The organism is Enterovibrio norvegicus FF-33, from assembly GCF_000286835.2.
Lineage (GTDB): Bacteria > Pseudomonadota > Gammaproteobacteria > Enterobacterales > Vibrionaceae > Enterovibrio > Enterovibrio norvegicus_A.
Map to the genome: position 1 here is coordinate 2,108,546 of NZ_AJYD02000038.1, position 57,671 is coordinate 2,166,216.

General features: G+C 46.5%; 42 protein-coding genes (1 of these 42 cut by a window edge). 28 read left to right on the plus strand and 14 right to left on the minus strand.

The features are described from left to right. The 3 genes from A1OO_RS17540 to A1OO_RS17550 form a co-directional block, all read left to right on the plus strand. Window positions 1–4,060: VCBS domain-containing protein (locus A1OO_RS17540; RefSeq protein ID WP_017003863.1), on the plus strand; the 4,060-nt coding region annotated here is incomplete at its 5' end. Between the two features lie 173 nt (window positions 4,061–4,233). Beyond that, the gene (locus A1OO_RS17545) at window positions 4,234–4,863 is read left to right on the plus strand and encodes a thiol:disulfide interchange protein DsbA/DsbL (protein ID WP_017003864.1); all 630 of its coding nucleotides are present in this window, start codon (window positions 4,234–4,236) and stop codon (window positions 4,861–4,863) included. 69 nt (window positions 4,864–4,932) lie between these two features. After that, window positions 4,933–5,241: an antibiotic biosynthesis monooxygenase family protein gene (locus A1OO_RS17550; RefSeq protein ID WP_017003865.1), complete on the plus strand. Its 309-nt coding sequence runs from the start codon at window positions 4,933–4,935 to the stop codon at window positions 5,239–5,241. Window positions 5,242–5,315: 74 nt separating this feature from the next. On the opposite strand, the gene metC is transcribed toward A1OO_RS17550, so the two are convergent. Next, window positions 5,316–6,503, minus strand: coding sequence for a cystathionine beta-lyase (gene metC / locus A1OO_RS17555; RefSeq protein ID WP_016959786.1), 1,188 nt, complete (start codon window positions 6,501–6,503; stop codon window positions 5,316–5,318). Between the two features lie 280 nt (window positions 6,504–6,783). Between metC and A1OO_RS17560 the strand changes: the two genes are divergently transcribed. Next, entirely contained in the window at window positions 6,784–7,659 is an 876-nt protein-coding gene (locus A1OO_RS17560) for a phosphate/phosphite/phosphonate ABC transporter substrate-binding protein (RefSeq protein WP_017003866.1), read from the plus strand. Window positions 7,660–7,680: 21 nt separating this feature from the next. Next, entirely contained in the window at window positions 7,681–10,317 is a 2,637-nt protein-coding gene (locus A1OO_RS17565) for a hybrid sensor histidine kinase/response regulator (RefSeq protein ID WP_016959788.1), read from the plus strand. A gap of 122 nt (window positions 10,318–10,439) precedes the next feature. Here A1OO_RS17565 and A1OO_RS17570 read toward each other — a convergent pair whose 3' ends face one another. From A1OO_RS17570 to A1OO_RS17580, 3 genes are all read right to left on the minus strand, one after another. Then, window positions 10,440–11,381, minus strand: coding sequence for an aminoimidazole riboside kinase (locus A1OO_RS17570; RefSeq protein ID WP_016959789.1), 942 nt, complete (start codon window positions 11,379–11,381; stop codon window positions 10,440–10,442). A 134-nt stretch (window positions 11,382–11,515) separates the two neighbouring features. Continuing rightward, complete coding sequence (locus tag A1OO_RS17575) at window positions 11,516–12,904, minus strand: PTS transporter subunit EIIC (RefSeq protein ID WP_016959790.1); 1,389 nt, start codon at window positions 12,902–12,904, stop codon at window positions 11,516–11,518. A gap of 8 nt (window positions 12,905–12,912) precedes the next feature. Next, the gene (locus A1OO_RS17580) at window positions 12,913–14,490 is read right to left on the minus strand and encodes a glycoside hydrolase family 32 protein (RefSeq protein ID WP_016959791.1); all 1,578 of its coding nucleotides are present in this window, start codon (window positions 14,488–14,490) and stop codon (window positions 12,913–12,915) included. Window positions 14,491–14,716: 226 nt separating this feature from the next. On the opposite strand from A1OO_RS17580, the gene A1OO_RS17585 reads away from it, so the two are divergent. Next, the gene (locus tag A1OO_RS17585; RefSeq protein WP_241819164.1) at window positions 14,717–15,664 is read left to right on the plus strand and encodes a LacI family DNA-binding transcriptional regulator; all 948 of its coding nucleotides are present in this window, start codon (window positions 14,717–14,719) and stop codon (window positions 15,662–15,664) included. A gap of 31 nt (window positions 15,665–15,695) precedes the next feature. Here the strand turns inward: A1OO_RS17585 and A1OO_RS17590 are convergent, their stop codons facing one another. The 3 genes from A1OO_RS17590 to mak all read right to left on the minus strand — a co-directional run bounded on the left by A1OO_RS17590 (window position 15,696) and on the right by mak (window position 18,263). Then, window positions 15,696–16,190: an NfeD family protein gene (locus A1OO_RS17590; protein WP_016959793.1), complete on the minus strand. Its 495-nt coding sequence runs from the start codon at window positions 16,188–16,190 to the stop codon at window positions 15,696–15,698. Next, complete coding sequence (locus tag A1OO_RS17595; protein WP_016959794.1) at window positions 16,190–17,137, minus strand: SPFH domain-containing protein; 948 nt, start codon at window positions 17,135–17,137, stop codon at window positions 16,190–16,192. The genes A1OO_RS17590 and A1OO_RS17595 overlap by 1 nt, the downstream gene beginning before the upstream one ends. Window positions 17,138–17,363: 226 nt before the next feature. Beyond that, window positions 17,364–18,263, minus strand: a complete 900-nt coding sequence (mak, locus tag A1OO_RS17600) for a fructokinase (protein ID WP_016959795.1) — start codon at window positions 18,261–18,263, stop codon at window positions 17,364–17,366. A 581-nt stretch (window positions 18,264–18,844) separates the two neighbouring features. Here mak and cspE point away from each other — a divergent pair. From cspE to A1OO_RS17645, 9 genes are all read left to right on the plus strand, one after another. Then, a complete protein-coding gene (cspE, locus tag A1OO_RS17605; protein ID WP_016959796.1) occupies window positions 18,845–19,051 on the plus strand; it encodes a transcription antiterminator/RNA stability regulator CspE in 207 nt (68 codons plus the stop codon). Window positions 19,052–19,199: 148 nt separating this feature from the next. After that, the gene (locus tag A1OO_RS17610) at window positions 19,200–20,060 is read left to right on the plus strand and encodes an AraC family transcriptional regulator (protein WP_017003867.1); all 861 of its coding nucleotides are present in this window, start codon (window positions 19,200–19,202) and stop codon (window positions 20,058–20,060) included. 14 nt (window positions 20,061–20,074) lie between these two features. Continuing rightward, window positions 20,075–20,809, plus strand: a complete 735-nt coding sequence (locus tag A1OO_RS17615) for an AzlC family ABC transporter permease (RefSeq protein WP_050979876.1) — start codon at window positions 20,075–20,077, stop codon at window positions 20,807–20,809. After that, window positions 20,809–21,114: an AzlD domain-containing protein gene (locus tag A1OO_RS17620; RefSeq protein ID WP_016959799.1), complete on the plus strand. Its 306-nt coding sequence runs from the start codon at window positions 20,809–20,811 to the stop codon at window positions 21,112–21,114. The genes A1OO_RS17615 and A1OO_RS17620 overlap by 1 nt, the downstream gene beginning before the upstream one ends. Window positions 21,115–21,241: 127 nt before the next feature. Next, a complete protein-coding gene (locus A1OO_RS17625; RefSeq protein ID WP_017003868.1) occupies window positions 21,242–22,240 on the plus strand; it encodes a response regulator in 999 nt (332 codons plus the stop codon). A 13-nt stretch (window positions 22,241–22,253) separates the two neighbouring features. Then, entirely contained in the window at window positions 22,254–26,216 is a 3,963-nt protein-coding gene (locus A1OO_RS17630) for a hybrid sensor histidine kinase/response regulator (RefSeq protein ID WP_017003869.1), read from the plus strand. A 180-nt stretch (window positions 26,217–26,396) separates the two neighbouring features. Further along, window positions 26,397–26,735 (plus strand): hypothetical protein, encoded by a 339-nt coding sequence (locus tag A1OO_RS17635; RefSeq protein ID WP_016959802.1) that lies wholly within the window; start codon window positions 26,397–26,399, stop codon window positions 26,733–26,735. 386 nt (window positions 26,736–27,121) lie between these two features. Beyond that, window positions 27,122–28,708, plus strand: a complete 1,587-nt coding sequence (locus A1OO_RS17640) for an HlyD family efflux transporter periplasmic adaptor subunit (protein ID WP_017003870.1) — start codon at window positions 27,122–27,124, stop codon at window positions 28,706–28,708. After that, window positions 28,705–30,213, plus strand: a complete 1,509-nt coding sequence (locus A1OO_RS17645; RefSeq protein ID WP_017003871.1) for a glycosyltransferase — start codon at window positions 28,705–28,707, stop codon at window positions 30,211–30,213. The genes A1OO_RS17640 and A1OO_RS17645 overlap by 4 nt, the downstream gene beginning before the upstream one ends. Here A1OO_RS17645 and A1OO_RS17650 read toward each other — a convergent pair. Then, a complete protein-coding gene (locus A1OO_RS17650) occupies window positions 30,204–30,527 on the minus strand; it encodes a DUF4156 domain-containing protein (protein ID WP_017003872.1) in 324 nt (107 codons plus the stop codon). The genes A1OO_RS17645 and A1OO_RS17650 overlap by 10 nt on opposite strands. A 182-nt stretch (window positions 30,528–30,709) precedes the next feature. Here A1OO_RS17650 and imuA point away from each other — a divergent pair, with 182 nt between their 5' ends. Genes imuA through A1OO_RS17665 form a run of 3 tightly spaced genes read left to right on the plus strand, consistent with a single transcriptional unit; the run spans window position 30,710 to window position 35,912 of the window. Then, window positions 30,710–31,390, plus strand: a complete 681-nt coding sequence (imuA, locus tag A1OO_RS17655) for a translesion DNA synthesis-associated protein ImuA (RefSeq protein WP_017003873.1) — start codon at window positions 30,710–30,712, stop codon at window positions 31,388–31,390. Then, window positions 31,390–32,796 carry a Y-family DNA polymerase gene (locus A1OO_RS17660; RefSeq protein ID WP_017003874.1) on the plus strand — a complete coding sequence of 469 codons (1,407 nt, stop codon included), beginning with the start codon at window positions 31,390–31,392 and terminating at the stop codon, window positions 32,794–32,796. The genes imuA and A1OO_RS17660 overlap by 1 nt, the downstream gene beginning before the upstream one ends. 11 nt (window positions 32,797–32,807) lie before the next feature. Further along, window positions 32,808–35,912: an error-prone DNA polymerase gene (locus A1OO_RS17665; RefSeq protein WP_017003875.1), complete on the plus strand. Its 3,105-nt coding sequence runs from the start codon at window positions 32,808–32,810 to the stop codon at window positions 35,910–35,912. A 24-nt stretch (window positions 35,913–35,936) separates the two neighbouring features. Here A1OO_RS17665 and A1OO_RS17670 read toward each other — a convergent pair whose 3' ends face one another. Next, window positions 35,937–37,295: a hypothetical protein gene (locus A1OO_RS17670; RefSeq protein ID WP_017003876.1), complete on the minus strand. Its 1,359-nt coding sequence runs from the start codon at window positions 37,293–37,295 to the stop codon at window positions 35,937–35,939. A gap of 391 nt (window positions 37,296–37,686) precedes the next feature. After that, window positions 37,687–38,631 (minus strand): chemotaxis protein CheV, encoded by a 945-nt coding sequence (locus A1OO_RS17675; protein WP_016959810.1) that lies wholly within the window; start codon window positions 38,629–38,631, stop codon window positions 37,687–37,689. Between the two features lie 334 nt (window positions 38,632–38,965). On the opposite strand from A1OO_RS17675, the gene A1OO_RS17680 reads away from it, so the two are divergent. The 3 genes from A1OO_RS17680 to A1OO_RS17690 all read left to right on the plus strand — a co-directional run bounded on the left by A1OO_RS17680 (window position 38,966) and on the right by A1OO_RS17690 (window position 42,938). After that, entirely contained in the window at window positions 38,966–39,889 is a 924-nt protein-coding gene (locus A1OO_RS17680) for a chemotaxis protein (RefSeq protein WP_017003877.1), read from the plus strand. Between the two features lie 204 nt (window positions 39,890–40,093). After that, window positions 40,094–40,402, plus strand: coding sequence for a DUF496 family protein (locus A1OO_RS17685; protein WP_016959812.1), 309 nt, complete (start codon window positions 40,094–40,096; stop codon window positions 40,400–40,402). 475 nt (window positions 40,403–40,877) lie between these two features. Next, window positions 40,878–42,938, plus strand: coding sequence for a hybrid sensor histidine kinase/response regulator (locus A1OO_RS17690; protein WP_017003878.1), 2,061 nt, complete (start codon window positions 40,878–40,880; stop codon window positions 42,936–42,938). Between the two features lie 54 nt (window positions 42,939–42,992). Here A1OO_RS17690 and cqsA read toward each other — a convergent pair whose 3' ends face one another. The 3 genes from cqsA to A1OO_RS17705 form a co-directional block, all read right to left on the minus strand. Then, window positions 42,993–44,159 carry an alpha-hydroxyketone-type quorum-sensing autoinducer synthase gene (gene cqsA / locus A1OO_RS17695; RefSeq protein WP_016959814.1) on the minus strand — a complete coding sequence of 389 codons (1,167 nt, stop codon included), beginning with the start codon at window positions 44,157–44,159 and terminating at the stop codon, window positions 42,993–42,995. 580 nt (window positions 44,160–44,739) lie between these two features. Beyond that, window positions 44,740–45,813: a porin gene (locus tag A1OO_RS17700; protein WP_017003879.1), complete on the minus strand. Its 1,074-nt coding sequence runs from the start codon at window positions 45,811–45,813 to the stop codon at window positions 44,740–44,742. 448 nt (window positions 45,814–46,261) lie between these two features. Beyond that, window positions 46,262–48,151, minus strand: coding sequence for a sigma-54-dependent Fis family transcriptional regulator (locus A1OO_RS17705; RefSeq protein ID WP_017003880.1), 1,890 nt, complete (start codon window positions 48,149–48,151; stop codon window positions 46,262–46,264). Between the two features lie 267 nt (window positions 48,152–48,418). Here A1OO_RS17705 and A1OO_RS17710 point away from each other — a divergent pair, with 267 nt between their 5' ends. The 6 genes from A1OO_RS17710 to A1OO_RS17735 are packed head-to-tail and all read left to right on the plus strand — an operon-like array spanning window position 48,419 to window position 54,376. Beyond that, window positions 48,419–49,498 carry an ABC transporter ATP-binding protein gene (locus A1OO_RS17710; RefSeq protein WP_017003881.1) on the plus strand — a complete coding sequence of 360 codons (1,080 nt, stop codon included), beginning with the start codon at window positions 48,419–48,421 and terminating at the stop codon, window positions 49,496–49,498. A gap of 10 nt (window positions 49,499–49,508) precedes the next feature. After that, a complete protein-coding gene (locus tag A1OO_RS17715) occupies window positions 49,509–50,645 on the plus strand; it encodes an ABC transporter ATP-binding protein (protein WP_017003883.1) in 1,137 nt (378 codons plus the stop codon). Continuing rightward, window positions 50,635–51,504 (plus strand): carbohydrate ABC transporter permease, encoded by an 870-nt coding sequence (locus A1OO_RS17720; RefSeq protein ID WP_016959820.1) that lies wholly within the window; start codon window positions 50,635–50,637, stop codon window positions 51,502–51,504. Before A1OO_RS17715 ends, A1OO_RS17720 begins: the two co-directional genes overlap by 11 nt. A gap of 3 nt (window positions 51,505–51,507) precedes the next feature. Next, a complete protein-coding gene (locus A1OO_RS17725) occupies window positions 51,508–52,305 on the plus strand; it encodes a carbohydrate ABC transporter permease (RefSeq protein WP_016959821.1) in 798 nt (265 codons plus the stop codon). A 39-nt stretch (window positions 52,306–52,344) separates the two neighbouring features. Continuing rightward, window positions 52,345–52,617: a DUF2160 domain-containing protein gene (locus A1OO_RS17730; protein ID WP_016959823.1), complete on the plus strand. Its 273-nt coding sequence runs from the start codon at window positions 52,345–52,347 to the stop codon at window positions 52,615–52,617. Window positions 52,618–52,642: 25 nt separating this feature from the next. After that, entirely contained in the window at window positions 52,643–54,376 is a 1,734-nt protein-coding gene (locus A1OO_RS17735; protein WP_016959824.1) for an ABC transporter substrate-binding protein, read from the plus strand. A 168-nt stretch (window positions 54,377–54,544) separates the two neighbouring features. Here A1OO_RS17735 and A1OO_RS17740 read toward each other — a convergent pair whose 3' ends face one another. After that, window positions 54,545–56,866, minus strand: a complete 2,322-nt coding sequence (locus A1OO_RS17740; RefSeq protein WP_016959825.1) for a response regulator — start codon at window positions 56,864–56,866, stop codon at window positions 54,545–54,547. Window positions 56,867–56,948: 82 nt separating this feature from the next. Here A1OO_RS17740 and A1OO_RS17745 point away from each other — a divergent pair, with 82 nt between their 5' ends. Continuing rightward, on the plus strand, window positions 56,949–57,671 hold the 5' portion of the coding sequence (locus tag A1OO_RS17745) for a hypothetical protein (RefSeq protein WP_016959826.1). Its footprint extends 60 nt past the window's final position; the window shows 723 of its 783 coding nt (coding positions 1–723); its start codon is at window positions 56,949–56,951; the stop codon falls past the right edge of the window.

Here is a 57,671-nt window from a genome sequence, read left to right on the forward strand (position 1 = left end):
CTACACCATCGATCCAGCTAAAGCCAACGCACTTAACGATAACCAAACCGAGCAAGAAGTGTTCACCCTGACCGCCTCGGACGGCACGGTGCAGCAAATTACCGTCGATGTGACTGGCGCAGATGACGCGGCGGTTATCACCGGTGATAGCACCGCAAGCATCACCGAAGATGTCGGGGCACAAACCGCGTCAGGTACCATCACGATCACCGATGCTGATACGGGTGACACCCCAACCATTCCAAATGGCACGTTGGCGGGTGAATATGGCTCGCTCACCTTAGTCGATGGCGCATGGACTTACACCGTTGATACTGATGCGGTGCAATCCCTCGGAGACGGTGATTCAGCCACTGACACCATCACGGTAACCGCCAGCGATGGCTCAACACAAGACATTGTAATTTCATTAACAGGAACTGATGATGCGGCAGAAATATCTGGCACTGTAGTGGGCACGATTGACGCAGAGTCATTGACCAACACCCGAGAAGTGGGAGAAAACCTGCTAGTAAACGGCAACTTTGAAAGTTTCGGCAATAACGAATCTGTAGAATGGACAACCCTGACATCTGAACAAATCCCTGGCTGGTATACGCCAGATGGCGCCGTCATAGAAGTGCAGCAGGGAACGATGGATGGCGCACCGACTAACGCGAATAATAACTCCGTGATGGAGTTAGATGCCTATCACAACACCACAGTGCAACAAGACGTGAATGTCTCGGCACTGGCTCAAAATGGCGACTCGACACTGTCTCTTAGTTTTGACTATGCCAGTCGCCTTTCTAACACCAGTCAGTTTGAAGTGACGGTGTTCGATCAAGATGGCAAGGTGCTGTTTACTCAGTTCTTTGACAATCAACAGGCCAATGATCATTACGAGAATGTCCAGGCGGATTTCTCACTGCCCAGTGGCACAGATTCGGTCACGCTCAGCATTTCAGGCCAAGGTGAATCGGACAGTATTGGCGCCCTCATTGACAACGTGTCACTAAATCCAGTGACCTTTGACAACGCCTTGCTGACAACATCCGGCAGCATCACTATCTCTGACGTTGATGAGGGTGACTCGCCAGAATTTGAAAACACATCCATCACAGGCACCTATGGCACATTGGTCTTGGTGGACGGACAGTGGACCTACACACTCGATCCTCAAAAATCTGCTGAACTTTCCGAAGGAGAAACCGCGCAAGACGTTATCACACTCACGGCCAGTGATGGCACAACTCAAGACATCATCATTACCGTTTTAGGCGATAACGATGTATCGAGCATCATAGGCAATACGACTGGAGAAGTCATCGAAGGTAATGTCGGTGATGTTATTACTACCTCCGGCACGTTGACAGTGTCTGACATTGATAACGACGCTGCCACTATTCCAGACGGCACACAAACTGGACAGTTTGGCACGCTGTCAATAGTGAATGGCGAATGGACATACACACTCAATAATGAAAAGGCAGACACGCTTAACGAAGACCAGAGCGCCAATGACACCTTCACCGTCACCACGTCTGACGGTACCACACAAGACATTAACATCAATATCACTGGGTCTAACGATGCTGCAGTGCTTTCCGGTACATCAACAGCCTCCATCACCGATACGAGCGCTTCTTCTCAGAACGTCACGGTTGGTCGAGGAAGTGACGGTACGTGGGATGCCAGTAATGGCGATAACTTATACCTCAATTTAAATAATGTGAATTCCGACGCTGCTTATAGCAACAGTGTGGGTTACTACGTGCTGGATGCAGGCGGTAATGTCGTTCGCGCAGCCATCATCTTTGATAATGCGCATTCCACCAACGGCACCAGCGTCAACATCAACACGTCTGGCGGCGAGAAAGTCGGGCTGTTTATGATCCCAGATGGCGACAGCAAAGGCTTCAATGTCGGCAGCGTCAGCCTTAGTTTTGGTGGTAGCAGTGTAACGGCCTATCAAGGCGGCGCATCAAGTACCACTTTTGTCTCTGACTCCTCGAAAAATAGCGGTTACGACAACGAATACAATTCAGGCACTTATTCAGCGTGGGAAGACATTGCTGGGGGTGGGGACAGAGATCATAACGATGTCACCTTTTATGTCTCCGCTACACAGCAGCAAGAAAGTCCTATCACCGCCAGTGGTTCAGTGTCTGTCTCGGACGTGGATTCCGGCGACACGCCAACGTTGCCAAACACCACCGTTCAAGGCGAGTTTGGTTCGTTAACCATGACCAATGGCAACTGGACGTATACCTTTGACCCAGACAAAGCGTCAGCGATAGACGAAGAAACATTGGAAACCATCGTCATCACAGATTCCGAAGGTGGCAAACATGAAATCGTGATTGCTATTCAAGGTACTGACGATGCGCCGATTGTGACCGGCGTATTCTCAGGCGCCGTGACCGAAGGCGATGCCGATGATGTGATTACGGTTAGTGGGACAATTTCAATTTCTGACGCTGATGCGGACGACTCACCAGACTTTGAGAACACGACGATTGACGGTCAATACGGTTCGTTAACGCTGGCAGATGGCGAATGGACTTACACGCTGGATCCAGTCAAATCTCAAGTACTGTCTGAAACCGACTTTGTACAGGACACGATTACCCTTACCGCGACCGATGGCACAACGCAAAATGTGGTTATTTCGGTGACAGGCACTGATGATGCGCCGTTTGTGGTGGGAACAAATTCCGCCACCATTATCGCACCTGACTCAGCAACGCAGGATTACATAGACATCAACAATGGCTTTGTGCTCGGCGATGGCTATTCGTTCTCCGGTGGCGACATGCAGTACTACGGCAATGAACCGACACTAACGTTTAATGACTCAGGCTCGACCATCCGAATTTATGATACCGACAGCCGAATGGATGGTGATGCCTATTCAAACGAGTACGTTCAAGACTCATCACAAAAAGTGGAAATCAACGGCGTGCTATACACCGCCACCTATGATTATCAGCTTGATTACCAAGACAGCAGCGGCAACATTTATTCTTTCGCCGTTCTCGATGTGGACTTAGATCGGGACGGCGGCTACGAATACGATGCCAACGAACAAGGAAAAGTGATTATCCAGATTGATGGTCCCACTATCACACCGGGTATTTCAATGGAGTACATTCGTGATACACCCAACCAACCAAGCTCAATGTCATATTCCGACTTTGTCGATGGTGACGTTGCTTCGCTAGAGGCCCATGGCACATTATCAGTGCTAGATGTCGACGCCAATGATAGCCAAGCTGTATTTGCCGATACGACCGTCACTGGACAATACGGCTCACTGGAATTGGTTGATGGAAATTGGACCTACACTCTCGACCCACGCTCAACACCGGCATTGGGCGACAACGATGCTATCACCGAAGTCATTACACTTACTGCAACCAACGGAGCACAAACAGAAGTCAATGTGACGATTGGAGGTTCAGAGAACGCGATTGCTAACGCCTCCCTGAGTGGGCTTAGCCAATCGCTGTCGGATGTCATTTCACTCGATGATGTCACCTTCTCGGGCAGTGACAGCAATGACCGCATCGCAGGAAGCGACAGTGCTGATGTTCTGCTCGGTAATGCTGGGCACGATGTTATTTTAGGCGGCAGCGGCAATGACTTCATTGATGGAGGATTAGGCGATGATCTCATTCTTGGCGGGCAAGGCAATGATTTGATGGCGGGTGGCGCAGGGTCTGATACGTTTGCATTTCTCAATGGTGACCAAAGCACATCCAGCACCCCAACTGTCGATCATATTGCTGACTTCGACACCTCACAAGATGCCATTAACCTGTCTGACTTAATGCAAACTGAACCATCTGATACCCTCGAAAGCTTTTTGTCATTAATTGATGATGGCGAGGGTAACGCAATGTTGAACATCGCTAGCCAAGGAGACGGCAACGTCGACCAACAAGTTGTATTCGATAACATGAGTGTGGAAGACATGGCATCCGCCTATAGCGTCGACATATCCGGCATGACATCAGAGCAAGTCAGCACCTCGGTCATTGATGCGATGATCATGCAAAGCAAGATGATCATTGATTAGCCTAAAATAACAATAAGCCCAAGAGTCTTGCGCTAAGCCTTTGCCAGTCAGTTCGCTGACTGGCATTTTTTATTACATTATCCTAACCTACCGCTCGCAAAAATTGCGCTATAATCTCACTCCTTAATTTTCCAGCTGAGCCGAAGCTCGCTGACAAAAAGTGATGAACAAACATGAAACTAACACGATTTCTTTTGCCTCTTTTTGCCGCTATTGCCTTGACTGCTTGCAGCGATGACTCGCCGTCTACTTCTGAAAAATACTCCACGTTAGATGTGCCTGTTCAAGTGGCAAACTTACCGGTTGTGACTGAAGTATTTAGCCTCTCATGCGGTCATTGCCGCTCTATGGAAAGTGCTATCCCCGCCATTGAAGCGGCTGCCGATGTGAATATTGGTAAAGCGCATGTTACCTTCAATGAAAGTGCCACTTTCTCGGCTCTTATCTATTACGCCGCCGTCACTCAAACGGAAGGCAAACCATCTGAAGAGCTGGTTGAAGCATTGTTTAAGTATGTCCAAGAAGGGCAAACAGATGACGCTGAAGAAAACAAAGCGCAGTTGGGCAAGGTGTTTAAAGAGTTTGGTCTGACTAGCCCATATGATCTGAATGAAACACAACAAGCCGAGCTTTTTAGCGCGCTAGAACGTGCTGATGAAATCACAACAGAAGCTGGCATTGTGTCAGTACCCACTTTCCTTGTTAACGGCAAATACATCGTCAATACCAGTGCTCATGATAGCGCTGAGGATTTGGCTGCAACATTGAAAATGCTAATGAAAAAAGATAACCAAACGAATTGAACCAGCGAGCCTAGCCTCTGACGATCAGAGGCTAGGTTATGCAAAGTAGATAATTTTCAAGGAGAGAAGATGATTCTAGAAGTCGCCATACTCAATGTCATACCCGGACAAGAAGCCGACTTTGAAGCAGCTTTTGCCAAGGCACAAGCCATTATCGCGTCACAACGCGGTTATATCAGCCATGATGTACGACGCTGTATGGAACAGATGAATCGCTATGTGCTGTTGGTGAATTGGGAAACACTGGAAGACCATACTGAGGGCTTTAGGCAATCAGAAGGCTATTTGGAATGGAAAGCCTTGCTTCATCATTTCTATGACCCGTTTCCGACGGTCGAACACTACGAATCAGTAAAAACCCTACAACCTATCCCATAAAAAAACGGCGCATTGCGCCGTTTTTGTGTTTTCTCGGAATGCGTTACGCTTCGTTCGTTTACCGCATGCCTCAATCAGGCAATGCGTTCAAAACCTGCTTGCAGATCGGCAATCAAATCGTCAATGTCTTCCAGACCAATATGCACGCGTACTAACGTACCTTCAAAATCAACAGGCCCAGCTGGGCGAATGGCATTGAGCTCTTCGGGTTGGTTTGCCAGAATCAAAGACTCATACCCGCCCCATGAATACGCCATGCTGAAATGCGTGAAGTTATCCAAATACTCAGCGATTTGTTCATCAGTCAGCTTCTTGTTCAACACGAACGAGAACAAACCACAGCTTCCAGAAAAATCGCGCAGATAGTTTTCATGCCCGATTGCTTCAGGCAATGCAGGATGATTGACTCGCGCCACTTCAGGGCGTTCACTCAACCACGCTGCAACGGCTGTGCTGCTTTCGTGATGTTGTTTAAGACGAATACCTAAGGTGCGAAGGCCACGAGATGCCATGTAAGCTGTATCGGCATCAACCATTTGTCCCATCAAGTAGGAACGTTCACGAAGACGCTCCCAACAACGTGAATTGGCCACCGCGGTTCCAATCATGGCATCAGAATGACCGACGATATATTTGGTGCCCGCTTGAATCGAAATATCAATGTCATGCTCAAACGCATTGAACAACACACCAGCAGCCCAGGTGTTATCAATCATGATCACAACGTCTGCGTTAACCGCCCGAACAGCATTGACGATCGCAGGGATATTTGGCACTTCCATGGTAATGGAATTCGGCACTTCTAAAAACACCACCGAGGTGTTTGGCGTCATCAGCGTTGCCACATCCGCGCCACGCATTGGATCATAATAAGTGGTCGATATACCCATGTCGGCTAGTATCGTGTTGCAAAAACCCTGAGTTGGCTCATAAGCGCCACCTGTCATCAATACGTGATCGCCAGATTTCACAAACGACAGCATGCTGTTAGCAATGGCCGCGGCACCACAAGGGTACAATACACAGCCCGCACCGCCTTCTAGCTCTGTCATAGCATCTTGGAAGGCAAAGTGAGTCAGCGTGCCGCGACGACCATAAAATAACCCTCGTTCACCCCGTTGCTTAGTCGCCAATTTCTTCTGCTCGACGGAATCAAAAACAATTGACGATGCGCGTTGAATCACGCTGTTAACGCTGCCATGGCAATATTCTTTTTTTCGACCTGCCGACACTAACTTTGTGTTCAGTTTTTCTGATGACATGAAATTTCCTTTTTCAACCAAGCCTACCTTCGTTTAGCAAGCTCAGTACGACCAATTTTCCTGCTAGCCCCAAAGGTTACCGCAGAACTTTACGTTTTGCAGCGCCTAATCATCACGCATGAAAAAAAGGATAACTCATGCGATGTGGGCGGCAAAAAAAGTCACAATACTGGTCAAATCACACACTGAGCCATTAGCCCTATAATTCACACACCAAAAGGCGCAAAAAAGAGACACTGTACTACATTTAAGATACATCTATTTTGGGATGATATTTGCAATGAGATCAATCAGTAAACATCAGCATATTTCAACAACGCGATGGCATATTGTCTTGCTGTCAGCGGTGATCGTCTGGATTGCAATGACAACATCAGCACATTCGGCTGAGCAAGGGAACGCGTCAAACCCGCTGGTGTTTGGTATTGTGCCGCAACAATCTTCCGCCAAGCTTATTCGCGACTGGAGTCCTGTAATGCGGCAAGTCAGTGAGCTATCTGGCTTGAAAATTCGCTTCGCAACCGCCCCCAATATTCCTGAGTTTGAAAAAAGACTCGCCGCCGGGGATTACCATATCGCCTATATGAATCCTTACCATTTTACGGTGTTCAACCAATCCCCTGGCTATCAGGCGATTGCCCATGCAAAGGGCAAACGTATCAAAGGCATATTAGTGGTTGGCAAAGATGCAAAGGTCACTTCGTTAAAAGACTTGGATGGAAAAAACGTTGCCTTTCCCGCCCCTGCCGCGTTTGCAGCCACCTTACTGACACAAGCAGCCTTAAAAAACGAAGGGGTCACATTTAAACCCCATTATGTCGGCTCTCACGATTCTGCCTATTTGGCCGTTGCGGATGGTCTGTTTGATGCGGGCGGCGGCATTGTTCGCACATTGGGCGCGACACCTGACAATACAAAGAAAAACCTCAACGTACTTTTCACCACAGAGGGATTCACACCGCACGCGATTGCTACCCATCCTTCACTTCCAGATGAAACCCAACAACGCTTACAAGCCGCATTTGTTACCCTCGCAGAAACGCCAGAAGGCTTGGAAGCGCTTAAAGCCCTCAATATAAGAGGATTTCAATCCGCGAGCGACGCAGATTGGGATGATGTTCGAGCGCTAAACATTTCGGTCATTAACCCTGGCTAATGTTAATAGGGCACCACATCAATGACTTTTCGCCTAAAAACCATACTAGGCATCGCTCTGATCGAGGTGGTGCTGCTTGCCATTCTCATTGCCTCGGGAATTGGCTGGCTTCGAGATTCTAATGAGCAGCAAATTATCGCCAACGGTGAACGCTTATCTGACACGTTCGCCATTGCTGTTCGCGATGCCATTATTTCAACTGATCTTGCAAACCTGCGTGCTTTTAGCAAAGAGGCCACGCGCAACGACGATATTGCTTACATTCGCATCTTCAACGATCAGAACCAACGACTAGCACAATCATCAAGCATGTCAGATGAGCTTCATGTTCCGAACTACAACCAGCTTCCCTCTGAATCAAAAGACGGCATCTATGATATTCGCGCTGAGATTAAGATTGACGAATGGAAAGTGGGGCACATTGAGTTGGGGCTGGACGTCAGTGCGTTTAGTCAACTGATCCAAGATGCACAGAAATATGCTGTTTCGTTGGCATTGCTCGAAATGGTCCTTGTTGCACTGTTCTCATTTGGACTTGGCTCACTGCTTACCAAACAACTCTTGCAACTCCAACATGGCGCGTTAGAGATCCAACAAAAAGGTCCCGGTATTTCAGTCCCTGTAAAAGGCAATGACGAAGTGGCACAAGTTGCCAGAGCGTTTAATAAAATGTCTGTCACTTTGGCGCATACCTATGAAGAACTCTCTGTTGAAAAGAACCGATATAAACAATTGGCTGTGCAAAACAAGTTACTCGCAGACATTGTTGAACAATCGCACGAAGCCTATTTGATCACGGATTTACAAGGATATATTTCGCGAACCAACAATGCATTGAACGAATTAATTGGCTATCAAGAAGAAGAAATCGTTAATAAACACGTGCAAACACTGCTGTTTGGTGAGAGTCCCGAGGCTGATGCGGCTTATGACATCGCTGACACCATGGAGATTGGCGCAACAACAATCGTCACAGTGGAATGCCTTACCAAGACTCACAAAAAGATATGGACAGAAATAAGTGCCTTTCCGATTCTCGACAGCGTTGGAAAAATCGACCGTTACGCATTTATTGTTCGTGATATTAGCGAGCGTTATCACTTTGAGCAAAAGCTCAAACAAGCGGTCACCTCTGCGGAACAAGCCAACAAGTCAAAATCCGAGTTTCTCGCCAACATGAGCCATGAAATTCGCACGCCTATGAACGGCATTATCGGCATGTCTGAAATGCTAAAAGAGTCATCGTTGTCGCGCGAGCAACGCAGCTTTACCAATATCATCAACGGCTCGGCAAATGACTTACTTCAACTTATCAATGACATTTTGGATTTTTCAAAGTTAGAAGCGAATAAGCTCTCTCTAAACAACATCCCCTTTTCTCTTCGAGATTTGGTAGAAAGTTGTGCCACTCTATGCTCTGTTACCGCAACGAAGAAAGAACTGTTATTGGTGATTGATATCCCCCCTGAACTCAACACTGACGCGATAGGAGACGAACTCCGACTACGTCAAATTGTCAACAATCTGCTCGGAAACGCGATCAAGTTTACCGATAACGGTTACATCAAAGTCATCATCCGTGGCGAACCCTCAAAGCGAAATGGTTATATCAATTATGTTTTCAGCATTGAAGATACTGGCATTGGCATCCCTCAAGACAAACTGAGCGACGTGACTAAAGCATTTGAACAAGTCGATGGCTCCACCACACGACGTTATGAGGGGACAGGTCTCGGACTTTCTATCACCCAAAGCCTCCTCGATCTGTTTGATAGCAGTTTGCAAATTACGTCACAAGAAGGCAAAGGCAGTCAGTTTTCGTTCACTATCGCCCTGCCTTCTGTTAACAAAGCTAGCTCTGACAGCGGTGTGCTATCAGGTAAGCAGATTGCCATCGTTAATGCCGACCCACTCCACCGATCTATTTTGAACAGGTACTTTGCATTTTGGCAGGCAGAGACCACGTATCTCACCGCCGTCGAGCACATTGCCCAGTCGAAAAAGCACTATGACGCCGCGGTGGTCTTGATGTCCATGAACAGTGAATGGCAAACGACTCAGGTCTGCCCTGCCATTGGCGTCGTACCCGAAGTCAAACAACTTGAGATATCGGCGAATCATTCCGATACGCATTTCATCGCTAAGCCAATACGTATGTTGCAGCTATTGTCTGAACTACAACACGCCATGAAAGAGGTGCTGCCTGAGCCATCAAACGCATCACACAGCGTTACACTACCAACGCTGCCGGCGTCGCTGCAGACATTATCGATTGTTGTGGTGGATGATATTGAGTACAACCGAGATGTGCTGCGTCTTTACCTTGCGGATATTGCAGACAATATTGAATTTTTTGCCGATGGCAGAGACGCCATTGCACACTACAAACAAAACCTTTTTGATATCTTGATCACCGACGTTTCCATGCCTCACATTGACGGCTATGAAATCACCCACCAGATTCGTATGTTCGAACAGGAACACAATGTGCCACCCGTGTTCGTTATTGGCCTGTCAGCACATGCCAGCACCGAAGATGCCACCCGTGCGCTCAATGCGGGGATGGATTCGTACTTAACCAAGCCCGTCAATCGGGCAGATCTCGTCCAGACACTCAGTGATGCTGCTAAACAAAGAACATCAACAGCTCACCATTAACACATGCACAAACGTCAAAAAAGCGCAGGAAGCTCGTTGATCTCCTGCGCTTATCTTTAAACACTTTTCTCAACGCTGAGCGATGAGTCATCAACGTTGAACTCGCAAAGCAATATGGTGATTTAGCCGTTATTAATGAAGGCTTCTAAACTGGCTAAATCTGGTAATGCTGTCATCGCCCCTTTTTGTGTTGTCGCCAACGCGCCACAAGCATTGGCCCAACTCACCGCTTTTTTCGCCGCTTCAAGGCTAGCCAAAAACGAGGTTTCTGGTCTGTGTTCTTTCGATAAGTAAGCAAGCAATCCCCCCACAAAGGCATCCCCGGCACCTGTGGTATCGACAGGTTTCACCGCTTTACCTGTGATCAGTGTTTGTTGGTTACCTTGCACCAACAATGCCCCTTTCGCGCCCTGCGTCACCAAAATTAACGGAGTGCCTAATGTAGCCATCTCTTCCAACGCGGATTGCAAATCTGGCTTTTGGGTCAAAAATAGCAGCTCGTCATCCGAAAACTTCACCACATCAGCCATGGCAACTGCACGCATCACTGTCGGGATAATATCGCTCTGGTCTTGCCACACTTCGTCACGAAGGTTGGGGTCAAAGCTAACAAAGCCTCCGGCCGCTTTAATCGCCTCCATCGCCATAAACGTGCTACTTCGACTTGGTTCATTCGCCAATGAAATAGAGCAAGTATGCAGCCATTCTCCAGCAGAAAACGTCGGGATATCTTCCGGCATCATAAATTGGTCAGCGCTGGGTTTAACCATAAAGGTAAAACTGCGCTCGCCATTGGCATCCAGGTCCACCACCACAGTCGAAGTGCGCTTGTCCTGATCGAGCACAAGATGATCGATATTCACGTTTTCATGTTTTAGCGTGGCAGCAAGAAAACGACCAAACGGGTCATCGCCAACACGTCCAAAGAAGCCAACATCACCACCAAGGCGTGATACCGCTACAGCCACATTCGCTGGCGCACCACCGGGACATTTTAGGTATGTCATCTCTGTATCAGGAATCAAATCCACCACCGCATCACCGGTCAACCACACTTTGCTCATTCAATGCATTCCTATAAAAACATGTTTTAAAATCATAGACCGCAATCAAGCGGTCTATTGAAGTGCTACTCTGCCTTTTCGTAAAAAAGCGGTTTTATTAAAAACAAGAGTTTTTCTGGCAATAAACCGAGGACTTAACCTTGTGTAGTCTGCACAGGATTGTTGATGCGTGTAAGAACAAACGACGTACAGAACGCCGAAGCAATTACCGCTAGATACATCATAAGATCCATGAGTGAACTGGTGTAAAGCAACATACCTGGAATGAAAGTAATCCCCATACCCGACGCACTCACGTTGAAAACATACGCCACCATGCCGCCAACAGAACCGCCGATCATCCCCATAAGAAAGGCTTTGCCGTATTGCAGATTCACACCGAAGAGCAACGGTTCAGTAATACCAAACAAGGTTGAAACCGACGCACTGTAGGCATTCGCTTTTTTCACTTTGTTTTTAAGCAGCGTCGCAATCGCAATGGCGGCACCAAACTGACCGGCCATTGAGGCGGTGATCAATGGGTTAAGCGGGTTTGAACCGGTTTCATTCAGCAAACCGATTTCAACCACACCCAATGCATGATGTAAGCCAGAGATAGTGATGACTTGTTGCAATGCGCCCACCAGCATGTAGCCAATACCAAATGGCAAATCTAGACCAAGCACGACCAACTGCGTGGACTGATGCTCCACGACCTGAAGCATGGGCCCAACGATAAATAAAATGACACTGATAGCGATCAAAATGGTCAGAAACGGCGTGATAACCAGATCCATGACAGCAGGTACGACGCGGCGTAAACGCTGTTCTAGCCACGCGACAAACCAACCTGCAAAAATCGCCGGCAATACCGTACCCTGATACCCCACCAGTGGAATCGTGAAGCCAAATACGCTGACAGACATCGGATCGGCACTACCACCCGCCACCGCCCAAGCGTTGGGTAATTGAGGTGCGACCATCATCAAGCCGACCACAATACCGAGTACCGGATTGCCACCAAATCGTTTGACCGCAGAATAAGCAATCAGCACGGGCAAGAATGCAAACGCCGTATCAGTGAGCATGCTGAACAACGCTAAACCGTTACTCGTAAACGGCACGTCGAGCTGAAGCAATAGTCCACGAAGCCCCATCAATAAGCCTGTGGTAACAAGCACAGGGATTAACGGGATGAGAATGTCGGCAAAGGTACGCACCACTTTCTGCGTCACCGTCATGTTTGCGTACGCATCTTGTTTGAAGTCGCCAGATGATTCGCCCGCGTCGGCGCTTTTACCCAGAAGCTTGCTAACTTCTGCATAAACGTGGCTCACCTTGCCTGTACCAATAATAAATTGGTGTTGGCCTGACTGCGCAAAATAGCCGCTAATTTCTGTGATGTCTTTGGCAGCATCCACATCCACCTTCTCAGCGTCAACCAACACAATGCGTAAACGCGTGGCGCAATGCTCAGCATTTCGGATGTTTTCTTTGCCGCCGACAGAAGCAATGATCTTCTTGGCTACGGAGGTATAGTCCATGATTATTCCTATGATTCCTTGGTTAATTCTGTATGTAGTTCCTGAGGAACAAGTGCTTCTGACGTGATCGGGGAAGTGTTCACTGAAGGAGAAATCTCGTACGCATCGAAGTGGTAGTGAATCTCTGACGTCGAATTCAGTTCAATCTTGCTATGAGGCGAGTGCGGAAAAACACGAGCAGTAAACGCAAGACGTCCACCATCAATGAAAATCTCAGCAATACTGCCATCGATTAGCACGTCAATTTCCAACGTCTCACCCACCGGATACGACGCGCGGCGCTGCTCGCCCCACTGTTTTGCAAATCGTGAGGACATATTGCTGCGATCAAGCGTGATGCGTTTTTCATCGGCATCAATGATCAAATCAAGGGATTCGTTTTCAGTCGCCAGCAAACTCAGTGTGGTAAGGCACTTCACGCCATCTAGCGTTAATGTGAAGCGATAACGGTTTGGGATACCTGCTGCTAATACCTTTATGCCTGAACCCATGCCTTCACCTTGCTGATGTTCAGCGTAAAGTGCTTGAATGGCGTCAACGGGCCGCTGGCAAAGCTGATTATCCTGAATAGTCAGTGCTCTTGGGAACGTTAAGCAGTTACTCCAACCCTCACGATCACTCGGGTAATCGGGGTCACCACATCCCGCCCATGCAGACAGAATACGTTCCCCTGTTGGATGGTTGTCCATGGTTTGCGGCGCATAGAAATCAAAGCCGCGGTCCAGCTCTTGCATCACCTCCACATCAAAAGTTAGCGTGCGCCAATCTGCTCGACCCAAGCAATACACCACGTTGAATTCGTTATGGAAGTGATCCCCTTTTGGCGTGATGCCTTGTGGTGAAAACACCAGCACGTCACAGCCATCCAGTTCGAAGAAATCTGGGCATTCCCACATGTAGCCGCCAATGGTGTCATCGTCGTTTGTAAAACGAACGTCCAACTCTCCCATCAGCTCCCATGCCATCGCATCATCACTGCGATACACCAACACACAGCCTTTTTCTTGCTCGGTCTGTGCGCCAAGCAACATGCGATATTCATTGCCAACTGCGAAGACTTTCGGGTCGCGAACATGGCCGCTGTAACCCGCAGGCACCGTTGGGATCAGCGGGTTCTGAACGCTTTTAGTCACCACGCCATCTTTGGACAAGGTTGCCACACACTGTGTCGCGTCACGAATATCGTTTTCGTATTTCAGGTTGCCCGTGAAATAGAGCAAGCATTCCTGATCACCATTTTTTTGTTTCAAACAATACGCCGCGCCAGAGTAGACACCGCGTGCGTCGTAATCAGTATCTGGGGTCATTGCGAGTGTGGGTGAAGACCAGTTCACTAAATCGTCAGATTTCACATGTGCCCAATGCTTCATTCCGTGAGCAATACCAAACGGATACCATTGGTAAAACAGGTGGTACTCATTGTTGAAAAAACAAAATCCATTCGGGTCGTTCAACAGCCCAGCCACCGGAGAAATATGGTAGCTGGGACGCCAGTGGCTTGATGCCACTTGATGCTGGTAATCATCGAATATCGACCATGTCGCTTCAGTCAGCGCAACATACTTCGGGTCGGACAGTAATCTCAAAACAAGGTCTCCAAAAATGTTGTCTCCTTAGCGGAGCAGATCGCAAGCTTACGGCAGGTTCTTACTAACAGCATCAGTAACCGCAGCATTCAGAGGGTTCTTTGATTTGGTTTCGCTAAGAGAGAATTGGAACTGTGATGTAACAAATAATTTTTGTTACATTATGTTCTACAATGGCGGCGTTTTTTCATCAGAACAGTTCAATATTTTAGAGCGGATAACAAGAATGAGTACAGTGAGAGAAATCGCCAAACTAGCGGGTGTTTCCACCGCAACAGTTTCCCGCGTGATGAACAACCCAGACACTGTCTCACCCGAGCGCCGGGAAAAAGTGGAAGCTGTCATGACAGCATTTAGCTATCAACCTCATCAACGCAAGCGCCCCAAACCCACCAATTTATTTGGCGTAATAGTGCCGGATATTACGAACCCATTTTTCAGCCAGTTTCTTGATGTTCTAGAAAAGGAGGCTTATCTACACGGACGCAGCATTTTGTTTTTTAACAGTCGACACGATCGCCACCAAGAACGCATTTACCTTGAAGAGTGCGCACGACACAACGTTGATGGGGTGTTCTTGCTTCCGTTAACTTGCGAGACAGGGTTCCTCGAACATCTACAGGCATTGCCATACCCGGTTGTGATGCTGACTCGTACCTCTTCACTTATTACCAGCTTCGCGGTCGATCATGAAAAGGGCGGACGACTTGCCGCAGAGCATCTGATTAAAAAAGGGCATCGACGATTCGGCTACGTGGGCGTGCGAGCCGGCCTTGAAGCCAAGTTGAATGGCTTTTCCGATTACTTAACGGAACGTCATTTCATACTGCCAGACGAATGCTGCTTCGATATAAAAGCGGATGGTGACTTAAATGCCTTTGTCGTGCGTTGCTACCAAGAGAAAAAACCACCCACTGCCTTTTTCTGCATGAATGATGTTACTGCAGAAAAATTGCTTATTACTTTGCAAAAACACGGAATCGAAGAGGTGGATGTCGTTGGGTTTGATGACAGCATGACCGCGAGGCTGATGGCGTTTAGCAGTGTCGCTCAGCCCATTCGTGAGATGGCTTATCGAGGATTTGAAGAAATGTTGGTGCTCGTCAAAAACAAAGGTGAGAAAAGCGAAACGTATACGTCTTTGCTCTTCCCACCCAAGTTAGTTGTGCGGTGATCACTTTTATTGCGGCTGAACATGGTAATGGCTATTCGGCTGCAGTTTCCACAGGCTCGACGGTAAACTTACCGACATCAACTGCCACCACCTTCACAGAAGCACCCGAAGGCAGAATGGCATCACGATGTTTCGGGCCAAGTACAAGTTTCCAATTCACGCCGGAATACCTCACTGTTGCCGGATTCGCTGCATCTAACTGCGCTTCTAAAACAAAGTTCAAACCCATCAGATCGCTGTGAATATTGTATTCGCGGCGTACCGTTTTTTGCATGTTCTTCATCGGCCACCACAGCAAGACGGTTAGCACACCAGCACCAATGCCTGACCCTGCAATTACCGCTGTCAACGTGGCCGGCACAACGCCAAACCACACCAATGCACCAGTGGTAATTGTTGATAACCCTAACGCCAGCAAAACAATGGTCGACAACCCAAGTAACCAGACTTCCACGATCAAAAACACCAAGCCAGTGATCACAGTGACTTCAGCCAAATTGTCTTGAATATACGCCATCAAATCCATTATTTTTTGCCTGCATTCAAGGTGTTAATAATACTCATTGCCTCTGCCACAACGCCTGCAGCGCTCGATTGACTGTCTGGAAGCAGCACCACTGAAGATTCCTTAGCGATGGCTTTTTTAGCTTCAATTGCTTTAACAGCAAGATCCAATTGAATCGCTTTCTGCCCTTCTTCCGTTGACGCCGTACGACCAATGACTTCAAGTGCCTCAGCTTGCGCTTGTGCAACAGCCAGAATCGCTTGAGCTTCACCTTCAGCTTGCAGAATTTGTTCAGATCTTTCTGCTTCTGCCGCTAATACGCGAGCCTGTTTATTACCTTCCGCCACGTTAATTTCAGACTGACGTGCACCTTCCGATTCAAGAATAACAGCACGTTTTTCACGTTCCGCTTTCATCTGGCGCTCCATCGCATCCAAAACAGAACGCGGCGGATCAATGTCTTTAATTTCATAACGCAACACTTGCACACCCCAAGGCAGTGCCGCTTCATTGATGGCAGAGACAATGGCAGTATTTAAGCTTTCACGTTCTTCAAACGTTTTATCCAATTCCATGCGGCCAATTTCTGAACGCATAGAGGTTTGCGCCAGTTGAGTGACAGAGAAAATATAGTCATCTACGCCGTAACACGCCTTAACGGGATCAACAACTTTGATATAAAGCACACCATCGACAATCAATGAAATATTGTCTCGAGTAATTGCCGATTGGCTTGGCACATCAAACGCTTGCTCTTTTAATGTGCGAACGTAGGCCAAGCGGTCGATAAACGGAACAAGGATGTTCAAGCCCGCTTCCATTGTTTTGTGATATTTACCAAATCGTTCAATAACATAAGCCGTGTTTTGCGGCACAAACTTCACTGCTGAACGCAAGAAGATGACCACCAAAATGGCCAAAATGACCCACGTATTTAGCAGTGCTGGTAACAGCGCAATAAAATCCATTCTTGTTCCCTTAACTATTTGAAATCTTGGCCCATCATAACGAAAGGCGCTGACTAAAAATGCATCAAAGGATGGAAATTGGGACTGGACTAGGATTATTAACGGAAAGAATTTCTTGGCTAGAGAATGTGCGGTGAATAAACGTGAATCTAAAAGAAAAGAAGAAAAAGGTAAGGTGATGGATTACCTTACCTTCTAGTGACTCGTTGGTTCACAATGAGAGGGCTTACCAAAGCCACGCTGCGCCACGCACACCACTTGAGTCGCCATATTTGGCTTTCACCACGGGTGTCGCGCATTCGCCACCCAGCACCCATTTCGCCATTCGCTTAGGGACATTGGTGTAAAGGCGCTCGACGTTAGACATACCGCCACCCAAAACAATTACGTCTGGGTCAATCACATTGACAACAGATGCCAACGCGCGGGCCAATCGATCTTCATAGCGTTGAATACAGGCTTCGGCGTCCGCATCGCCTTTTTCAGCCATTTGAATAATTTCAGGGCCACGAAGTGTTTGGTTTGTTGTCAGTTCAAAGTCTTTCCAAAAGCCAGTCCCTGAAATAAACACTTCTAAGCAACCTGGTTTGCCGCAATAGCACGGAATGTCTTCGGCGTGCTTAGTGTCGGTTTCACTCTGCCAAGGCAAGGGATTGTGTCCCCATTCACCAGCCACACCATTTCCACCTGCGTGAACATGACCATCGATCGCGATACCCCCACCACAACCCGTACCAATGATCACACCGAAAACCATGTGTTTTCCTGCGCCAGACCCATCGACCGCTTCTGACACCGCTAAACAGTTAGCATCGTTGGCAATACGAACTTCCCGGTTGAGTAATTGCCCAAGATCTTTGTCGAGAGGCTGACCATTTAGCCACACTGAGTTGGCATTCTTCACCAAGCCAGATACCGGGGATAAGGTACCCGGTATTCCCAAGCCAACGCTACAGGTTTTACCGACGGCTTTTTCTGCGTCATCGACTAAACCTTTTATTGCTCGTAACGTTGCCTGATAGTCATGCTGAGGCGTTGGAACACGTTTGCGAAAAACTTCTTCACCACTCTCAGTGATAGCCATCACCTCAATCTTGGTACCACCTAAATCTATCCCAATTTTCACTGTGTTACTCCACGCGCACAAAGCGACAAATATGAACCCAAACAGGCTGTAGTTTTGCTTGCAGAGACTCGAATCATATCAAGTCCTTTCAAAAAATTAGTACAGCTCAACACCAATCAAAACTTAACATACCTGATAATCAGTGACTAAAGGTGTTGAATTTACGATATAAATACAAAACCAGATTTTGCCATAACCACTTGATTAATAGCTTAAATAAAGATTTTTTTTCATATTTCGAGATATAACTCACTTTCTTTTCTCTAATTTCCGACTATTTTTACTAAGTGCACAATGTCGTTTGGGTCGTTCTCTATACAGCGATTTAGGTGACAAAACGCACAAGGTAATGCAGAGCCAACCGACAAATGGTTTACCGTCGGTTTCTCCGCAGTAATATTGTTCGGCCTGGTTAATAGAGCGTTTTATGCTGCAATTGAATACTCACTTCGTTACACACTACCTTCGCATAAGTAAGTTGTCCTGAAGATATTCGTTAAATTTGTCACCATAAAAGATTCATTAGTAGGTCCACATACTTATTTGCAAAGTAACAGATAGAAATATATTCAGGAGACAACATGTCTAAATCTACCGGTACTGTGAAGTGGTTTAACGAAGAAAAAGGTTTTGGTTTCATTCAACAGGAAAATGGCCCAGACGTATTCGTTCACTTCCGTGCTATCACTGGCGACGGTTTCAAAACGCTGGCTGAAGGCCAGCAAGTAACATTTGAAATCGAGCAAGGCCAAAAAGGCCCACAGGCTGCAAACGTAGAAAAAGCATAATTTTTCTACCCGCAGAGAATTTAAAAGGACGCTTTCGGGCGTCCTTTCTTCGTTTTCCCTCTTTCATGTGACCAATTCCCGCAATTTCGTACAAATTTTCATCCCTGTTTTGCCCTATACTAAGCGGCTAAGGCAATGAAGGTCTGCAATGGAACATGCAAAATTTGATGCTTCTCCTTTGCTTGGTGGGCTAGAACTCCTGCAAGCAACGTATGAAAAGCAGGCGTTTTCACGCCATACACATGAAGGTTATACAGTCGGTGTGATCCGCCATGGCGCGCAGCGTTTTTGGCGAAATGGCAGCTATCACGTTGCGCCAACAAGTAGCATTATCATGGTCAATGCGGACCAAATTCATGATGGCCATTCTGCCAGTGAAGGCGGCTGGGCCTATGAAGCTATGTATCCCACTAACGCGCAGTTTCAAGCAGTGACAAAAGATCTTGGGCTGGCATCAGATGTCCCCTATTTCCCTTTTGCGGTAGAACAAGACCCGAAACTGGCGAACCAACTCCTGACACTTTTTGCCTTGCTGCGAAACAATGAAGACACCTTACTCACGGAAACCTTCACACACCACTTACTGCTAACGTTAACCTGTCGTTTCAATAAGCATCCTCAGCAACCCGTTGATATCGCGAAAATTGGACCACAGTTGGATGTTGTTAGAGAGTATCTCCATCAGCATGTCACTGACACTGTAAATCTTGACACCTTAAGTGTTCTATCCGGTATCAGCCCGTATCATCTTGTTCGCCAGTTCAAGGCTCGCTTTGGGCTTCCGCCTCATGCGTATCAAATACAACAGCGTATTCGTCTCGCGCAATCGATGTTGAAAAATGGCCTCTCTCTCGTTGATTGCGCTATCGCCAGTGGGTTTCACGACCAAAGCCACTTGCATCGCCATTTCAGACGCGCCATCGGTGTCACACCCAAACAATATCAGCGCGCAATTTCATGCAAGCTTTCAAAACCTCGCATTGATACAACGGCTGACATGTCGTCATAACAAAAGATTAAAACATGCAAAAGGAATCTCCCGTGTCTCGCCCTAACACCCGTTCTTGGCTCAACCCTTGTGCTGATATGCTTCCTCTTAGTCTTGCCGTACTTCCATGGGGCGTGCTTTGTGGTTCACTGGGTATTCAGGCTGGATTTACCCCCTTTCAGGCACAAGCCATGTCGTTGTTCGTTTTCGCTGGTGCAGCACAGCTTTCGGGCGTCGCCATGATGGCTGCGGGGGCACCCGCCAGTACCTTATTTGGCACGACTTTTGTGATTAGTGCACGGCACCTGCTGTACTCGGTTAACTTGCGTCAGCATATCCGTATCCTGCCATTGCGATGGCGGTTGGCATTGGGCTTTGTTCTCACCGATGAAATGTATGCTGTTAGCGCAGCTCACACTGAGCGTACCGGCCACTTTGATCGTCATTATGCATTGATCACGGGCACTTTCTTTTATCTGTGCTGGAACCTTGCCACTTTGGTTGGTGTACTTGGCGGTACGCAGTTTGACAACATCGAAGAGCTTGGCCTTGAGTTCGCCATCGCCGCCACCTTCATTGCGTTGGTTATCCCTACCATCAAAGAACTGCCTATTCTCGTCAGCGTGATTGTCTCTGCTGTTGCCATGGTGTTATTGACGCTGGCGGGTATGAGTAACGCACTGATCGCCGCGGCTCTTATTGGCATGATTGCGGGGTTTTTCTGCGAAAGTCTGACTCCCATAAAAAACGCCAACAAGGAGGATAAATAATGAACACATGGCTCATGATTCTCGGCATGGCATGCATCACTTTTTCTGTGCGTTATTTCTTCCTTGCTAAGAGTATTCCATTTCGAGTCACGCCTGTGATGCAGCGTATATTGAAGTTCAGTGCGCCTGCAGTACTAACCGCTCTCGCTGTTCCATTTTTGGTTTTCCCTCAGGGTGAATTGGATATTTCTGTTCAAAACCCTTTCTTGATTGCAGGTATCTTTGTATGTGCTCTTAGCCTGCTGCGATTAGGCACTTTATCTACCGTTCTGATCTCAATGATTTTCTTTTGGTTTATTCGATAATTTCACAAGAACGGGATCTATCTCTGACACCTAAATTTCATTCGTGATACAAGCGTCTCTTTTGTTGAAAAATCAGCAATATAGACTATCTCTTAAATAGGGGTTTGTAAGTCATTGGAGAGTCTGGATGTTAGAGAAATGCTTGGTCGTTGATGATCATGAAATGATTCGTGAAACGATTGCTATCATGGCCAAATCGCTCGGCTTTAAAGAGTCGATTACCGCGGTTGATGGCGCAGATGCGATCTCTAAGCTTTATCATCATCGTCCTTCGTTAATCATTACTGACTTACAAATGGAGCCTATTGATGGGCTCGAAATGTTGCGCCTGATTCGCAGCGGAAGGTATGGGCTACCTCATGACATTCCGATCATCATTCTCACCGCGAATGCGTCCGAACAAGTCATCGCACAATGTATCGCATTTGATGTTGATGCTTTCCTGGTCAAGCCGGTCAACCGAAAGTCATTGCAAGATCGCATTACCCAGCTTTCTCAACAAGCCAAACCTAAAAAAACCATTGAGCATTATTTCTCGATGTACCAACAAGACCCCGCGAAATCGACAGCGTTCCAAGTCAATGGAACGGTGGCCTTTAATGACGAGGACCTAAGAGAATTCGACATGCTTTTGCATGGAGAGAAAGCCAAAACGCCTCCCCCATCATCTGTTCAAAACCCACTGCAGTATGCACAAAACACGGAAGTGACAAAGCCCGATGACCGCAATAAATTCATCAAATGGCAAGATCGGTTCACCGTCGACAACGAAGAGTTAGATACAAGCAACAAAGAACTACTCAATATCATCAATGATACCTACGATCTCATTCTTGAACATAGAGAAGACCAAGCTTTTGAAGGCGTATCCAATCGTTTTCAGCACTATGTGAAACAGCATATTTTTCGTGAAGAAGCCTTGCTTGAAGAACATGGCTATGCGCGTTTAAAAATCCACCGAGACATCCATTTAAGGCTGGTGAAACAAGCCGACTTCGTGGTACTGAAATGCCAAGCAGATCCAAGCTTTTATAAAACTGATTTTTTCAAATTTCTGCGCTTTTGGTGGGTAAAGCATGTGATTCAAGAAGACACGAAATACAGGTCCATTTTCTCTGGTGAATGATAACGAGAACCCAATGCGTAAACATCTGCTTCTTTCCAGCCCTGAATCTCGCCACACTTTAGCCCAGCTTTTTTTAAGTGGCAGTGCGGTGATCATTCTCTTATTGCTAACCTTTCTGTGGTTTTTCCGTGCTATCTATCAAGATACTGAGTTGAAAATGAATTACTTCTTACAGGCTGAAATAGCCAGTTTGAATGGAGCGGTCAGAGATTGGCAGGAGCATAGACAGAGAGAATTACAAATCATCGCTCATGATAAACAAGTAAAGAGAATACTGTCGGAAAGTGGCGTCTATGACGGCAGAGAACTGCATAGTACGGATTCTATATACACCGCCTTTGAGCTTTATGCAGACAGTTTTCAATTTGATAATGTTGCTGTGTTTTCGCCAAAGGGAGAGTTAGTTTTAAGCCTGAAATCTGAAAACCTCGCTCTGATGACGCAAGCCTACAAGCGTCATGCAAATTCTATTCAATCCCAAAAAACATTTATATCAGCCCCAGAATCACCGAATGGCACTAAAACAGCCTCTATCACAATGGGAGCCGTGTTGTCGAAAGATGAAAGCCAAAGCACATCACCGATACTGTTGGTGATACGAGACACACATGACTTCGACAAGTTGTTTGTCACTCAAGAAACCGCACCGACACGTTTGGCATTCGCCGTCAACAAACTGGGGAAGGTCGTCTCTTCACCTAACGATACTTTTTCACTGCCCTCAACTCTCGAATCTTCGCCTCAACCCAGTGACGTTCCCACCCCATTAGACTTATTAGAAACGGTTTCAAACACGTTCATGTTGAATACATCTGGGTTCAATGGTCATTTGCCCGATCAGTCTATTGGTATTTGGCAATGGCACACCACCTACCCTGTGGGGCTGGTGATTGAATTTAGCGCCGATAAAGCCCTTAGTGTGGTTGCCTATACGCGCACATATTTAGCGTTCGCATTTCTGGTCGTCTCTCTCGCGTTTGCCATATTTTTATGGCGACACGCCAAATCTGTCCTAAAAATTGGTTTCAGCCAAAGTTACTTGGAATCCATTCTTCGTAATTACGCTGATGGCGTCATTGTGCTAGATGAGTTCGGTCATACCGTTTCCGTTAATGAATGCGCGAAAACACTCATCGGTCTACCAGAGAACATGCCACGTAATGTGCTTTTACATGATCTAAAAACCAACAATAACACCGTGCTGATCGAAGTACTAAAAGATGCAAAAGAACGCGCATTAGAGCAAGGGGAATTCAGTAAAATTCAACAACAAGGTCAAGACTCAGATGCGGTCTACTTGAATATTAAAGCCAACAAGCAGCATATAGGCGACAGCTATTACGTTGTGGTAAACATTCGAGATATCACGCAGCAATCTAATGTTGAAGCAAAACTGAGCCGAAGCAATGCCTTATACTCCGTCTTCAACACCGTACAAGATATGTACATGACAACGGGGAATTCGGAACGATCTTTCAAAAAAGCGTTAGTCGTTCTCGCGACGTTCACCGAAAGTCAAATGACGGCCATGTTAGAAGTCAAAAATGGCCGTCAAACCCTGTTATTCAAACATCAAACTGTTGGTCTCGCCGAAACATTTGATACGCTCCCAACGCATCTCATTCCCATTGCACAGTCCGCCATCAACCTTAGGCGCACTGAATACTCTTCACTGCAAAAGCATGATGAAAGCGATATCCAGAACTTTTTCACCCACTACGCGCTACTTCCTTTGATCACAAAAGGTGAAGCAATTGGCGTCATCGTTCTCGCGGGGCGAGAACAGCCGTATTCAGACGAGCAAATCAACTGGATAGCCCCAGTGGTTAAAAGCATTTGCAGTATGTTTTATTCAGACAAGCAAACTCAGCTTAATCAAGAAGTGAATGACGCGCTGATAAAAACTAAGGAAGAAGCGGAACAAGCCAATGAGGCAAAGTCAAACTTCCTTGCCATGATGAGCCATGAAATACGCACGCCTATCAATGGCATCATTGGTATGTCAGAGGTACTCGAACATACGCAATTATCTTACGAACAACGTCATTACAACGACACCATTTCTATCTCTGCGAATGCGCTGCTCGATATCATCAATGATGTCCTCGACCTGTCTAAAATCGAAGCAGGAAAAATGACGCTCAGAGAGGAGTCTTTTTCAGTCAATGAATTGATGGAAAACGTGACCAACATCGTTGCTCCTAGAGTGAAAGATAGAGTCAGCTTTACGTCGTTTACCGACCCTGAATTACCCGCCGAAATCACATCAGATTTTGGCAAACTCCGACAGATATTGGTCAATATTGCTGGTAATGCTGCTAAATTCACCGATACTGGCTTCGTCGATATTTCCATCGTTCAACTGCACCGCTCTGCCAATCATTGCGATATTGAAATCACAGTGACAGACACCGGTATTGGTATTAAACAGGACAACCTCAGCAAGGTGTTCGATAACTTTTCCCAAATTGACAACTCCAGTAAACGACGCTATCAGGGAACAGGGCTTGGGCTACCTATTTGCAGCAAATTTGTCGATCTACTTGGTGGAAAAATCAGCGCTAAAAGCGAGATCGGTCGAGGTTCTGCCTTCACCACACACCTGACAGTCAGCATTCCTGACACTAAACAAGTCACTCTGATTCCTTCTGAGCGAATAAAGCAAAGCAACGTACTTTTGGTGTCTCGCTGTGTCAGTCAAATCACTAACATCCAAAAATATCTCCACTTTCATGACACACACACCGTCATTGCTCGTGATGAAAACACAGCAATACGCGCCCTAGAACAATCAACGGGCTTTAGTGTGACAATTATTGACCACACCATTTCAATTGATGCGCTTAGAGAATCACTGACATCAACAAGTCAAACCAAACACATCCTTTATTTGGCCGACATCAAGGGATTAATAACCCAAGAGAAGTTGTCCATTTCAGCGGCTATCACGGCCCCATTCAATATTTTCAACATCACCCATGCATTAGAGAGCATCCTGTCTCTTGACGAACAAGGGTATCAACGCGACGACATCTATCGTCATATAACGCATCGAGAACGAGCTTTGAGCCGTCCAGATGATGCCCTACTGAGAACAGGTCTCTCAATTTTGGTAGCGGAAGACCATCCTGTTAATCAGGAATTGATTAAGACGGTACTTAAAAATCTTGGGTGCAACACAACCATTGCTGATAACGGAGCGATTGCCTTCGATCGTTTCATGGCTAGCCGCTATGACATGGTCTTTATGGATTGTCAGATGCCTGTCATGGATGGTTATGAAGCGACGCGAAAAATACGTCAATTAGAAGCAGAGCATCACCTGCCCCCCGTGCCTATCATTGCAATGACTGCAAATGCACTGGTCGGAGACAAAGAGCGATGCTTAGAAGAAGGCATGACCGAATACATATCGAAGCCGTTCAAACAGCAAACCTTAATTTCAATGATTAACAGCCTGATGCCTGCGATTGAAGAGCCTGGTAGCGAAGTCAGTGACGGGCAAGCCAATGTCGCTATTGATGGAGGAGGCATGACCCTATCAGACAAGATGGCGACCACCTCAAAGCTATCCACAAGCCAATCATTACTTAACGTGAAAGAGGTGCACGTCTCGACAGTGACGGCGCAAAAAGAAGACGCCCCTCCGCTATTTGATTTAACCACGCTAAAAGATACAACAGGCGATGATCCAGCGCGGATCGGCATGTTAATCGACCGCTATTTGGAATCCCAAGAGAAAGACATGGCAGCGTTAGAAAAGTCATGGAATGGCGGTCAATACACTGAAGTGAAAAAAATCGCTCACAAAATGAAGGGCGCAGCGTTAATGGTTGGTGCAGTTGATTTTGGTAGCCTCTGTAAAGACATCGAACAATATGATTTCGAAAACAATGAGTTACCGGAATATTTACTTGAGAAATCACAAAGAAAATCTGATTTATTGTGCCAAAAGATGCGCGAATCAAAGCCCTAGTAGAACATCAGAAATTATGCAACCTTGAAAAGGTTGCTTTTTGAGTCCTTTTTTTAAAGATTGCTAACTAAGCTCCACTATCTTCAGCTAAGCCTAGGCAAATAGGCATTTTTTAATTAATTTTACTACAAATAATAAAAACATAATTTCAATAAATTCAAGATTTTTAGAGAGTACGCTATGCCGACTGTTATCCATTTTCCAACCGAAAATGTGCCACTTGCGCCGGAGCCATGCGCATTGACAGACCTGATCCGCGATGAACTTTTTCATCTGAGCTCAAATGAATATATGGTGAACTGTATTCTTGAAAGGATGAAGCCCTTTATCGCGACATTAGATTGTGATTTGGAATTAGATGTAGAAATCACCCCAGAAAATGAAGAAGGCGTGCTGCAAATGATACCTTCAGTGCAAGCACTACAAACACGTTTTGATGGCATCATTTCTGAAATCATCTCTGAGCGCATACTGCATGAAATTCATCTGTTTCACATCGAACGCGCATCAAAACTCTGATTGTATGCTCAGAGATAAAAACTCAATAAAAAACATTGAAGGAGCGTGATGCTCCTTTTTTGTTTCTGTTTCTTTTTTAAAGTCATTTTGCGAAAACCTCACCTCAATACCTAGCAATTTGCAGCTTGCGACGCTTTACACGTGAAGCCTCCCCCCATCTCCTTTGGGTGATTGCTAGCGCGTGTTTTATCGCCAATGTTCACGAGAAACGATCACGACCAGCCTACATGCTACGTTTTCCGCGACAATTCAGGTGGAAATGCCCATTTACTTATATACTCATTATTAATATCAAAAGTGAGAATTAAATCTTACAACATAAATGGGTGCACTCTTGGCGTGACTATTGCATTTACGAATCAGAAGTCATTATGTCTGGAGGCATTATGGGAGTAGCAGCGATTAGCACAGGTTCGATTCATACTTTTCAGTCCCGATCCGGTGCTCGAAAGTTTCCACGAATCGAATTTTCCGCACAAATCGAAATTGATGGCATTCTCTATCCGACGAAAGAATGGAGTGTTGGTGGTTTTTCGATTGGCGATGAAAAATATGCCGGTAAGAAAGGAGATAAGCACCACGGACATCTCTGTTTCGAGCTTCCGGTTGGGCGTTTCTCTACACCTGTTCAATTCGAGGTGATGCGAGCTAGCGAAAATGGCTACGCGCTGGGCTGCCAATTCTACTCTCTCAACTCCGGTCACCAAAAAACGCTACAAAGCATTGTTGATACCTACCTGACGGGCGAAACCATCTCTCTGGAGAGCGTAACCTCTTACGGTGTGAAAGCGCAGCTTCATGAAGAAGAAGTAAAGCGCATGCAGCAAAACTGGTGGCGTTTTGCCATTGTCGCCTTGGTGTCTGTCGCCTTGGTTATCACTGCAGCACTAATGATCCAGTCTCGTATCTTGTCCATCGCTTCCGCGCATGCGGCGGTTAGTCAGCCTGTGCTCACTCAACGCAGCTACAACAATGGTGTACTTAGGCTCGGTGACTACAAACCCGGCCAGCTGGTTGAGAAAGGGGAACTTCTGTTTACCGTATTTACAGAAGAGGGCACAGACCTTCTCGCCAAAGACACGCAGGTGCTCAGTGGCATCAACAGTGAAATCAATTATCTGCAAACACTGCTGCGTCAAAGCAAGGAGTCTGTCGCTCGTTACAATTCCCGCCTTTTCACCGAACTTCAAGTCATGACGGACAAGCGAAAATTACTCGAACAAGAGCTATCAACGCGCGAGCGAATTTTATCGCTTTATGCAAATGGTGTGAAAAGAGGCACTGTCGATACTATTTCTCGTGAGCTTGAGCGTATCGAGGTATTCGAAATTAAGCGGGCTCTGCTTTCGATGGATACTCAAATTGAAGAAATCGAATCCCAGCTTGATCAGATATTGATTGGGGTTCCCCCACGAGAAGCACAAGGCAGCTTGAACTCTCCCTTTGAAGTACAAAGTAAGCTCGACATGTTAGTGATTAAGAAAGACAGAGTACTCGAAGAGATCGAAAGGCTCAAAACCCGTGGTCTTGCTTACGCTCCTTGTAATTGCTATATCGTGACCATCAATGCCTCTGACGGTCAGGTCGTTCAAACAGGCACCTCGATATTTGAACTGTCTCCTGTCGCTCAACAAAACCGTACCGCGCGATCTATTTTGGCACTGATGCCTCTTGAAGGTGCAGAACTTCTGCATATTGGCATGCCCGTAGAATATCGACTCGCGAGTCGAGATGAGAAGTTAGTGGGCACTATCGACCATATTCAATACTACAGTGCATCAAACAGCGATATTTATAATGAAGAAGGTGAGTCACTAAGCGGCTTACCTAAGACTCTACCCAGGTTGCAACAGTACACCTTGATTAAAGTGTTGCCCTCAGATTCAGACCGCGACTCTATCGTTAACGAGCCCGCGACTGTGATTGCAACAGTGAGCTGGAAAGACATCTTCAAACATTGGTTTAATCTATGAATGTCGACAAGTTGGTTGTTAAGAACTTCCACCGTGATGACCCCAGTCATGTCACGATCTTATGGTGGTTGTTCTTTGGCGCTTTCCTCTTGGGATTATGGGCGCTCTATACCATCTTACCGACCGATCAAATACAACCCGAAGTACTTTACACACTTGGCATTATTGGTACCTGGCGCTATGGCTGGAAAAGTATTCACCTTATTCGCGGGCTTTATTATCAGTATGTGCGCTACCCTGCGTTATCTAGCTTGGCGGAAATGACACAAAAGCCGAGCGAAATTCTCGTGGTAATCCCTTGTTATCGCACCACGCCAGAGATCAGTGCACCGGTATTTAAAGCGCTGATTGACGAAATTGGAAACTTTGGCGTTGCATGTCGCGCTGTCGCATGTGTGACCGATGAAGCTGACATCAACATCATCGAATCTCAGTTCGATAAACTCAAGCAACGTGTTCCGGTCAGCCTCTACATTATCGATCAGGATGGCACAGGTAAACGCAATACCATGGCTGATGCACTCACTTTACTCGCAGAGGAACGTCCAGTATCAAAAGACAGCGTCTTAATTTTAATGGATGGCGATACGGTGTTACCCGAAGGTATTTTGACTAAAGTGTCTGGTTTTTTAATGCGTTATCACGATCTAGGTGCATTAACAACGCACAATAAACCGATAGTGAAAGGGAACTCTCTAACGCGTCAATGGTACCGTCAGCGCATGGCACAACGACACTTTTATATGAGTTCCCTAAGCCTGACTTACCGTGTACTGGTGTTAACAGGTCGCTTTTCTGCATACCGCGCATCTCTGGCTTTATCCCCCGATTTTATTGATAGCCTTCGATATGACCATGTTAAACACTGGCGTTATGGTCGTATACGCATGTTAACTGGCGATGATAAGAGTACTTGGTTCTTTGTCTTAAAAGAACGTTGGAAAATGCTCTATCTCCCAGATGTTGCTGTCACCTGTTTAGAAGATGCTCCATCAGGTAGCTTCGTCAAAACTAGCTTGTCATTGATGACACGTTGGTACGGTAATATGCTGAGAAGTAACATTCGCGCAATACAGCTTGGCCCCAAAAAAGCGGGGTGGTTTCTGTGGATTTGCTTGCTTGATCAACGTATTAGCATGTGGACAACCTTGATAGGGCCAGCATTGGCATTGGTCGTAGCAACCTATATGGGCGCCAAAGTGGTTATTGCTTACCTGTTTTGGGTCGTCGCCACACGAAGTGCAAATGTGCTTCTTATCTCGATACAGTCAGGACAGTTCCATCCTATATTCGTCCCCCTATTGTGGTACGAACAACTGATTGGTTCCTTGGTCAAGGTCTACCTGTTTTTCCACCCCAATATTCAGCGCTGGACCCGTCAGGGGATAGACGGCAAGGTGGAAGACCACTCGATATCTCAAGAAATAAAACGATGGTTGCCCCACCTAGAAACACTGGCTGCATTTTGTTCACTACTCATTTTCGTGATGTGGCTTTATGGATGACAAATATACGCCTTTGCCAAAAAGGTCACTGACGTAGAAAACGGCTTCGGGGAATAAAGCAAAATCGTATCTGCTCCCCGTTTTAAGGCCTTATTACGTAATTGGTTCACCGCTCCTTCCGTTAACACACCGTCACCAATCAACCAAAAATCATACCAATGCCCCTGAGAGCCAACGACCACACCCTTATCTTCGCAATCGGTCATTTCAAGTGCGTCACCCCACAAAACATTAATATTTTCACTTTCTGGCTCTGCCGTAGTCACACAAGCTGAGAGCAAAAATGGAACAAAAAATGGTAGCCATTTTTTCATGCTTTTCTCTACGTTTATTATTGTCTTAATCCCTGCGAGTATATGCGTTTCTTGACCCGCTTGCGACGATTTCAGCCTGCGACTATCTCGATTGACACAGACAGAAATGCAGTAAATCACACTTGCTCTCTCATTAAGATCCCCCTAGAATAATACTGTACATATATACAGTATTATTGATTATGCTTGATAACATTCTTGCTCTGCATTCTGGGATCTGGACGGCGAATCGCCTCTACCAACCCAACACACATTGCCGACCCAGTGGCCATGCCATTATTGATGAAAAGCTCGATGGTGGTTGGCCTGAATCTGGCGTGGTTGAACTGCAGCTCCCTTGCTTTGGCATTGGTGAACTGAGATTGGCTTTACCTGCCATCTCACGTGGAATGAAAGACAGTGAACTCATCTTGTTTGCTACGCCTCCAGGAGAACTCAACCCCCTTGCACTTTGCCAAGCTGACCTCGATTTGGACAAAGTGATTATCTTGGATGCGTCTTTACCATCAACATTGTGGTGTGTCGAACAAGCACTAAAAAGTGGTTGTTGTCGCACAGCTGTCTTGTGGGGAAAATCATTGTCGGTTACGCAAGCAAGGCGCTTGCAATTGGCAGCCGCTGAGAACGATTGTTTGCTGTTTATGTTCACGCACCAAAAAAGTACCCAAGGCTTGCCTGTCAGCTGTCGATTGTCCGTCACACCATCCGCAGATGGACTCACGATCAACGTGGTTAAACGTCGCGGGCTTCCAGTTCCACCCTTCTCATTGTCACTTCCAGCCATTTACAGCACCTATTCTCACCATCACTATCGACATGACTCTGACACTGCCTGCATCAATGTCGTTCCACTGTTTCGCTGATGCTGTGGCTCTATTTGTATTTTCCTGCATTGCTGCTCAATACCATAGAACGTGATAACGGCTCTGAGTCACCCCTGATTGTGCTTTCTCGCACTAACGGTGAAGTGTGTCAGGCAAATCTTGCAGCCCGCGAACATGGCATTGTTCCTAGCAACGATTTGGGTACCGCGAGTGCACTTTGCCATGGGCTTCATGTGATGGATTACGATGAAAAACAAGAAGCTGAACGCCTATTGCAACTGGCAGCTTTGATTTATCACGTCAACGCAGACATTGTGCTTTATAAGCCCAATGGGTTATTGATGAAAGTGAGTCCGATGCTCAAGCTTTATGGTTCGCTCGATCATTACTGGCAGGCATTATTGCCCGTCTTAAAGAACGAGCAAATCACCTTCCATTTTGCGTTAAGCCCTTACCCTGAAGCGGCAAGATATCTGGCACAAGCAAGCGCTGACAAAGGCTTTCTCACCAAAGAAATCACAGAAAGTGCATTAACAACCCTGAGCGTGCATCAATTAGGATTCACCCACAAGCAAGCAGTTCAACTAGAACGAATGGGGATCCGCCACGCCAAACAGTTGTTTAATTTGCCTATTGCTTCTCTCGGCCAACGCTTTGGGAAAACCTTTTCTGCGCAACTTCGCGCCCTGACACAGAGCCACATTGCACAGCAGGCGTTCTTTTCACCTCCGGAATATTTTCATCAATCGCTCGAGCTTCTGCATGAGATTGCCAACAACCAAACCCTCAGCTTTCCACTTCAGCGCATGTTAAGGGAAATGGAGAAATTCCTTTTCGCAAGGGAGGCTGTTGTACCCAATATCACGCTTACTTTCAGGCAGCGTGAATATGACGATGATAAGGTAATCACTCTCTCGGCAGCCACACCTGAATCAGCAGCAAGCCGTTGGATGCCTCTGCTGCAACTGCACCTGGAAAAGCTAAAGCTCGATGCGCCCGTCACGCATATTCGCCTTGATGCCAGCACTTTGCTCCCCAAGCAATCCCCCACACAGGATCTCTTTGCAGGAAAACGCGGACAGCTTACACCAGGGGAGCTGATCAGCCTGATGCAGGCCAAAGCCGGAAAACAGGCGGTATACAGTTTAACGCTAGAAAATGATCATCGACCTGAGCGCGCATTTCGTCGCCAAAACCCCTTACAACCGTGTGCGCAAACATTACCTTCTCACCTTCCTCCTCGCCCCTCATTACTGCATGTCACTCCACGTCCATTGCTTTCGCGCCCAGACACGCTTGCAGGGCCTGAGCGTATCAGCGGGGGATGGTGGGACAAAGCTCCCATACAGCGCGATTACTTTGTTGCACGCAATAAACAAGGGCAGCTGTGTTGGGTGTTTCGCACTGCAACGGGAGAATGGTTTGAACATGGTTTGTTTTGTTGAGAGGACACAACATGTCGCATAAACATTCGCCTTGGTTTAGCGAGTTTCACTGTAAAAGCAACTACAGCTTTCTGGTTGGCGCTTCACACCCCGAAGAGCTGGTCGTACGCGCGGCCACCTTAGGCTATAACGCACTCGCCATTACCGATGAATGTTCGCTTGCTGGCGTAGTGCGTGCTTACACCGCAATTAGAGATCAGCAACTAGATCTGACACTGATCATAGGTTCAGAGATTCTCTTTAAAGGAGAAAAATTGGTACTGCTCTGCCCCAACCGCATCGCTTATGGTGAACTAGCCCGATTAATCACCCAAGCGCGAATGCGTAGCGAGAAAGGTCACTATCAAGTCTTCGGCGAGGATTTTAGTCACATCAAACATTGCCTGTGCATTTGGCTCCCGACATTGGAGCATGAAGAAAAAAGTGATTCTGTACATTTCCAGTATTGGGTTAAGCAAACCTTCGATGGTCGACTATGGATTGGTGCTGAGCGCCTTCTTTTGCCCGATGAAGCTAGGTACCTCACTCTGATAGATACCCTTGCCAATACCTTAGATTTACCTGTTGTCTGTACCAACGATGTATTAATGCACCACCCGCGACGCCAGCCCTTACTTGACGTGATCACCGCAATTCGCCTTCGCAAGCCGCTAAATGAATGCGGTTTATCTCTACCACGCAATGGTGAGCAAGCGCTTAAGCCTCTCGATAAAATCGCCAAACTCTATCCTGACGCATGGATACAAGAAACCGCGCGCATTACGAGTCGATGCGATTTCTGTCTAAGTGAATTACGTTATGAATACCCTGCCGAATTGGTTCCCGACGGATTTACCATTAGCCACTACCTTCGTCACCTTGTCGAAAAAGGCATCATCCTGCGTTTTCCTGACGGCATAAAACCGGAGGTTCGCGCTATTATCGAAAAAGAATTGATGCTGATTGCCGAGCAAAAATACGAGTACTTTTTCCTGACGATTTACGACATCGTTCAATTTGCGAAATCACAAGGGATTTTATATCAAGGGCGGGGATCTGCCGCTAACTCTGTCGTCTGCTATTGCCTTGAAATTACTGCGGTCAACCCAGAAAAAATCAACGTACTCTTCGAACGCTTTATTTCCAAAGAACGTGACGAGCCGCCTGATATTGATGTGGATTTTGAGCACGAACGCCGTGAGGAAATCTTCCGCTATATCTACACAAAATATAGCCGTGAGCGTGCCGCATTAGCGGCAACGGTGATCACCTATCGGTTTAAAAGTGCCTTTAGAGATGTTGGCAAAGCACTCGGCATCAATGAAACGCAACTGGATTACTACATCAAAAATCTCAACCACAGAGACAAGGATCTAAACAAAGCCGAACAACTGAATGCATTAGGACTTGATACAGAGTCTCATATTGGTCGCTGGCTATTGGCGTTAGTAGAAGAAATCCGTGGTTTCCCTCGCCATTTAAGCCAACACGTGGGCGGATTTATTATCTCGGCAGGGCCATTGTATGAATTGGTTCCGGTTGAAAACGCGGCCATGGCTGAGCGCAGTGTGATCCAATGGGACAAGGATGATCTGGCGTCCCTCGGCTTACTGAAAGTCGACATTCTTGCACTTGGGATGCTAAGCGCTATTCGTAAAGCCTTCGCAATGATCAGTCAGCATCATCAACGATCACTATCTATCGCAGACATAACCGCAATGGGCGATGACCCCGTGGTTTACCAACAGCTACAAAAAGGCGATTCTGTGGGTCTATTTCAGGTCGAATCTCGCGCACAAATCAACATGCTGCCAAGGCTAAGACCCTCTTGTTACTATGATTTAGTCATCCAAATCGCCATTGTACGTCCAGGCCCCATACAAGGGGATATGGTGCATCCCTATCTCAAGCGTCGGTGGGGACAAGAAGCCGTTTCATACCCATCAAAAGCGGTGGAATCTGTATTGTCGCGAACCATGGGCGTGCCGATTTTTCAGGAACAAGTTATTCAACTGGCGATGGTCGCAGCAGGGTTTACCGGCGGTGAAGCCGATCAACTTCGCCGAGCCATGGCGGCATGGAAACGCAGTGGAAAATTGGCGCCGTTCAGAGAGAAGCTGATCAATGGAATGCAGGAGCGCGGCTATGAACTCGCCTTTGCCGAGCAAATTTTCAGGCAAATACAAGGGTTCGGAGAATACGGTTTTCCTGAATCGCACAGTGCTTCGTTCGCCGTGTTGGCGTACACATCGGCGTGGTTAAAACATTACTACCCCGTCGCCTTTTATTGTTCTTTGCTAAATAGCCAACCCATGGGGTTTTACAGCCCTTCACAACTCTTGCAAGACGCAGCACGTCACGGTGTCAAAATCTTACCTGTGTGTGTGAATCACAGCCAATGGGATCACCAGCAAGTATTAGAAGGGAATCAACCTGTTTTGCGTTTGGGGTTTCGTCTCGTTAAAGGCTTTTCCGCTCAAGGTGGCGAACAGCTAATTTCTCGCCGCCCTAAGCACGGTTTTCAACACCTTAATGCTCTGCGTCAAAGCGGCCTTAGTCGTGGCGATCTTCAAGCGCTCGCCAGCGCCAATGCCACACAAATACTTGCCAACAACCGTTTTTCAGCGCGCTGGCAAATGATGGATGATACGCACACGTTGCCACTACTGGTAGACACAACACCAACAACCGACGACACCAAAGCCATAATCTCGCCCACAGCCATCGAAGATGTGATTGAAGATTATGCCGCGACAGGATTAACACTAGGCCAACACCCTATTGCGCTGCTAGACGTGAACGGAAAGTTAGGGAAACATCGCCTAGCCAACGAGTTAACAACGATTCAATCAGGCACCGTGGTGACAGTAGCAGGGGTGGTCACAGGGAGACAACGCCCAGGTACCGCCAGCGGCGTCACTTTCATGACGTTGGAAGATCAAACCGGAAATATCAACGTGGTGGTTTGGTTAGCCACAGCGCGGGCGCAAAATACACCGTTTGTCGCGTCAAAGATTTTGAAGATAAAAGGCATATTAGAACGAGAAGGCGACGTGGTGCATATTATTGCGGGTCGCTTGATTGACATGACATCAACGCTTGATCAGCTACTTATCCAAGCTCGAGATTTTCACTGACCATATGCTTTGAGCAACAAGAAATCAACCAAAAACTTCTTCTACATCAACAACTTTTGAGCGATTCACTGTTATCTTCCAACGTTGTAGCGTCATGCTGCCATCTTGGTTTTTCTGTTTGGAAATCAGATTAAACTGGTGGCGTTTATCGATAGATTCCTGCGTCACTTTCCCTTCATTAAGGGTATAAAAACGCTGCTTACCACGCGCCATCAGACGAGAAAACGGACGAAAATCGACTTTCCACACTTCTCGTGTCATGTCATACCCACTGAGGAATTTCGTGGTCGACATTTGCGTCACCATTTTAATGCGAACAACGGACTCTTCTCGTTGACGAAGCTTCCCACGACGCACTTTTCGCACATCTTCAGGGATCTTGTCGAACGGAATATAATCGAGCCATTCAAGCTGATTACCGATTCGCTGCCCCGACGTTGGGTCCGTAAACAACTTGCGCCATTTGGGGCGGCCTTTACGAATCCAGCGCCACAATACATCACGAAGATCATCTTTAAAGATTTCACGTAATGCATATAAACCTGCCATCGCGAGAACAAACGACAAGGTGATTTCGCCAAGGAAACTTCGCATACGGATAATCGCGATAGTCACGAAAATCATCACAAGCCCAGTTGCTGTACCCTTCGCAATCTTATTCAGCGTTTGTCCCAGTACCACGTCGTTTTGACGAATCGTTACCGGGTATTCAATCAAACGTCGCGCAAGCCGCATTTTGTTCACCATGCGAGTTGGGTCATTTTGCGCTTTTAGCGAATTATAATTTTGAGCAAGGCGATAAGCCGCTTCTGATTCACAGAATTTAATCAACTGCTCGCGGATAGGCTTGAACGCTGCGCTTCTTGGCATGTGAGCCACAAGAGACAGAAAACGCTGCTCGGTGAGCCATGATAAGTAATTATCGATATTATTGAAGTACTTGATCAGGCTGTCATCTTTTGGCTTATAACGGCGCAGACGACGCAAAATTTCCACCGCCATGTCCGTGATCACTTCAAGCTGCTCAACCGCATCCTCTTCTTCAAGATCTTTAAGAGAATCAAAAAAACGGTGGGTCGTTTTCTCTAAAGACAATGAATACTGGTAAGCATACAAACTCAAGCTGACGCGATATTTATCCGATGGGAGCTTGTCCCGGCTAGCCAAGCGTGAGTGTACAAGAGGAAGATGATATTGAGACGTAAAATACGTACGGGTGTTAGAAAGCACCGTGTTATAAAAATCGTCTTCGCTCAATACGTTCTTGGAAAAATCGAGTTCTCCAGGAACGAAAAGGTAGAATTCGACATCCTGTCGTTTTATCTCTTCATTTAGTATCGCGATCCGTGCGGTCAATCCCTCATATTTTTCAACAGAGATCAATTAGGTACTCCAAATTTTTCATTTTTTAACGGGTATTTTGCCACTTGTTGTACAGTTTAACGAATTTGCTTTTCAAAACCGAAGTAAAAGTGAAGAGTCTTACAAAATAACAAAGAGCGTGCAATTTATGACCACCCAGCCCATGTCGCACCACAGTCCGCGTCTTTCAAGGGTAAAAGCAAAAACGACACGTAACACTCACTGGGTTATCCACAGAAAAAGTGAATAAAATCTCAGGCATACATAGTCACAGAAAGGGACTCGCCGTTGCCACGCAATGGTTTGGGTGACCTTGCGAAAAAGCAACGATGGGGTAAATGCGCAATATCGGTGAAAAGCGGGCAATGGCTTGCCGTGGATCTGTTCTCTCTTCTTCGCTTTTTCTAATAATTCACTTTTGCTCCAGCGCTTCTCGCATACGCGTTTGCACCACATCCACCAAGAGATCAGGTTGAAACTTAGACACAAAACGATCACAGCCTACTTTTTCAACCATGGCTTCATTAAAGCTGCCACTTAGCGACGTATTCAACGCAACATAGAGATTGCTCATTCTGCTATCGGCACGAACTTCGGACGTCAGCTTGTATCCGTCCATTTCTGGCATCTCAGCATCGGTGATCATCAACAAGATTTCGTCAGTGACTTTTTTGCCTTCATCACACCATGACTTGAGCAAATTCAATGCATGCGCGCCATTTTTCATCTCAATGCATTCAATGCCAAGTTGTTTCAATGTTTCTGTTACTTGTTTTCTGGCGGTGGACGAATCATCGACCACCAAGACTTTTCTGCCCATTAAGTGATGTGACAAGTCCTGATCAAGCACTTCCTCAGAAATACCGATGTCATAGGAAACAATCTCAGCCAACACTTTTTCAACATCGATGATTTCAACCAGCTTATGCTCATTTTCATGCTCTAGCTTGGCGATCGCCGTCAAGTAGTTACCGCGCCCAGTACTCGGCGGCTCCATGATTTCATTCCAGCCCATATTCTTGATATAAACCACTTTACCTACCAAAAATGCCTGAATGGAGCGGTTATATTCGGTCACGATCAGGTTCGCATCCTGATCTTTTTCAAGTGGGCGCATCCCTACTGACTGGCGCATATCAATCACAGGAATCGCGTTACCACGAATGGTCGCCACACCACAAATTTTAGGGTGGGAACCTGGCATCTGATTAAGATGCGGCACTTTAAGGACTTCACGAACTTTGAAGACGTTGATAGCAAAAAGCTGTCGCGTACCAAGTTGAAAAATCAATAACTCGAGTCTATTTTCACCAACGAGGCGGGTGCGGGAATCTACGGAATCTAAAATACTCGTCATGGGTCTACTAACCGCTCTTTGATCACTTCACTATGTGGATACTAGTGTCTAATTCAGATGACCAGTAAAACACATTTCATGGCACGGCTCATCATCGCGTTATTATTTAGCGCGTAACCTATCAATTACCCTTAATAATAGAAAAAATCCTTGAACAAAGCGAAACCTCAATCGCCAAGCCACATAACAGATCCTTACAAATCAAATCACTATCACAGAATTTTTTGCTAATCTTCACTGATAAATCAGAAGAACCTAGGTGTTATCATGACGATGAAAAGCTACAATTAAGGAACAAGCATTAAAACACATCTGTTTACTGACAGGCGCTCATATGAAAAGCAAGGCCAATGAATCTCAGGGAATGTTGCTCTTTAAACTTTCTGCCATGCAGACATTTGCTATTGGCACGCTTAAAGTGAGAGAAATCGTTCCCTTCTGCCCACTGACAGCACTTCCTGGCTCTCACCACACAGTCATTGGCACTGCCAACATGCGGGGCATCACTACCCCTGTCATTGATATGGCGAAAGCGATTGGCTATCCACCCGTAAGCAAAGAAGATTACAAAGACTGCTTTATCATTATTACAGACTGCCAACGTCGTGTAGTTGGGTTTCTCGTGCGAGGCATTGAAAAGATCAGCGAATGTGACTGGCGAAATATCACCCCTCCACCAAACACATTGGGATTGCACGCATTCCTGACCGGGGTAATGCATGTGGATGAAAAAATTGTCCAACTGCTCGACGTAGAACTCATTATGTCGAAAGTATTTCCGACCTCTTACGATAAGCTACATCCGATCCTTGCTGATGTGGACCGAGAAAAACTTAAACCCATGCATATCCTCTTGGTGGATGATAGTAGCTTAGCTCGACGTCAGCTTTCAGAAGCGCTCGATAGCATTAATATCCCCTATGTCGTGAGTGCCAACGGGCTTGATGCGCTCGAAAAGTTGAAGAGTTCCGCCTTAGAAGGCAGACCATTTGATATTGTGGTCAGCGATATTGAAATGCCGGGTATCGACGGATATGAGTTGGCGTTTGAGATTCGGAGTAATAGTTCAATTTCGGAGGCTTATCTGATTCTTCATACCTCATTATCAAGTGAAATCAGTGTTGACCGCGCGAAGCAAGTTGGCGCGCATGAAGCACTGGAGAAGTTCGATGCGACTGAACTGGTTAATGCCATGCTTCGAGGAGCCAACTTGAAGACGGAGAATGAGCATGTTTGCCTAGAGGGCACGATCGAGTAATTTACTTTCATTTGTCATCATGTAGCGTAAACATACCGTACAATGTACACCTTGCATGATGACAAATGCATCCCAATACACATCTGCACTCCACGTCCATTACATCTTTAGCAATTACTCGCTTTTCCTTGATCAAAAGACTGTTTCCCGCTCCCTCGATATGGTTTAATTTCGTCAGGATCACACATAGAAGGTTAAAGACCTATGAACAATGTATTCGAGATCGTTAAGTTCTCTCGTCGCAAAAATAAACTGAAGCGGGAAATTCAGGACAACGAGAAAAAAATCCGCGACAACCAAAAGCGCGTTACTTTGCTTGAGAACCTGCTTGATTACATTCAGCCAGACATGACTCACGACGAAATCGTTGAAATCGTCAAGAACATGAAAGCAGACTATGAAGATCGCGTCGATGACCACATCATCAACAGCGCGGAAATCTCTAAAGAACGTCGTGAAATCAGCCGCCAAATCAAAGAACTGACTCGTCAGGAAAAAGAAGGCAAGAAATAATCCTTTCACGCATGTGATTGGAGCCAATCGTTGTTATGGTCTATTTCTTAGTTGTCATTTATGGCTTCGAAATAGGCCATTGTTACGCAATTTATTAACACCTTAACCCAGAGTGGTCTGCGCTTCATTTTTCTGCTCTCATCCCCCGCGATACTCATCTTCGTTTACTCAGATACAAACGTGATACTTGTACAAATAATAAGACACCACTATCGCTACTGTTTGTATAAAGTCTGTCCTATGAATCGATTGTAGGCATAGTCATTTCTTGTTCATCAATATGAATATGAACACTCATTTTTCTTAGTTTATCAATGATAATATGTGCGTTCGAAACTGGAGTCCCATGAGATACACGCCAGAGCATTAACCAATATATTAATTTTGGCTAGCACCCTTCACTTTGATGGGAAAAATACCCAAGATAGACCTTTGGGCTATTAACATTGAACTATGGCAGAATTTTATCAAAAGCATGGAAGCGGCATTTCGCAAAGTTTATCAATACGCTGAACCAAACCTGACACTCGTGAGCTGGATGGGATTAATTGGCTTTCCGGCTTACTATTTCATTTGGCAATATATATATCCTCAAGCTTATGAAAACTTGCCTCTTCGACTGTTTTGTTGCTTGTTTTTTGTCATTGTATTAGTAAGAAACAAGCTAAGTCCCGTACTGAAAGAACGTATGCACTGGTTCTATCAAATCGCCATTTCCATTGTTCTTCCCTTCTTTTTCTTCTATATGCTATTGATGAACAATTGGTCCACCGTTTGGCTACTTTCCTTTATGGCCGCAATTTTCCTTCACATATTGCTGGTACATATTACTTGGGTCATGTTTGCTCAAACATTGGCAGGTATTACCATGGCAACGATCTGTGCCTGGGCTGAGAAGGGGTATCACCTCGCATTCTCGATGGATTGGACCTACATGCCAGTGTTCCTTTTCATCTACCTTTTCGGCAATTTATTTTTCTTCCGCAATCAACAAGAGCATGAAACCAAAGTGTCGATTGCCAAAGTGTTTGGTGCAGGTATTGCTCACGAAATGCGAAACCCGCTCAGTGGTCTTTGCTCTTCCATTGATTTAATACGTTTGACGATTCCGGATCCTAAGGGCAGCAACAATCGGGTTTATCAACTCCGCGAAGAAGACGTCTTGTTACTCCGTGAGATCAGTGACGACGCGATGAACATCATTCGTGCCGGTAATGAAACCATCGATCTTCTGCTGACGTCCATTGATGAAAACCGCGTTTCCCGCTCAACATTTAAAAAGCACGCTGTCAAAAATGTGCTTCAACATGCTGTCGATAGTTTTGGTTTCAGGAGCGCCACAGACAAAACGGCGATAACCATTAGAAACACCGATACCTTTGATTTTCTTGGCAGCGATACCCTGCTGAAGTACGTTATCTATAACCTGTTTAAAAACGCTTTTCATCATCGAATCGGAGAAGACTTTGCGATAGATCTGATGGTGGAAGTCGGTGATAGGGAAAATCGAATCATTGTTCGTGACAATGGTCAGGGAATATCCAGTGATATTCTTGACCTGATTTTCGAGGACTTTTACACCACAGGAAGAACCGGAAATTACGGACTGGGATTGCCATTTTGCCGAAAAGTCATGCGTTCCTTTGGTGGCGAAATCAGTTGCGATTCTAAGGCCGGGGAGTGGACTGCGTTCACTCTCACCTTCCCCACATTAGACTCCTCGATTGCTCAAGATATCAAGCACAACCTGATCAAACTTAAATCGATGCTGATGGTGACCAATGACGCTGATTTAGTCCGGCGTACGGCGAAAATCAGTAAAAAAATGGGCTTCAACCTGCAAACTATCGATGTGCTACACGTTCTGAAGAAGCCCGAGTTTGATTTTGAATACGATGTCATCATTGTCGATTTGGAGAGTGTAGGAACAAATGGTGATGTGCTTGGCCATATAGAACCTTTACTTTCGTTCACTGAGGCAAAAATCGTATACCTGCACAACAGTTCATCGACCGGCCATCAATCGCATGCTGTGTACAACCCAACCTGGATTGAGGGGCTAGCATGGCGCTTGAATACCCCAATGGTGATTGAGCAGTTATTTTTCGACACCGTAGATGCTTCAATACCCAACAAGCGTTCACAAACCCCAAGCAATACCGAGACACAAACCATTATGGTAGTGGATGACAGTGAGTCACTCCGCCAAATGACTTCTATCGTTTTAGAAAAACAGGGGTTTAACGTTATTCAATGCGCCAATGGTCACAATGCAATAGCGATGCTTAAACAAGATAAACAGCATGTGGATTTGATCCTGATGGATATCGAAATGCCTGTGATGGATGGGGTGGAAACATCGCGTCGTATTCGCTCTTCACTCCAAGCTTATGCTGATGTCCCTATTATTGCTCACACAGGTGACAATTCTCGACCCACTCTTGAAAGAATTACATCCTCAGGCATGACAGACTTCATTATCAAACCCTCCGAGCAGCAGCAATTGAGAGACAAAATAACGACCTGGCTTTCATAAAAAACTCTGCCATTGCAGAGCTTCTTATCCATACATGATTTACCAAGCCTTACTTCAATGGATGGTGAGATCAGAATTTTCATAAGCAGCCTGACAAACTGTCAGCACATGATCCACTTCCCGATAGCTCATATCTGCATTCAAGGAGAACCGGATCAATGCTTTGTTCTTTGCCGTTGCCGGTGCACAGAAAACCGCACCGAACACACCGTTGCTTTCCAAAAAGTCCCTTACATGTTCTGTGTTTTTCTCATCACCACACTCCAGAGAAATAATTTGGGATTCACTACGGATTTTAAAGCCGATATCACGAAGACCCATGCGCAGCACATCCGATATTTCAAACAAGCGCTTTCGCTTCTCATCGCCCTTTTTTATCACGTCCAATGTCGCATCAAGCCTTGCGACCTCCTGCGGTAATACAGTAGAACTGAATATCGCAGGGAACGACACAAACGGTAACGCTTTGATAAGACTCGCTGGACCAAGTACTGCCCCAGCTCGATAAGCAAACGCCTTTGCAAGACTGGTCGTAACAAAGTCCACTTGATCCCGCACTTCCATTTCATTAATTAGGCCCGAGCCGTCTGGCCCATGCGTGCCAAGCGAATGCGATTCATCAACCACCAACGCACAATCAAACTCCTGAGCCACTTCGTAGATGGCGCGAAGCGGTGCGATGGTACCTATCGTGCTGTAAACCGAGTCAATCAATATAATACCAGGGCCGTATTTTTTAATTTGTCGTTTAAGGTTTGATACGCTGTTATGAATAAAAGGAATAATCCGTGCACCCGCAATCCGGGCGCCTTCCCATAGTGACATGTGCGCAAAGAAATCGATATATACGCACTTTTTCGGCTCACAGATGGTTTGCAATAAGCCGATATTCGCCGACCATCCAGATTGAGAGAGTACACAACCTTCCAACCCCACAAACTCTGCCAGACGCTTTTCAAAGTCCGGTTTATGATCCTCATCCTGAAGAAAAACAGCAGACATCACCACATTTTCATTCGACGCAATAATGGCGTCCACATGTGCTTTCTGAATATGGCTATCAAGACTCAACGACAAGTAGTCATTACTTTGCATGATCACCGCATCTTTTCCCGGTCGACTGCTGACGGGTAATGGCCGACCATTTTCATATGGTTCAGTCATATCACGTAGAAACGAATTCAAACGCGCATCGACGAAAGAAGGAAGCTTTTTTCTCATTGTAGGTTGATGTTCCATGTGCCTAGCCTCGTCCTGTTAAAGAAAAACGCCGAATTCGGCGCGTTTTTTATCAAGAGCAACTTAGAGATACCGCAGAGAGAAATAAGAGGCATCTATATATTGCCTGAATATATGGCATATTATGAATGAAACTTGTTTTCCGATTATTTTTAAGTTTGCGAATATTCATACCTACTATATGAAACCTTTTTTATATATATGCGGGTATGAGAATGGCTGAAATTATTAAAAAACCTTCCTTATATTTATAAATAGAACCCCGACAGTCTTCTTTCGTACTGACTAACAACGATCAGATCACTTCCCTATTTCCCTTTACAAAGCTTAGCGTTAAGTCTGGTATTGAGACGCTGATCTTTTATAAGCCAACCTTGTGCTTTTAAAGCCCATCAATTTGCACTTAGCGGATTCAAAATCGTCTTAGCCCTTATTTTTTAATGCCATGTGTTTTTGCATTAGAAAACCGAAATATGATGCTATTTTGGTGCAACGAAAAAAGCCCAGCGCGAGGCTGGGCTTTCAAAGCAGTGTGAAGTTTAAGCGTATTTAGTGGAAGTGATTACCAGTAAACGCGTGCACCGATGGCGTACATCATTTCGCTGTCAAAACTTGTGGCTGGAGCAACTTGTAGGTCATTCTTATCATTGCTTACGCCAAGTGAAGTCGTACCGTCAACATACGCCACTTCGCTATATACACGGAAATAACTATTGAACTTATACACGCTACCTACGTAAAGAACGTCAGCTTCACCTTCGGTTTTATCGCTGATTTTGAAACCTTTGGTTTCGAAATCAGAGTATTCGTATGCACCATACACGCTCGCTTTGTCATTTAGACCATAGCTAAATGCTAACGCGTAACCGGTGCGGTTCAGCTCTTCGGTACCATTGTTGCGTTCAATATCACTTGCTGAGTACTGGGCACCAACATATAGGTCTCCGAATGTTCTTTCTACCCAAATTGAACGGTAAAGGTCTTCAAACTTCGACTCTGGATACGTTGTTTTAACTAATTTGCCCGTATCATCTCGAGATTCAACATCTTTTTGCTCTGGGTTGTTTTTCTCTGCTTTAGAAACACCCGCTGTAATGTCGAAACCAGCAACGCTTACACGACCAAACAATTCTGCAACTTCCGCATTATCGCCATCTTCTGGTAATGCGTAGCTCGCATCGACATAGAAAGAATTACCTTCATATGAATAACGAACAGAACTATCGTGCTTACCACCCGAAACCGCGCCCTCAACAATGTGGCTACCACCGAAGAAATAAGAATTATCAACACCCCAAAGGTCATCAGCTGTCAGGTATTGCTTACCAATAGTAACCTTACCCCAATCACCGGTTGCGCCGATGTAGCTGTAACGGTTTTTGAATTCGCTCGCTACACTAAATTCCAATGCTGCTAGTACATCAAAATTATCGTTCACTTTATACAAAGCAGATACGGCTGCGCGAGAGCTACCGTCATCAAGCTTGACATCAGAGTCAGGAGATTTGGTCAGTTTTGCGCGAAGAGAGCCGCTAAATTCTGCTGAACCGTTTTCACCACTATAGATTTCTGCTGCACTGACATTGCCAGCGAAAAGTACTGCTGGGATGACTACTGCCAAAAATTTCTTATTCATATACTACGTCCTGTAATTCTTATCATCATTCCATTTGCAACGATGCTGCGAAATAAAATTAACATCCAAGAAACACAGGGATCAACGATACATTTTCTAACAATTACAACGATTAATGAATATATTGGCTGATTTACAACCAATACAAGGTGATTAATGTAGGTGATAGATAGCGCATAAAAAGTCGCATTTATGATGCTTTTGTTGCATTAAATGGGGATTTAATTCACGCGAAGAATGACTTTATTCGGTATCAATGGGCACCTAAAACGTTCAATAAATGAACGTATTTTGTAAAAACACTCATCCGACCATTTGCGAGCCACATCTAATATTTATAACTTTATCAATGGAACTTTTTACTAAGATGCTCGAGAGCGCGCAAATAAAACGTGCAACAGAACACTGACAACGCACAAAAATCGCTGCCATTATCGCGTAAACCGCCCTATTTCAGACCGAGTGAGCGCAGTCGCTTATAGATAGTGTTACGACTCACTCCAGTGAGTTGTGCTAAGCGGGTAATGTTTCCATCGGACGACGCATAAAGCGCGGGAAGGGTATCGCGCCAGCTCGCAGACTGTGCAACCGGACTGACTACGTCATTTTCTGGCAGGGAGGAAATAGAAGGCGATTGCACATCCAAGAAAAAATCATCGGGCAAATGATGAGTCTGTATCCGCTCCCCCTGTGACAACGCCAATGCCACACGGAGGGTATTGACCAACTGACGAATATTTCCCGGCCATGGGTGCTGGGCAAATAAGTGAAATACTTCTCGGTCGATAACCACACTTTGATCTGCTGCAAGTTCAGGTAACAACGCACTGACTAAGGGCTCTATATCTGATCGTTCGCACAATGCGGGTAAAAACAGCGTTAATCCGTTGATACGATAGTAAAGGTCATCTCTGAACCGCTTCTCAGCAACCGCCGACCTCAATGACTGATGGGTTGCGCAAATCACGCGAAAATCGACAGGGTAGCTTTCCGTACTGCCTAGCGGTGTCACCGCTTTTTCTTGCAGCACCCGCAACAATCGCGCTTGCACATGCAGTGGCATATCGCCAATTTCATCCAGCATCAAGGTGCCGCCGTCTGCTTGACGAATATAGCCCATGCTGCCTTTTGCATTGGCCCCCGTAAACGCGCCTTTTACGTAACCAAACAGTTCTGATTCCACCAGCTCAGCAGGGATCGCGGCACAGTTCACCGCCACCATTTTTTTCTTAGCGCGGTTTGACGAAGCATGTACCGCCTTCGCAAACACCTCTTTGCCTACTCCCGTTTCGCCTTGTATAACCAAAGGGATATCGCTGTTAACCACACTTAACGCTTGGCGTATTGCCTTTTGCATTTTCAGATCACCAAGGTCGAGATGTGGCAACTGGCGATCGCTCGGCGCAATAGCCACTTTTTTTGGCATTGGCGCAGATGAGTTGGGCGAGAATGCAGGCGTCTGCGTTGAAAAGGGGGAGCGAATTGTCCGCGTCATAGGCTGCTTGATCGCGCCAAACAAACGATATTTAGACAGACCAATAAAGGAAAGAGAATGATTTTCAGGATGTGCAGAAAGCTTTAGCGCGGATATACCCGTTACATATTCTATGCTTAATCCCGCCAAGGTCTGGCCCACTAATAGATCGGCACGTCGATTTGCAGCAACAATGTCTCCGCTTTCATTAAACACCAACAACCCCGCCCATTGGCTCGTAAGGTTATCACTGCTGGTATTGAAAATAAGCATGTGGTGATGATGACGATAGGTTGCGATGATCAGTTGGTTCTCTACCGCCTGCGTCATTACCTTCACCATGCCGTTCACATGTGAGGTGGGCAGATACGCATCCGACGATATGTTCAACACACCCACAAGATGACGATCACTGTTATAAATTGGCGCTGCAGACGCCGTCATATAACGGTTGGCGATCAAGTAATGTTCATCGCGTCCCACCGCAACAGCTTCACCTGTTTGCAAAGCCGTTCCGACTGCATTAGTACCATTGTATTTTTCTAGCCAGCTTGTCCCTTGGTCAAACAAATGCTTTTCCATTTGGCTAACAAAACCCGGTCTTCCCCAGCGACTTAGCAAATTGCCATCATTGTCTGCCAGCAGCACAAGGCTGTTGCTGTTCACCAATATATTTTCGTAAAAAGGCAGGACTTGCTCCTGAGTGGTCGCAATGAGGTCATTAGACCGATCGCGGGCATCATGCCATTGACCTTGATTCAACTGCACGATTTCAGGCGTGGCCTTTGGTGACAGCCCAAGGGACTGACATCGACGCCAAGAGGCCTGAATAATCTCATCATGAGTGTGAGCTATATCGCTCATTGTGAATCCCTTCCATGCGCATTCGAACAGAAAATGAGCGTTAAGCATTGTTCACATTTTGTTAACAGTCAACAAAATGGGTGACACTTTTTTCACACCATTACTGTTCATCCTCACATAAAATATCAACAAATCAGAAGGTTAACATTTTATTAACTATTGGCACGGTTCTAGCGTATGTCATTCGGAATGTGATGACGATGCGCGTTTTCGCCAAACGTATTGTTGCACCGCTGCATCGACCCCAACACTTATCAGGGAGCCTTCATGTCACTTGAATTGAAAAATGTCACAAGGGTAAGTAACAACGAAGTGTGGCTAGACAACATAGACCTTCGTATTGAGCCCGGTTCTTTCAACGTATTACTTGGTCGAACATTGGCAGGGAAAACCAGCCTAATGCGGCTGATGGCAGGGCTCGATAAGCCTTCCTCTGGAACGGTCTTGTTCAATGGGCAAGATGTCACTGGCGTGCCAGTTCGCGAACGAAACGTGTCCATGGTGTATCAGCAGTTTATCAACTACCCCAACATGACGGTGTATGAAAACATCGCTTCACCACTGCGATTAGAAAAACACCCTAAGCACATCATCAAAGAGCGCGTGCAGGAAATAGCTGAAATGCTGCACATTGAATCTTTTCTGAATCGGCTTCCTCTTGAATTGTCAGGTGGGCAACAACAGCGCACTGCCATGGCAAGAGCGCTAGTGAAAAATGCCGATTTGATTTTGTTCGATGAACCCTTGGTGAACCTTGATTACAAACTGCGCGAAGAGCTCAGACAGGAGATGCGCGAACTGTTTGCCGAACGCAACACGATCGCAGTGTATGCCACCACCGAACCGAATGAAGCCTTGGCGCTGGGTGGCAACATATTGCTCATGCATGAAGGTCAAGTGATCCAATCTGGCCCCACGGCAGAGGTGTACCACCACCCCGCGTCTGTCACCAGTGCCGAACTTTTTGGTGAGCCGCCAATTAACCTTATTCGTGGTAGCGTCGGCGAAGGCAATGTCTCTTTTGACGAACATATCCATTTCCCGCTCAACACGAATCTCGGCGAGTTAGAAGACGGTCAATACCAATTCGGTATTCGACCAAACCATCTCAGTCTGGTCCCCCACAACGATGACGATCTTGAACTTTCCGTCGACGTTGAGCTAGCAGAGATCAGTGGCAGCGAAACGTTCCTTCACGTACGCAATCGTGACATCAACATGGTGCTGCACCTACCTGGTGTTCACGACTACGCCGTAGACGCAAAAATCAGCATCTATGTGCCCACGCATAAGCTCTATGTTTTTGATCAGTCAGAGCAGCTCATTCAATCTGCGCGCCGTTTGTGAGGAAATAAGCATGGCAGAAATTATTCTCGATTCACTGGCGCATTCTTACTCGCCCTCACCACAGGGACGAAGCGACTACGCCATCAGAAAAATGACACACACTTGGCGCAACGGTGGAGCCTATGCCCTGCTGGGCCCATCAGGCTGCGGTAAAAGCACCATGCTGAATATCATTTCCGGCTTGCTAACGCCTTCTGAAGGCAAAGTCGTGTTCGATAATCAAGATGTCAGCCAACTTGCGCCGCAAGAAAGAAACATCGCGCAGGTTTTCCAGTTTCCTGTGGTGTACGACACCATGACGGTATACGACAACCTCGCCTTTCCACTTCGCAACATGAAAACCCCTGAAGCGAAAGTCCGGTCGCGAGTCAGTGAGGTCGCAGAACTTCTCGAACTCACGTCCGTGCTGGACAAACGGGCCAGCAACCTTACCGCGGATGAAAAACAAAAAGTCTCCATGGGACGCGGGTTAGTGCGTGAAGATGTCTCGGCGATTTTGTTTGATGAACCCCTGACGGTGATCGACCCACATCTGAAATGGAAACTTCGCCGCAAGCTCCGTCAAATTCACGAACAGTTTCACATCACCATGATTTACGTGACGCACGATCAGCTAGAAGCCGCCACTTTCGCAGAAGAAATTGCCGTGATGTATGACGGTACCATCGTGCAATTTGGTACGCCTCGCGAGTTGTTTGAATCCCCCAATCATACCTTTGTCGGCTTTTTTATCGGCAGTCCCGGCATGAATCTTCTCACCGTGCAAAGAACCGATGATGGCAATGTCAGTTTTGAAGACATTGCGCTTCCGCTGACCCCTGAACAGCGCGAGGTATTAGCCGCGACAGAAAGCGACAACATCAAAGTCGGCATACGACCCGAATTTGTTCATCTGTGGCAGGAAAAGCGCGATCACGCGTGGCAAGTGCCCGTGCAATACATCGAAGATCTTGGGACATACAAAATCGTGACCGTTCGGTTTGGTAGCCAAACGTTAAAGCTGCGTATCGCAGAAGAAGCACCCGAGCCAAAAGACCACGCCTACATCAGTTTTCCCGCGCAATGGTTAAAACTGTATGTGGATGAATACCTGACCGGTGAACCGCAACACACCGCACTGGAAACGGGAGATCAGGATGCAGACTAAAACTGAAAACAATCGCGCATGGTTGCTGGTGATGCCCGTGTTCCTGCTGGTTGCCTTCTCCGCCATCATTCCGCTGATGACGGTGGTGAACTACTCGATTCAGGACATTTTCGACCAAAACACCCGCTATTTTGTCGGCACCGAATGGTATCGCGAAATTCTTAATGACCCCCGCCTCCACGATTCGTTAGTACGCCAGTTTATCTACTCCTTCTGCGTATTGGCGATAGAAATCCCACTGGGTATCGCCGTGGCGTTGACCATGCCAGCAAAAGGCTTAAAAGCCTCCATTGTGTTGATTGTGCTGGCTGTACCGCTGCTGATCCCTTGGAACGTGGTAGGGACAATTTGGCAGATTTTCGGGCGTGCCGACATTGGCTTACTGGGCTGGTTTCTCAACAACATTGGTGTCAGTTACAACTATGCGTCCGATCCCGTTGATGCGTGGATCACTGTGCTCGTCATGGACGTGTGGCACTGGACCTCACTGGTCGCACTTTTATGTTACTCAGGCTTACGCGCTATTCCCGATGTGTATTACCAAGCGGCGAAAATCGACCGCGCATCTAACTGGGCAGTGTTCCGATATATCCAGTTACCCAAGCTTAAAAGCGTGCTGTTGCTCGGCGTCCTGCTGCGTTTTATGGACAGCTTTATGATCTACACCGAGCCGTTTGTGCTTACGGGCGGGGGCCCCGGAAACTCCACCACCTTCTTGTCACAAGCACTCACAAAAATGGCAGTCGGTCAGTTTGATATCGGCCCCGCAGCCGCTTTCTCCATTATCTACTTTTTGATCATTTTGCTGGTTTGTTGGGTGTTCTACACCGCCATGACCCGCATGGACGCGAGGAACTAAGCCATGACAAAAAAATCGATTGGCCTATCTGCCTACATCCTCTTTTTGATGCTACCGATTTATTGGTTGCTAATGATGTCGTTCAAAACTAATGAGGAAATATTGGGTGGCCTCACCTTCTGGCCACATTCTTTTACCTTGGATAACTACATCGTTATCTTCTCTGATCCGAGTTGGTATAACGGTTACCTGAATTCACTGACTTACGTCACCATCAATACCTTGTTGTCGCTTTCCGTCGCTTTGCCTGCCGCTTACGCATTTTCACGCTATCGGTTCATTGGCGACAAGCACCTGTTCTTTTGGTTGCTCACCAACCGTATGGCGCCTCCTGCTGTGTTTCTGTTGCCATTTTTCCAGCTCTATAGCTCTGTCGGCCTCTTTGATACCCACATTGCTGTCGCCCTCGCGCACTGCTTGTTCAACGTGCCATTGGCGGTATGGATATTGGAGGGCTTTATGTCCGGCGTACCGAAAGAAATCGACGAAACCGCACACATTGATGGTTATAGCTTTCCCCGCTTCTTTGTTCGGATTTTTCTTCCCATGATCCGCTCGGGTATCGGCGTCACCGCATTCTTCTGCTTTATGTTTAGTTGGGTGGAACTGCTCTTGGCACGAACGCTCACGTCAGTCAACGCCAAACCCATCGTTGCCACCATGACCCGTACCGTGAGTGCGTCTGGTATCGATTGGGGCGTGCTGGCAGCCGCGGGCGTGTTAACCATTGTTCCCGGACTATTGGTGATTTGGTTTGTTCGAAACCATGTCGCGAAAGGTTTTGCATTAGGACGTGTGTAATACCAATCGGCGTAAGTAATTGGTTTAAGGAGAAATACGATGAGTTGGATGGCCTGGACACTCCCAAGCACACTGTTTTTTATCACTATTGGCTGCATGTTGACAGCAATGACCGTACTCGAAGTACTTCGGCCTTGTGTAGAAAGGAAAGGATTTTTGCCTATCAGCACAACCCGAGGTGATCGATTATTTATAGGCCTGCTTAGCAGCGCTTATATCCACCTTTTCTTCATCGGAATGACAGATCTGCCCATCTGGTATCCCTTCGGGATGTCAATCGTGTGGTTAGTGGCCGTTATTCGCTGGGGTTAGGGAAAAACGACAAAGGAGCGAAACTATGAAGCAATTGTCTGCTGTACCCAAGTGGACCCCTCTCGGGTTCATGATCGGGCTGTTACTGGCACCGGCGGCACTCGCCGACCAGTACAGCGATGCGGCAACGAAGTGGGTCGATGATGAATTTACCCCTTCAACGCTTAACAAAGATGAACAGCTGAAGGAAATGGCGTGGTTCACTAACGCTGCCAAACCTTTCCGCGGTATGGAAATCAAGGTCGTATCCGAAACCATCACCACCCATGAATATGAATCAAAAGTGCTGGCAAAGGCTTTCGAGCAAATCACGGGCATTAAGGTCACGCACGATCTTATCCAAGAAGGTGATGTGGTAGAAAAGCTACAAACTGAAATGCAGTCAAACCGGAGTATCTATGATGCCTACATCAATGATTCTGACTTGATTGGTACTCACTTCCGTTACGGTAAAGTGTTCCCAATCAGTGACTACATGGAAAGTGAAGGCAAAGATGTCACGCTGCCAACGCTGGACCTTAATGACTTCATCGGCCTCAGTTTTACCACTGGCCCAGACGGAAAACTTTACCAACTGCCTGATCAGCAGTTTGCCAACCTTTACTGGTTCCGCGCCGATTGGTTTGCTCGTGCTGATCTCAAAGCCAAGTTCAAAGAAATATACGGCTATGAGTTAGGTGTGCCCGTCAACTGGTCAGCCTATGAAGACATCGCTGAGTTCTTTACCGTTCATGTTAAAGACATCGATGGTGAACGCGTTTACGGCCATATGGATTACGGTAAGAAAGACCCATCACTTGGCTGGCGCTTCACCGATGCATGGTTCTCCATGGCAGGTGCAGGTGACAAAGGCATTCCAAACGGGATCCCTGTCGATGAGTGGGGCATCCGTGTCGATGGTTGCTCGCCAGTCGGTTCAAGCGTTGAACGTGGCGGTGCCACAAACGGCCCAGCTGCCGTGTTTGCGACCACCAAATACGTGGATTGGCTGCAAAAATATGCGCCACCAGAAGCACAAGGCATGACCTTCTCTGAAGCGGGACCTGTGCCAGCGCAAGGGTCCATTGCACAGCAAATCTTCTGGTACACCGCATTTACGGCAGACATGACCAAGCCAGGTTTGGCCGTCGTTAATCCTGACGGCACCCCGAAATGGCGCATGGCACCATCGCCACGCGGCCCTTACTGGGAAGAAGGCATGAAGCTTGGCTACCAAGACACAGGTTCATGGACACTGATGAAGTCCACCGAGCCTAAGCGTCGTATGGCAGCATGGTTGTATGCACAGTTCACGGTTGCCAAAACCGTGTCACTGAAGAAAACACTGGTCGGTTTAACGCCAATTCGTGAGTCTGACATTAACTCTCAGGCAATGACAGACGTTGCACCTACTCTTGGCGGTCTGGTGGAATTCTACCGCAGCCCAGCGCGTGTGCAGTGGACACCGACCGGTACCAATGTGCCTGATTATCCAAAACTGGCACAGCTTTGGTGGCAATACATTGCTGAAGCAGCAAACGGTGAGAAAACACCACAAGAAGCGTTAAACGGACTGGCAGCGGCACAAGACAAAGTATTGCAACGTCTTGAGCGTGCCAACGTGCAAGGCGAGTGTGGTCCTAAGCTGAACAAACCGCGTGATGCTGAATACTGGCTAAACCTGCCAGGTGCACCGAAAGCGAAACTGCAGAACGAAAAACCAAAAGGGCAAACCATCAATTACGATGCGCTGCTTGAAGAGTGGAAATCGGCACTTTAATGACATGACGGCCACTTCCTATTCATACCGGAAGGGGTAACCCAGCGTTTCTCGTTGGGACGACATGACGCAAAACGCCTGCGAGAGATCCGCAGGCGTTTTTTTATTCATCATCAATGATTGACCCATCATCAGTGCTCGTGATTCTCCAGCACACAAGGCTCTGTGTTAGCTAGTCTTGGCTTTTTCCTGCACAGAACCTGGCATGTACATTTTTATCATGCGCTCCAAGTCATCTTTTCTCACTGGCTTAGCAATATAGTCATCCATACCCGCTTTTAAGCAATCATCTCTGTCTTGAGCCGTCGCGTTTGCGGTCAATGCCACGATGGGTGTGTGCTGTGCATAGCCGTGTTCTCGAAGCAATCTTGACGCTTGATAACCATCCATTATCGGCATTTGACAGTCCATAAAGATCAAATCAAAGCATTCGTCTTCACACATATCTAACGCGATTTTACCATTTTCAGCCACAACAACTTCAACCCCTAAGCGCGCCAACATCGCCTGTACCACGCGCTGATTAACCAAGGTATCTTCGACGACCAACACGCGTCCTTCATAAGAATCAGATTCTTCTGCATGTCGTGCAGGAAGTGTCTTCTCTGTTTTTTCTCCAGTCATCGAAATCACCCCTAGCTGTGCTTGGTGACTTCGCAGGATTTTCGCTAAGATATTGCGAAGATCATTGAACTTATAAGGGCGAGATAGATAGCCTTCAATATGAAAACTCTCCAATTTTACACTGTCATGCATTTCTGGGGCTGCGGTGATCATCATTAAACTTGGGCACCGCTTACCAAAGCGGTTACGCAATTTTGATGCAATTGAAAAGCCATCTGTATTCGGCATCAATTTATCGAGAATCACTATCTTATACGGTCTCGCGGTATCAATACGCTCGGCAATCATGTCTTCTGCATCTTCGGGATGCACACAACAAGAAATCTGAGCCCCCATATTGCCAAGCTGCGCGCTGGTAATGCGCATGTTCAATCGGCTGTCATCCACCAACAGCATGGCTGCGTCAGCAAATAATTGAGAATCAACGGGTATACCTTCAGGGATCGACGCACGGTCGAAAGTCAAAACGAAATAAAAGCGACTGCCCTCCCCTTCGGTACTTTCTAACAGCAAGCGTCCACCCATCAGGTCAACAATTTGGCTGGAAATAGCCAGCCCTAAACCTGTGCCACCAAAGTTGCGGCTCATGCTGCCATCAGCCTGTTCAAATTTTTCGAAAATTGTATCTTGCTTATCCGCCGGGATACCAATTCCGGTATCACGGACTTCGAACAATACCGTGCACTGTTCACCAACATCTTCGAGCTGCCTGATGCCAACATGAATACTGCCATGCTGAGTGAATTTCACTGCATTCCCTACCAAATTGATCATCACCTGACGCAACCTAGCTGCGTCGCCCATCAAAATAGGTGCCAAGCTATCCTCTACCTCGCACTTAAACTCGAGGTCTTTTTCTTTGGTTCTTAGGCGGAAAAGATGTTCTATGTCTCGATTGAGCTCAAACAGATTCAGCTCCAGCACTTCAAGTTCGAACTTGCCTGCTTCAATTTTTGAGAAATCCAGAATGTCATTAATAATGTCTAGCAACGATAGCGATGACGTCTCGAGCATATCGATGAATTCTTGCTGCTCATCATCCAGTTTGGTGCCTTTAAGCAGTGACGCCATGCCAATAATGCCGTTCATCGGCGTGCGGATTTCATGACTCATGTTAGCCAGAAACTCACTTTTCTTAAGATTGGCACCTTCAGCATGCGCCTTGGCTTCATGAAGATCTGCGCTGTACTCACGCATTTTTTCCACCGTGGTGTTGTACTGGGTGTAAAGCGTCACCAGCTCTTCGCCCATTTTACTTTTTGGCGGGTCAATGGTTAATGGCAAATTATCAACATCAAATTTGGTCACACGCTGAGAAATCCAAATCAATGGCCTCACAACATCCATGTAAACAATGAAAAACACCAAGCCACCCAAAATCAATGTGGCGCCACCTAAAAACAGCAACAGCATCACAAATCGCTCAGTCAGCGCGTTGTAGACATCTTGTAGACTGACCTCAATTTGCACAAAACCAAGTTCATACTCTTTGCCAAATTGGTTCTGAATCAAGGGCCATTGATAGGAAATTTTGGGTTCAGGCGGGCTTTTACCTTCTTCAGCAACCAGTCGACTTGCATCGAAAACGCGAATATAGCTAACGGCGGGGTGTTGGTAGATCCCCTTCGTAATCACGCCCACTTGGTCCACATCCTCTTGCCACAAACTGTTCGTAATACTTGGTAAATCCGTTTCTTGGATCAGCAACGTATTTTCTCGTAACAGTTCAGTGCGTGCCTGATAATCCAAATACAACGCAAAGGCCGCGACTAGAAATGCCAATAAACTGCAGACGAACAAAATGCGCCCCACCAATCTGGCGGCCATGCTGGAAGGCTGACGAAGATTCTCTTTTTGATTCAACATAGTCTAGGCTTATGGGTGTCTTATATATGGATCATCTTTCTCTAATAATAGTCATAAAACACAAACTTGGATGACGATTACCATGTCCAGAAAAAAACCATTTTTCTCTTCTCTGCCCACAATACCTTTGTTGATTTTGGCTGGATTTTTTTTCAGTACCAACGCCACCGCTTGGACACTTGATTACTATGTTGTTCAAGACCAATCAGAACCTCTGCAAATTCAAGAGGAAGGCCAAAATCACCGCGGCATTATAACGGACGTACTCTACAAGGCGCTGGAAGGAACGTCGCATCAGGTCCGAATCCATACCTATCCATTTAACCGCATGCTCGCTGAACTCACAGAATCTCAAAAACAGAATTGGGTTACCTATGGCAGTCCGCTATGGGGCGGAATGCAAGCAGCAAACCTTTCGTCACTGCCTCTATTTGAGGTTGAACACAGTATTCTCAGCAACGCCAACAACGTTTTGCCTTATGACAACCCTGACGATCTCGATGGAAAAATAGCGGTGTTGCTGTTTGGGTTTGATTACCCTGGGCTCGATGCAAAAATACACAAAGGGGTGGTAAGCGAAGTGCGAGTAAAAAACTATGACGCAGCATTTCGAGTAGTCGATCGCCTTAAAGGCACAGGGGGTTTTGTCGAAATGGATATTCGCCTCAAATATCATTTGAAGCGCCTCGGGTTTACACCTGACGATTACGATCTTCGTAAAATTAGTAACTTGATCCCCAACTACTCTATTCATTTGGCCTATTCGCCAGGCATTGATCCCGAGATACAACGCTTCCTCGACATG

Excerpts from the sequence above, each read along its gene's own strand:
- A1OO_RS17610 (WP_017003867.1), top strand. The coding sequence starts at position 19,200 with ATGGAACATGCAAAATTTGATGCTTCTCCTTTGCTTGGTGGGCTAGAA.
- A1OO_RS17560 (WP_017003866.1), top strand. The coding sequence starts at position 6,784 with ATGAGATCAATCAGTAAACATCAGCATATTTCAACAACGCGATGGCAT.
- metC (WP_016959786.1), bottom strand. The coding sequence starts at position 6,503 with ATGTCATCAGAAAAACTGAACACAAAGTTAGTGTCGGCAGGTCGAAAA.
- A1OO_RS17630 (WP_017003869.1), top strand. The coding sequence starts at position 22,254 with ATGCGTAAACATCTGCTTCTTTCCAGCCCTGAATCTCGCCACACTTTA.
- imuA (WP_017003873.1), top strand. The coding sequence starts at position 30,710 with ATGCTTGATAACATTCTTGCTCTGCATTCTGGGATCTGGACGGCGAAT.
- A1OO_RS17625 (WP_017003868.1), top strand. The coding sequence starts at position 21,242 with ATGTTAGAGAAATGCTTGGTCGTTGATGATCATGAAATGATTCGTGAA.
- A1OO_RS17720 (WP_016959820.1), top strand. The coding sequence starts at position 50,635 with ATGCAGACTAAAACTGAAAACAATCGCGCATGGTTGCTGGTGATGCCC.
- A1OO_RS17595 (WP_016959794.1), bottom strand. The coding sequence starts at position 17,137 with ATGGATTTTATTGCGCTGTTACCAGCACTGCTAAATACGTGGGTCATT.
- A1OO_RS17635 (WP_016959802.1), top strand. The coding sequence starts at position 26,397 with ATGCCGACTGTTATCCATTTTCCAACCGAAAATGTGCCACTTGCGCCG.
- A1OO_RS17700 (WP_017003879.1), bottom strand. The coding sequence starts at position 45,813 with ATGAATAAGAAATTTTTGGCAGTAGTCATCCCAGCAGTACTTTTCGCT.
- A1OO_RS17740 (WP_016959825.1), bottom strand. The coding sequence starts at position 56,866 with ATGTTGAATCAAAAAGAGAATCTTCGTCAGCCTTCCAGCATGGCCGCC.
- A1OO_RS17570 (WP_016959789.1), bottom strand. The coding sequence starts at position 11,381 with ATGAGCAAAGTGTGGTTGACCGGTGATGCGGTGGTGGATTTGATTCCT.
- cspE (WP_016959796.1), top strand. The coding sequence starts at position 18,845 with ATGTCTAAATCTACCGGTACTGTGAAGTGGTTTAACGAAGAAAAAGGT.
- A1OO_RS17710 (WP_017003881.1), top strand. The coding sequence starts at position 48,419 with ATGTCACTTGAATTGAAAAATGTCACAAGGGTAAGTAACAACGAAGTG.
- A1OO_RS17735 (WP_016959824.1), top strand. The coding sequence starts at position 52,643 with ATGAAGCAATTGTCTGCTGTACCCAAGTGGACCCCTCTCGGGTTCATG.
- A1OO_RS17615 (WP_050979876.1), top strand. The coding sequence starts at position 20,075 with ATGCAAAAGGAATCTCCCGTGTCTCGCCCTAACACCCGTTCTTGGCTC.
- A1OO_RS17705 (WP_017003880.1), bottom strand. The coding sequence starts at position 48,151 with ATGAGCGATATAGCTCACACTCATGATGAGATTATTCAGGCCTCTTGG.
- A1OO_RS17660 (WP_017003874.1), top strand. The coding sequence starts at position 31,390 with ATGCTGTGGCTCTATTTGTATTTTCCTGCATTGCTGCTCAATACCATA.
- A1OO_RS17575 (WP_016959790.1), bottom strand. The coding sequence starts at position 12,904 with ATGGACTATACCTCCGTAGCCAAGAAGATCATTGCTTCTGTCGGCGGC.
- cqsA (WP_016959814.1), bottom strand. The coding sequence starts at position 44,159 with ATGAGAAAAAAGCTTCCTTCTTTCGTCGATGCGCGTTTGAATTCGTTT.
- A1OO_RS17590 (WP_016959793.1), bottom strand. The coding sequence starts at position 16,190 with ATGGATTTGATGGCGTATATTCAAGACAATTTGGCTGAAGTCACTGTG.
- A1OO_RS17665 (WP_017003875.1), top strand. The coding sequence starts at position 32,808 with ATGTCGCATAAACATTCGCCTTGGTTTAGCGAGTTTCACTGTAAAAGC.
- A1OO_RS17730 (WP_016959823.1), top strand. The coding sequence starts at position 52,345 with ATGAGTTGGATGGCCTGGACACTCCCAAGCACACTGTTTTTTATCACT.
- A1OO_RS17565 (WP_016959788.1), top strand. The coding sequence starts at position 7,681 with ATGACTTTTCGCCTAAAAACCATACTAGGCATCGCTCTGATCGAGGTG.
- A1OO_RS17545 (WP_017003864.1), top strand. The coding sequence starts at position 4,234 with ATGAAACTAACACGATTTCTTTTGCCTCTTTTTGCCGCTATTGCCTTG.
- A1OO_RS17640 (WP_017003870.1), top strand. The coding sequence starts at position 27,122 with ATGGGAGTAGCAGCGATTAGCACAGGTTCGATTCATACTTTTCAGTCC.
- A1OO_RS17645 (WP_017003871.1), top strand. The coding sequence starts at position 28,705 with ATGAATGTCGACAAGTTGGTTGTTAAGAACTTCCACCGTGATGACCCC.
- A1OO_RS17725 (WP_016959821.1), top strand. The coding sequence starts at position 51,508 with ATGACAAAAAAATCGATTGGCCTATCTGCCTACATCCTCTTTTTGATG.
- A1OO_RS17550 (WP_017003865.1), top strand. The coding sequence starts at position 4,933 with ATGATTCTAGAAGTCGCCATACTCAATGTCATACCCGGACAAGAAGCC.
- A1OO_RS17715 (WP_017003883.1), top strand. The coding sequence starts at position 49,509 with ATGGCAGAAATTATTCTCGATTCACTGGCGCATTCTTACTCGCCCTCA.
- A1OO_RS17585 (WP_241819164.1), top strand. The coding sequence starts at position 14,717 with ATGAGTACAGTGAGAGAAATCGCCAAACTAGCGGGTGTTTCCACCGCA.
- A1OO_RS17680 (WP_017003877.1), top strand. The coding sequence starts at position 38,966 with ATGAAAAGCAAGGCCAATGAATCTCAGGGAATGTTGCTCTTTAAACTT.
- A1OO_RS17675 (WP_016959810.1), bottom strand. The coding sequence starts at position 38,631 with ATGACGAGTATTTTAGATTCCGTAGATTCCCGCACCCGCCTCGTTGGT.
- A1OO_RS17650 (WP_017003872.1), bottom strand. The coding sequence starts at position 30,527 with ATGAAAAAATGGCTACCATTTTTTGTTCCATTTTTGCTCTCAGCTTGT.
- A1OO_RS17620 (WP_016959799.1), top strand. The coding sequence starts at position 20,809 with ATGAACACATGGCTCATGATTCTCGGCATGGCATGCATCACTTTTTCT.
- A1OO_RS17690 (WP_017003878.1), top strand. The coding sequence starts at position 40,878 with ATGGAAGCGGCATTTCGCAAAGTTTATCAATACGCTGAACCAAACCTG.
- A1OO_RS17685 (WP_016959812.1), top strand. The coding sequence starts at position 40,094 with ATGAACAATGTATTCGAGATCGTTAAGTTCTCTCGTCGCAAAAATAAA.